This window comes from Paenibacillus sp. FJAT-26967 (assembly GCF_001541095.1).
GTDB lineage: Bacteria > Bacillota > Bacilli > Paenibacillales > NBRC-103111 > Paenibacillus_F.
Genome location: NZ_LMXH01000014.1, coordinates 1 through 56943 on the forward strand (window position 1 = coordinate 1; position 56943 = coordinate 56943).

The window sequence follows — 56943 nt, forward strand, 5'->3', positions numbered from 1 at the left end:
CTCAAAAAGTTAATGCTGACGAGAATTTCTTCTCTGTTTAGCGTCCTGATTGCTCAAGACGTTTCAATCACTCGTTGTTCAGTTTTCAAAGGACAATCTCTTGCGTGTTACTCGTTTGTACCGGCGTTTCTCTCGGCCGGAATTACATCATACCAAGGATAATCACATTTGACAACAAGAAAAATATTCCAACTGCAAAAAAGTTATTTTCACTCCATTTCCCGATAATACATACGGTTGCCAAAGGGTGCAAAATGCAGCTCAAATTAGCTTTATTTCACTCCCTCAGCCATCTTAGCCTTTTCTCATTCTATATTGTAGTACCGGCGTTTCCGTTATTATAGAGACCATATTTCCAACTTCTCTCGTACTAAAAGTCCATACAGCCTCGCTACTCACTTTGCATTCATTCTGCCAGACGAATTTATTGGAGGGTGTAAGAATGAAATATCATCAAGAAATACGTCTCCTATAATCGAACGACCTCATGTCCGGCAGCTTTAAGCAGCCGATTCATGATTGCACGTCCGATACCCGCCTCCGGACACCCCTCAGCAAGTATAAACGTCGCATGCTGCTGATCGAACTGCCGGAGCGCGCTATACAGCCCGCGCGCGATAGTATCCGGCTGCGCAAGACTACCCGCAGCCACGACCACATCGGCGCGGTGCAGACCGCGCCGTTCATCGAAGGTGAGCACACCTGTACGCTCACCTCGGGCTTTGGCGGCGTCCAGTTCACGCCGCATCCACCCGGCGACCGCTTGCGGATCGTCGCCGAGCACTACACGCATGCTGCCCCTGGGGGCATAGTGCGTGTACTTCATGCCGGGAGCTCTAGGCGTCCCGGCAGGCTCCTCTGTGCGCGCGGGCTCGCGCACAGACACATCAGGCAGCGCGTGGCGAAGCTGCTCGGCGGTAACACCTCCGGGGCGCAGCACGTAGAGCGCTCCGTTTGCCCACTCGACAACAGTCGATTCCACGCCGACTCCTGTCGCCCCTCCATCTACAATACCCCCGATACGCCCCCCGAGGTCTTCGGCTACGTGCTCAGCCGTTGTCGGACTCGGCCTGCCCGAACTATTCGCACTGGGAGCGGCTACAGGACAGCCTGCAGCTCTCAGCACCGCAAGCGCAACCGGGTGGTCGGGTATCCGTACCCCGACCGTATTAAGACCCGCCGTAACCAGCGGTGACAAAGCCCCGGCACGAACCGGGACGATTATAGTCAGCGGTCCGGGCCAGAACGCATTCATGAGCTGCTGCAGCGGCTCAGCCGGCACCCCGGCAAAAGCATCCATCTGATCACGGTCAGCGATATGTACGATAAGAGGATTATCGGATGGGCGGCCTTTGGCTGAATAAATACCTTTTACCGCATCCGAATTAGTAGCATCCGCACCAAGGCCATACACAGTCTCGGTAGGAAAAGCAACCGTTTCCCCAAGCTTGAGAAGACGGGCCGCTTCGGAGATTGCTCTGTCAGCGGACTCAGCATCTGATTTATGTTTAACGACCCAATATTCGGTCAAAGTTGCATCACCCTTATTGATGTTCAAGTTTTATCCAAACAGATTCATAAAGAATCCGAAGACGCTCTTCAATATTTCCCACAAGAAAAACTTAACCTCGGTATTCCCATTAGCTGCAGCATCAGCAGCCGTTAATGAGACTTCTTCCCCTGCGTTCCCGCCTTCGGACGCTTTTTTCCTTGCCCCAATATCCTGTTGTCCATCGGCAGGAGCTGCCTGCGCAACAGCTTCGCCAGAAACACCATCTACAAAACAAAGTGGAGGAAACAGCACACACCACCAGTTCTGGCCCTTGCCTTCTCCTAACCGTACGCGCAGTGCCTCGTAATCTCCGGCCGGGTACACGCGGTTACCATACATTTTAGTCGGGAACGGCACTTTTCCTAACTCTACGGTATAAGGAACATTGCCCAGTCCGCGAAGCTGAAGCGTCTCAGCCACAACTTTTTCAAGCAAAGGCAAGTTCTCCTGAATGATTGTACGGGCTTCATCCAGTGTCTGGGGTCCCGTAACCCACTGGTTCATCTGCGCCAGGATAGCATCCCTTACCTGACTCTTAACGGCCTGGTCTTCCGGTCTGTCCGAATTAGCGAGAATACGCAGCCGGATTGCCTGGTCGGGTATAGCGGGCTCGGCTAGAGCCGCATTCGTGCGTGCGCCTTCCCAACTCATCATCATGATAATAATAGCGAACAGCGTATAATATAAGTGCTTGTATGATTTACGAATGACCATTTTAATTCCCTCCCGTTACCGGAAAGCCTTGACTTATCCGAAGTAGATAGTCATGGTTTTCCTCTGTAACAGTTAGTATGGTCAAAGCAAGTCACTATTAAACTAGCAATCTATCTTTTTTCACGTGGAACATTGTAATATTTTGGATAGTCAAAAGAAGTTTCTACACGGGTCGGATTTACAGACTTATCTTACGGGCGGAAGTAGAACAATAACTATGAAGATTAGATGCGCTTGGCTCTCCAGTAACCCTATAACCGATTCCTGTTCTCTTAAAAAAATCAGAATCGTTCGCTGATCCACGCTCTTCACTCAAGCCCGTTACCTCCCGCGATTCTCTCACTCACACTCTCTTCCTCACTTAATCCACAGCCCCGATAGCTAACACATGCCGGTCAATACCTGCTAGATCCTTTACAAAGCGGATCTCGCTCCAGTCTCCTGCAGCGCGCAGCATATCAGCCACCGCTCCAGCCTGATAAATGCCGACCTCGAGGCCCACAAGTTTCGGCTGCTTTGCAAGCATTGGAATTTGACCGCAGAGGCGACGGTACAGATCAAGCCCGTCATCGCCGCCGAACAAAGCAAGGTGCGGCTCATAGTCGCTTACCTCGGGCTGCAGCCCGGGTGCATCCCCCGCCGGAATGTACGGCGGGTTAGACACTAGAATATCGATCGCCAGACCCCGATCGATACAGGGCTGGAGCAGATCGCCGCCATAGAAGGCGATCCGCTCTTCAACGCCGCAGCGCCGGGCGTTGCCCTGTGCGACCTTCAGCGCCTCCGCCGAAAGGTCGCAGGCTGCCGCGCGCCAATCCGGACGCGCGTGCAGCAGGCTCACCGGGATAGCTCCGCTCCCGGTGCCGATATCCGCAAGAAGCGGAGCGCCTTGCGGGTACAAACGCGAGCCCTCGCGGAGGATCTCCTCCACGAGGAGCTCAGTTTCCGGACGCGGGATCAGAACCGCGTCTGATACCTGCAGCGTAAGGCCGAAGAAATCCTGCTCACCGGTGATATACTGCACCGGCTCACCTGCGGCCTTACGCTCCACCATCTCGCGCCACTGCTTCAGATGCGCGGCAGGGAATGGTTCTTCCATAGCCAGGAAGAACTGCGTCCGGCTCCAGCCCAGCACGTGCTGGAGCAGAATCTCCGCGCAAATGGCGGCATCCTGAATTTGCTGCTCTTTCAAAAAAGAAGAAGCCTGGGAATAGGCTTCTCGGATAGTCATGACGGCTTTGATTTCCAGCCTTTTCATCGGTTCTTACTGCTCCCCTTTTTCAAGAAGCTCGGCTTGGGCCGTCATGGTCAGTGCATTGACGATTTCACCAAGATCCCCATTTAGCACCATATCAAGCTTATGAAGCGTCAACCCGATACGGTGATCGGTTACACGGCTTTGCGGGAAGTTGTAAGTCCGGATCCGCTCACTGCGGTCTCCCGTACCCACTTTGCTTTTGCGCTCACCGGCATACTTCGCTTCTTCTTCCTGGCGCTTCACATCATAAATACGGGCGCGCAGAACTTGCAGAGCTTTGGCTTTGTTATCATTCTGTGATTTACCGTCCTGGCAAGTCGCCATAATGCCTGTTGGTACATGCAGTACCCGGACTGCCGACTTGGTCGTATTAACGGACTGCCCGCCAGCACCACTGGAACAGAACGTATCTACACGAATATCGTTATCTTTGATTTCGATATCGATTTCTTCCATCTCCGGCATAACACCCACGGTTGAAGTAGATGTATGAATACGGCCGCCTGATTCCGTAACCGGAATCCGCTGCACACGGTGCGCTCCGCTTTCGAATTTCATTTTGCTGTATGCGCCCTTACCGTTGATCATGAAAATAATTTCTTTGAATCCGCCCAAGTCATTCACGTTAGCTTCCAAAACTTCCGTCTTCCAACCCTGAGCATCAGCAAACTTGCTGTACATCCGGTATAGATCACCGGCAAATAGAGCCGCTTCATCACCGCCAGCGGCACCGCGAATCTCAACAATAACGTTCTTATCATCGTTAGGGTCTTTAGGAAGCATCAAAACCGTAAGACGTTCTTCAAGCTCGTCTCTGCGGCCGCTTAGTTCCTCAATCTCCATTTTGACTAAATCACGCATCTCGTCATCCAGTTTCTCGGCTTGCATAGCCTTAGCGGAATCAAACTGCTCCAGAACGTCCTTGTACTCCACATAAGCGTCGTAAGCATTCTGAAGATCCGATTGTTCTTTGGAATATTCGCGCAGTTTCTTGGTATCGCTCGTTACGTCCGGGTCACAGAGCAGTTCGCTCAATTTCTCATAGCGATCCGCCAGAGCCTGTAATCGATCCAGCATTGGGATCACTCCTTACTCAAATTTCATGATTTCGTTCTATATAAAGCTTGCCTGATCTCCATTAACCATAGAAGAACAACAGGAGATGCCGGGCCATGGAAAGTGTCCTGCTCTTCCCCATTCAAACGCCCGAACTATCTGCCTGCTGCAATTTCGTTCTCATCCTCTATTACAAAAACCTAAACCCGCTATGCGTTGCTATACGTTAAAACGGAAATGCATAACGTCGCCGTCTTTCACGACATACTCCTTACCTTCCAATCGAAGAACGCCTTTCTCACGGGCTGCTCCCATAGATCCGCAACTGACCAGATCATCATATGAAACAACTTCCGCACGGATAAATCCGCGTTCAAAATCCGTATGAATAACGCCCGCTGCCTGTGGAGCCTTGGTACCTTTCCGAATCGTCCAGGCTCTTACTTCCTGAACACCCGCTGTAAAGTACGTATATAAGCCGAGCAGTTTATAGGCGGCCTTAATTAGGCGATCCAGTCCCGATTCCTGCAAGCCCAGTTCTTCAAGGAACATCTCTTTGTCTTCGCCTTCAAGCTCTGCGATCTCGGATTCAACCTTTGCTGAAATCGCGACAACCTCTGCGCCTTCCTTAGCCGCGAATTCGCGTACCTTCTGCACATAAGGGTTGTTATCGCCATCCGCCACTTCCGACTCGCTCACATTAGCTGCATAAAGAACAGGCTTCATAGTAAGCAAGTGCAGGTCGCGCACGAGTACACGCTCTTCGTCGGTCAGTTCGACACTGCGTGCCGGCTGATCGTTGTACAGCGCTTCTTTAATTTTCTCAAAACATTCTACTTCAGCGGCGTACTGCTTGTTACCGCCCTTCATATTTTTACGCGAACGATCAATCCGTTTCTCAACCGAGTCCAAGTCCGCCAGAATCAACTCCAGATTGATGGTCTCGATATCCGAGATAGGATCGACTGTTCCCGATACGTGCGTAATATTCTCGTCTACAAAACAACGAACCACATGAACAATGGCGTCTACTTCGCGGATATTGGCCAGAAATTTATTTCCCAGTCCTTCCCCCTTGCTTGCACCTTTAACCAAACCTGCAATATCGACAAACTCAAAAGCAGTCGGTACGACCCGGTTCGGGCTCACAAGTTCGACCAGCTTCTGCATTCTTTCGTCAGGCACTTCAACTACACCGACGTTTGGATCAATCGTACAGAAAGGATAATTGGCGGATTCCGCACCCGCTTGTGTAATTGCATTAAATAGTGTCGATTTTCCAACGTTCGGCAACCCGACGATTCCTGCTTTCAAAGCCATGTATGTGACACTCCTTGATTCTTAGATTAAAAATGCACCATCTTATATTATAAACCATACGTCAAGTCGTTACAATTTAGAGATTCTATAGAGTGCACTGAATACACCTACCGACCATATTCCTCCCAGAAGGACGCACCCGTGAAGCGCAATAGGCAGAAATGCTGAACCGTTAAAAGGCAGCACCATTCCCCATAAAAAGACGGGGGGCATTTGTATAATCACAAGAGCGGATACTGTCAAGGTCATTACCACGATTACGGCGTGCTTGAGGTATCCCGAAAGCAGCAGGTATACAATCCCACAGGCCATAATAAGGCCCAATGCTATGGAAACCATAGCCCATAGACTGACACTCTCCCGTTCGGAGCCGAGTTCATGAGCCAGAAATTCATAAGAGAAGGCTCCCTGTCCTTTTATGGAAGGCAAATAAAGCATCCCTAACACCATACTCAAAAAACATGTTCCCGATACTGAAAGCAAATATTTGCGATTAACGGGTTCAGAGGACCCTATTGTTTTAATTGGCATAGATGCATCACCTCTTCAAGGATTTACCTTTTATAAGACGGCTGAAAGGTACCAAATGTTTCTGAGTGCGCTCAAGTATTTTATCGGAATTATGCCTTTAAAACTTCTTCATACCAGCTTAGTTATCCACAATAAAATCAGTTATTAACACTACTATCCACAAGTTGTTAACAACCTTTAAGTTTTTTACTTTATCCACCTGTGCGTAACTGTTTTTTATCAGAAGATATGCCTGAATAACTTTTTTCATCAACAATTAATGAATGGATGTTATTTTATAAAAAACCGCGAGTCCCCTTGTCCTGTCTGTAAATAATTAATTGAATTTTCAAATAATTTGTTCTATTTAAAATTTAATAATCATTCTTGTTTAAGAGATGCTCAGGCTTTGCCGGAGGGGAGGACAATTCCGGGACTTGTTGCTCTCGATAGCGGTTTTGGTTAGACTAATAGCACCTAAATAAGAGCCCAAAATAAGTTATCCACATTTGTATCCACAACATGTTAACAAAGGAATAAACGTTCGGGGAATAACTCATCTGTTACACCCTATTTCCCAAATATCACAGAGGAGTGTACGCATGCTAAACGAACGACAAGATAACCAACTTCTATCCGAACATGAGCATTGGATGCAAGAAGCCATAAAGGAAGCTAGTAAAGCGGAGATGTTACGTGAAGTGCCTATTGGAGCAGTTATTGTACGGGATAATGAAATTATCGGACGGGGCCATAACCTGCGTGAAACTTCCCTAGATCCGACTGCTCACGCCGAAGTGATCGCGATCCGCGAAGCAAGCGAACGGATCGGGGCTTGGCGGCTGCTGGAATGCCGGCTTTATGTAACGCTGGAGCCGTGCCCGATGTGCGCCGGAGCGATTGTACAGGCCCGTATCCCACAAGTGATTTACGGAACAACGGACCCCAAGGCAGGATGTGCCGGAACCTTAATGAATCTATTACAGGAAGAGCGCTTTAATCATCGCGTCGATATAGTAAGTGGGGTCCTTCAGCAGGAATGCGCCGCGCAGCTGACCAACTTTTTCCGGGGTCTCCGCCAGCAGGCTAAAGACGCCAAAAGTAAACTGGACACACAACGCTAAACCGGGTAAATAGTTCAATCAAGTGCTTTGTTCAATAAACAAACCTGTGTTATACTAAATATCGAATTTGCCCATGCGCCCGTAGCTCAGCAGGATAGAGCGACAGTTTCCTAAACTGTGCGTCGCGGGTTCGAATCCCGCCGTGGCGCGTTCATTTATTTTAACGTTACCTTGTATGCTCACTGTCGACTCGTCGAAACAGGACATGGATTCCCTACAGCAAACCTTCCGGTTATTAGCGGAGGTTTGCTTTTTTATTTATCCTTCGAATGTTGTAGATCCATTTTAAAATTCTTTGAAAACTCCTAGAACATTATGGATATATTTTACTAGTTCTGTTTAACTACTTCCTCTTATTAGAGTTTACCTCCCTATTAATAATCCTTCGCTGGAAAGCACCCGGTGCCAACTCCCTGCAAGGCGTGGTATCCACAAACGTATTCTCATTCTTATCTCAAGAAAATTGAACAGGTACGAGGGTCCTGATTATGAGGATTTTTTTTGTTTTTGTTCTTTTTTAAAAAATTCAATTTACTTTTTTTGTCTAAAAAAGTAAAATCATAGATGAAACCTACTACTGGTTGATTTTGTATTCTATTACATTTTATCCAATGTGGATTATGGCGACTTCTCTATCCCCCCGTCAGAACCGACATCTGAGTCCTTCGTTCTAAGACAATAGTCCGATTGTTCCTTTTTTCTAGAAGAATTTACTCCATCTATCGAAATTTGCCGGGATAAATACCGCATGATCTAATCACCTTATTGTTTTCTAGCACACCGTTTAAGAGAGTAAGAGATCTATTCTCCTGAACACGCGTTTTCACTTTCATCTATTCTTGATCGGAGAGGAGAACCATATGAGCAAGTTGCTGCGGCTTTCAAAGCTTTTTCACCCTAAATCCGGACGTTCTTTAATGCTTCCGGTAGATCACGGGACTACCTATGGACCTCTTCGCGGATTGTCTTCTATGCCTGAATTGGTACGTATAGCCAACCGATTCCGGCTTCAAGCCCTCATTGCTCATAAAGGTGCGATTCATCGGGCGCTGGAAGGGGACGAGCCGATCTGGGGCACTGAATTTATTCTACATCTATCTGCATCCACAACGTTAGGTCCCGATCCATCCCGTAAACAAATTGTGTCTACCGTACGACACGGGCTGCAAATAGGCGCTGCAGGGATTTCCGTACATGTGAATGTAGGCGTTCCGCAGGAACATGAGATGATCCGCGACCTGGGTATGGTATGCGATGAAGCCTATGCGTGGGGAATGCCCGTACTGGCTATGATGAATGTCCATGAGGACACTTCCTCCCTGTCGGCGACTTCACGTAAGATTGCCCATGCTGTCCGATTAGCCGGTGAGCTAGGTGCGGATCTTGTGAAGATTCAAAATCCAGCCAGCCCGGAGGCAGCCGCTGAGGTTGTATCCGCGTTCGATATTCCGGTGCTGCTGGCGGGTGGAAACTCCACCACCGATAAACTGGCTTTTTTCCGAGGTGTGCAAGAAATGCTGGATGCCGGGGGCCGCGGACTCTGCGTAGGCCGTAATCTTTTCGAAGATCCGCACCCTTCACATATGTGCCAAGCTCTTAGCGACCTCGTTCATAAAAGATGCAGTCCCGAAGAGGCCTACAATACATATACCTTGTACGAACAGGAGCTCGTTATAGCCGGGAATCCTTCCCGGACCAAGATTAGTCATCTCGATAGGGAGACATGGGAGGAATACGCATGATTATTGATGGTCACGCCCATATTTCACGTGAAGCACACAGCAGTCCTGAGCTGCTGCTGGCCGATATGGAGGCGGCAGGCGTATCACGGGCTGTCCTGGTACCGGGAGGGATGCTCGATGTCCGCCGTATGACACGCTTTATTACCGGACAAGAGCGGCCGATCACGACGATTCCGCCTAACGATGTGGTGCTCGAGATTATGCGTGAGCATCCCGACCGTTTCTACGGTTTCTGCTGCATTAATCCGGGTGATGGATCTGAAGCGGCTTTGGCGGCTTTAGATGAAGCACACAACAATGGATTCAAGGGACTCAAAATGTCCCCTCTCGTCCACCAGTTTGCTTTTACAGGAAAAGTATCTCAGGAGCTCGCAGCTCTCTGCGCCGACTTTAATATTCCTTACTATACTCATGTTCTTTTTAATCCGAACGTCAGTACGGCTGCACTGGGTGAACTCGCGAAGAGCTTTCCCAAAACAAATTTTGTGATCGGACACATGGGAGTCGGCCCTCTGGATATCGATACGATTGAGCTTGCAGCATCACGGGACAATATTTATCTGGAGACTTCTACCGCAAATCCACTTGCTATTATGACAGCGATCCAGCAGGCCGGACCCGACAAAATCTTCTATGGTTCCGAGTTTCCACTCTCTGACCCCTATGTAGAAAAGGTTAAAATTGAACGCCTCCGTATTTCGGATGAAGATAAGGAAACCGTTCTATACCGCACGATATCTCGTTTACTGGGACTATAAAAAAGGGGAGGTTAATGATCCATGGCCATCGCTTTAAAAAGGGGAACCCCGGTGAAAAACATCACCCCAGGTAAAGCAAACGAAACGAATGAAGACCGCTTCGAGCCTCATATCCGTTGGTTCCAGGATCTGAACGGGCGGGGTCTTTCGATTGAAAATCTAAGCCGCTCTGAAGTAGAGGCCTACCATCGGCGTGTTCTTTGGAGTCTGCTGCAGCATGCGTCCGAGACCAATCCTTTCTATGAACAGAGGCTGAAAGAAGCGGGACTTACGCCGGAGGAGGCATCCGATCCGGAATTTTTTGCGCGTCTTTCTTTTCTGACAAAAGAAGATCTCCGCGGCAATCCCCAAGCCATCGTGTGTAATCCTAATCTCGCTCATATTCATACTTCAACCGGCACAACCGGAGGTAAACCAATCTATATCGGCCATACCCTGAACGATTTGTACCGGCTGGATGTCGCCCCTAACTATCCTTCCCTTATGCAGGATACAAAAGGTACGGTAGTCGGTAATGCACTCCCGTATGAAATGAGTTCTTCTGGCCTTTCCTTTCATCGTGTCTTTCAGGTCATGCAGGAATGTACGGTGCTTCCTCTTGGCAAAGGCGGTGCTTATTCACAGCCCGCTAAGGCTCTGGAGTGCATGCTTGCCTGGAATATAAAGACGCTCGTCATCGCACCTTCCTATGCGGTTACTCTTGCCGAGAAGGCACACGAACTTGGAATAGATCTGCATCGGGATTTTAAGCTCCGCCATGTATTCCTGACCGGAGAGGGAGCATCCCCTGCACTCCGAGAAAGAATCGAACAGCTGTGGAATTGCCCCGCTACAACTTTATATGGTTCTTTAGAAGTAGGATTAATCGGCATTGAATGTCTTCAGCACGAGGGTTTTCACTTAACTGAAGGACATGTGTACGCCGAAATCGTTCACCCGGCAACCGGAGTCCTTCTGGAGCCCGGTGCTACGGGGGAAATCGTTCTGACTTCTCTTCTGCGCGACGGGATGCCTGTGATCCGTTACAAAACAGGTGATCTCGGCTATATCGAAGAGAATGCCTGCCAATGCGGCTGCAAGCTTCGCCGACTTCATCTGCGCGGTCGATTAGGCGATCAGGTTATGCTGAACAGTGGCCCGTTCTCTCCCCTGTTTCTGGAGCAGCATCTCCTCCAGCTTGCCGGTGTCGGCAACTGGTACCGCCTGATCATTGAGAATGGCGATCTTCTTGTCGAGGCCGAAATGGCTTCCCCCGATCTAAACCCGCAACAGTTGATTGCAGAAATCGAGGCTCATCTAGGATCAATTGTGGGTCAAAAATGTTCCGTCCGGATCGTCGACCGAGTGGAACGCGATGCCGGCAAAGCACGGCGAGTTCATTGTATATATTAGAGAGGAGACTAAACGAATGAGTAAAGTGCTAAAAAATGCTCCGGCGGATAACAAAGCCGTTGAAGCAGAGACAGAGGCTTCATCTTCAAACCTTACAAACAAAGAAAACCACAGCACCACAATGAAATCCGCAACAACTGGTGACAAGAATAAAGCAGCAGGAACCGGGGGCTCATCCAGTTTAAATAATGCCCGGACTAAGCCCATCGCACCAGTGCGGACCAAATATGCTTGGTTCGATATTAGTGAATTAACCGCACCGGAGCAGTGGAGCCCGATTGTACAGGCTCTTCCTCACCAGAAATTCACAGGTGTCGTGGCCACTGAGCAGCAACTCGAACAGATCCCGCCCAATCTTGCGAAAATCAGTTATGTGGAGGGAGTTCCCTCCACGGATCAATTGACTGCGTTAAATGCAGCTTATGATATTGTGATCCTAGAGCCTTCCGTCATCACAAGTAACTGGTTCAAACGCAACCGCGGGACAATTACGTGCAAGGTCGGTACGACCGTGAACGTAACGGACCCTGCTTCACTTGAGCTTGCGGTAGCCATGACCCATGAGGTACCGCTCTTGATCGTTGAATTCCGGGATGATACTAAAATACCGTTGGAAATTGTACTTGCAGATGCCCAGAATCACGGGACTGAGGTCGTTATGAAAGTCCGTGACGATGTGGAGGCCAAGGTTGTTTTCGGCGTCCTCGAATGCGGTGCGGACGGGGTTCTTATTGCTTCCAGCGACCTGGGTCAGGTATATGCAGTCGGTGAAGTACTCACTTCGACCGGTGATAAGAGCGGCCAGACACTCCAGAAGCTCACGATCACCCGCACGGAACATGTCGGTATGGGCGACCGTGCCTGCATTGATCTGACAAGCTACCTGGGCCTGGATGAGGGAATTCTTCTCGGCTCGTTCTCCTGTGGCGGCATCCTTGCCTGCAGTGAGACCCACCCGCTTCCGTATATGCCAACAAGACCCTTCCGCGTTAACGCGGGCAGCCTGCACACCTATGTGCTCGCTCCTGATAACCGGACCTGGTACTTGTCCGATCTGCGCTCCGGAATGGAAGTCCTCGTAGTCAGTACGTCCGGCAAAGCACGCAGGGTGTCTGTCGGACGCGTCAAAATTGAGCGCAGACCGCTTCTCTATATCGAGGCTCAGGCCGATGACGGTACGAAACTGAACGTCATCATGCAGGAAGACTGGCATGTCCGTGTCTTCGGGACAAACGGTCAGCCTATTAATATCACTACCCTCAAGCCAGGTGATCAAGTACTCGGCTATACCATGGACCCGGGACGTCATGTCGGCGTCAAAGTGGATGAACTTATTATCGAACAATAGAGCTTGAAAGGGGGACTACCGATGTCCGTTAAATTCGCAGCCTTTATGGACCGCTTGGCACAGTCGCCTTTTTATCAGCAGCATCTCTCATCGGAACAAAAAAAGATTCGCGATCTAGACCGCATCGGGGAGCTTCCGCTTACGACGAAGGACCATCTCCGTGAGGCAGGTCCGTGGAATTTGCTTGCAGTTGCGCCCCAAGATGCGGCTGAGTATTTCGAGACGTTCGGCACGACCGGTCCACCAGCATCCGCCTGGTTCACACGGGCTGATCTGGAAGCCGGAGGACGGCAGATTCTGGATTCGGGGCTGCGTCTGACGAACGAGGACAGGCTGCTGAACCGGTTCCCTTATGCGCTGTCACTGCCCGCTCATCTTGTGCAGCAGGCCGCTTGGCAGGCCGGGGCATGCATCCTGCCCGCCAGCAGCCGCAGCACGATGACGCCTTATCCGCGTATCATCGAACTGCTTCGCAAGCTGAATGTCACGGTGATCACGGGGCTAGCCCGTGAAATGGAGCTGCTTGCTGAGACAGCCCGTCTTCTTGGCCTAGACAGCCGCAGCCGCTCTGACTTTCCTCACCTGAGAGCGCTGGGCGTCGCAGGAGAACTGCTGGCAGAGCCTCGCCGCCGGCATATTGAGGAGCTGTGGGGCGTACCGACGTACAATCTCTACGGCTCTACGGAAACCGCAAATATTGCCGCCATGTGCGAGCATGGTATTCTTCATGTGGCTGACCGTGACTTCCATGTGGAGGTTCTGCGAGAGGACTTGTCAGGGCCGGTTCAACCGGGCAGTAAAGGCAGGGCCGTCATCACAACACTCACTCATGAAGGCTCTCCATTATTGCGGTATTTGAACGGTGACATCATCTCCCTCGAATCTCTTACCTGCCCATGCGGCAGAAGCGGGCCTAGACTGAATCATTTCGGCCGCTCCAGTGACAGAATCATCGTGGGCGACCGTCTGCTAGAACCGCACGACATCCACGAAGCAGTCTATTCCTTACCGATGCCTCCCATTGCCTGGAAGACAACACCTGGTGGTGACACGCTTCTGGTGACTTGCGAGTGGCCTGCCGGGGAAACAGCCCCCGTTCATGCGGCGTCGCTGCTCACCGAACACTTGGGCCTCCCTGCAGCTGTAAGGACCGTGGAAAGCGGGGTTCTGCTCGATAGGCAGACACTCCTGGAGCAGCAAGTTAGTGTGAAGCCGCAATATATCGAACAGCCTTCTCCGGTCCTGCTCGGATACGCGCAGCAAAAATAATTATCATCGGGGGCCCCCCGTAAAATTTCCCGACCACAGATTCAACATAATGTTATTCTTGCTAAAAGCAAAAGCTCCAGCTCACATGAAAGTGAGGGCCGGAGCTTTTGCTTCTTCATAACCTCTTGTAACCATCCAGATTACCAGCATTCCCCCAAAAAAGAGCCGGCTTCCTGCCAACTCTATCCCTATCTTAATGAATCCGGCCGGCCTGTTTAGGCCTAAGCCCTGACAAAGGGGCGCGCAAGCCTTAGGAGGTCAGCTGCATCATCCATGGGAAGCGGCCGGCTGATATGATAGCCCTGCCCCATGGTACAGTTGTTGTGCTTGAGAAATTCCAATTGGTCTTCACGTTCAATGCCTTCTCCGATCAATTCGAATCTGAGATTACGTCCCATGTCAATAATCGTTCTGACCAGAGCCTCTGTGTTCGCATTCATTCCAATCTCAGCGATAAAAGTCCGGTCTATCTTAATGTGATCAATAGGGAGCTTATCCAGCAGAGAGAGAGAAGAATAGCCCGTTCCAAAATCATCGATCGATAGCTTCACGCCGAGCCTCTTCAGTTCAGTCAGTATCGCAAGCGATTCCTTCATATTCTGCATGATGCTTTCCGTGATCTCCAGTTCCAGATCTCCGGGCTCCATTCCTGTCTCCTGCAGCACCCTGGCAATCAAATCGACGAACTGCTTATCCTGAAACTGCCTGACCGAGATATTGACAGCCATTCTGATCCGGGGCAATCCGTCCTCACGCCATCTGCGATATTGTTCGCAGGCCGTTTGGAGTACCCACTTGCCTATAGGGACGATTAGTCCAGTCTCTTCAGCTACCGGAATGAACTCTCCAGGCGTTACATTCCCAAGCTCCGGATCCTGCCAGCGTAGCAGCGCTTCCATTCCTACAATTTGGCCGTTCTCAAGATTAATTTGCGGTTGATAGTGCAGGGTGAAAAGCTGATGTTCAAAGGCACGGCGGAGGCCGTTCTCCAGTTTGATTTTGCGTGCCAGACGATTATTATGAACGCTGTAGAACTGATAATTATTCTTGCCGTTCTCTTTGGAGAGATACATAGCCATGTCTGCATGCTTGATTAGCGCATCCCGTCCCAGCCCATCATGCGGATACATACTGATTCCGATACTGGTAGTCGTATAAACCTCATGCCCATGCAGTTGAAAAGGCTGTGTAAACTGATCGAGAAGGGCTTGAGCTTGTTCTCTGACCATGCTTTCTGATCTATTCTCCAACAAGATCACAAACTCATCTCCGCTGTGTCTCGATACAATATCATTAGGGCCTACAGATTCTTTCAATCTCTCCGCAACCTGACGAAGCAGCATATCTCCATAAATATGTCCGACTGTATCGTTAATGTTCTTAAACCGGTCTAAATCAAGAAAAAGGACAGCTAGCTGAATGTTAGCCTGTTCGGCCTGCTCCAATGCAGTATCCAGACAATTATTCAGGTAACTCCGGTTGGGAAGGCCTGTTAAAGTATCATGATAGGCCATGTAATTTATTTTTTCTTCTGCTTTCTTCCGCTCCGTTATATCTTTGCCGATGCTCATGCAGGCTTTTTTGCCTCCATAATTTGTAGCTACCAGAACCAGCTCACAGCTGCGTACTTGTCCATCCATCCGCATATAACGCTGCTCCATCGTGGCGGAGATTCCCTTTTCCAGCACCTGTTCCACGTGTGTAAGCGCACTTCTACGACATTCCGGATGCAGAAAACGCAAAGCCGATCGTCCCGTCAGGGTAGTCAGCGAATAAGCCCCTAAAGCTTTGACCGCAGCAGGATTCGCATAAACCAGTTTCCCGTTCTGCTGAACGACAATCGGTTCTGGACATATTTCGATCAAGCTCCGGTAACGTGCTTCACTTTCCTTGAGAAGATCGCGCTCAATCATCATTCTTCGGAAGAAATAGCTAAGGGAAGCGTACACTACCGTATTGAACATAACACCAACGAGGTTAACACGCATGTAGTCAAATTGCACCGCAGGGTAATAATTAAGAAGAAGATAGAGGATAAAACCCGCGCCTACTATTATGGGCGCCCATAGACCCGGCAGCAAAAAGGCGTACAGCAGGAGAATCGTATACATGACAGAAGGGAGCTTAAAGTACTCGATATCGGGAAGAAGCGTAAATAGAATACCATAAGCAAACAACCCGAATACATATTGCAGCGGGACAGACTTTTTAATAAAAACTGCGGCGATGATGCTGCCTAAAAACAAGAGGACATCCCAGTTGTGTGTGCTGGTGCCGGAATTTTTAAACAGATTATTCACGATTGTAAGAACTAATAAAGTCAATAAATAAGCTTTCCCATTTCGTGCAATGTGCTTGTAAACCGGATTAGACCTTAACTGCCTCATGCAAGTGAGCTCACTTTCCTTTGAGAAGTTCATTTTAAAGGTGGGCTAGATATACTTCGTATTTTCCATATATTATCATTATAGCAGATTTCTCCTAGTTAGTAGGACAAATTTCTTTACTCTCTGCAAAAAAAATCCGCAGCCACAAGAAAAAGGCTGCAGTCACGCAGCCTTTAACATGGATAACCTACAACTACTTTAGTCCAACTTAGTTATAAACGACGCCCGCTTGGGCTTTAAGAACATCACGCAGAAGAAGATAGACCTCTCCATACGTCAGCTTTGCTTTATCGGTAATTTGATCATATGTGGTCCCGTTGACTATTTTCTGGTCAAGCACGTACGCAGCAGCTTCATTCCGTCTTACTTTAGCCCCTACAGCCTGGCTGATCGTCCATGCTGCCTGCTCCCAAGTCAAGCCAATCTCATCCGGCTTCGTCAATCCCTTGATTGTTACATCCGCCCCGGCAGTCAAAGCCTTAGGATAAGCTTTACTAATTACGGTGCGCATCGTGTTAATAGCATTCACCAACTGTTTGGGATTAGACGGCTTGTCCAGCGCGAAATCATTGGTTTCATGTCCGCTTGCGATTCCCAGGCTGACAGCTGTCTTCAGCCCTTCATAAGCTTTATGCTTCGTGTAGGCCGGCGGTCCGAATGGATAAGGCTGGAGCCGGACTCCCTGTTTAGTCAGCTTGTCTTGAAGCTCCGTTACCAGCGGCTTCGAATTCGTCATATCACGGAACGTCACTTTCCGCTCCGATGCAATCGCCGCAGCTGCTCCAGCCGCTTGCCCGGCGGCCATTCCGACAGGTACCGTTCTGGCCGACCCGTGAGGTAAGGAATCAAAACTCGCAGAACGGCCTACAACGAGAATCCCATCTACCTTTTGCGGAACAAGTGTACGAAACGGAATCGCATACTGTGTAGGTTTCATAATAATCGTTCCCCGGTATTTCGCATTCGTACTTTGTATATCCGCGTTGTAAGAGCCATAGCCTATTTTGTCCCAATGATCCCGGTTATCAAGCAGATCAGTCATCGTCAGGCGATATTCCCCTATCATGTGACGAGATTCCCTGACATACAGTTCAGGAGCTATACTCCCGAGTTCCAGAGTTGCCAGTTCCGGATAATGCTTCTTCATATGGGCAACCACATGGGGAATCTCTGCTTTGCCGATTTCAATCCCTTGTTTGACGGATTCCGGATTAAGCGGATCTACCCCAAAGATCTGAAGAGCATTAATCAATATTGTGCCATCCTTCTGTCTGCCGATGTTCAGGCCTCTCATCCTGACCCGGTCGGGATTCGTAGATTCATAATTCCACATATCGGAATAGCCCCAGCCGCTCATTGCGTCTGCCCCCATACCTTTACTGAGGTTCGGATCTCCAGCGCCCTTCTTAATCATCTGCTGCCAAATATCCTCTGTCATGCCTTTCAGGCTAAAGACGAGCGTTACAGCCATCAGTGATTTCTCATCCCCGAGATCCTCCCTGCCGAATGTAAAAGGTACACCTGCCGCAGCAGCAACATCGGCATCCTGCGTAGCGTCAATAACCGTCTTTGCTTTGACCTTATGTATCTTTCCATCCGCAGTTGTAATCGTCAGACCTGTTACGGTTTTTGCCTCACTACTCGAATTCGTGGAATCTGTTACGATAGGCTCCAAAGCAGATGCGTGCATCAACAGATCAATTTTCTTTTCTTTGCGAACCAGTTCATAAAACTTGTTGGCGGCAGTTCTAATATCAAACGAAGTACCCTCCACACCTTTCCGCCATTCCTGGAAAATACCCTCGTTGAGAAATTTATCCGGATTGGCCTTGCCATCCTCATTAGGAGCAAAGCTGTTATCGAGACTGTTCAGCCAGCCGACTGTAAAAAGCCCCCCCAATACATCCCTGTCCTTGCCCTCAACGAGCAAAGTCTTCTGGCCATTACGTGCCGCAGACACAGCCGCCGCTATTCCTTCTGGATCCGTACCGGTTACAATCACATCGTATTCTTCATCAGGTGCTTTAACGGATACTACTTTCTTAAAGCCCTGCGATTGGCCCGGAGCCCCCGCTTCGCTTCCATTCACAGCCCACCAAGCCCACCAGCTGCAGCTGATAAGCAGGAGAAACGTAAACGCACTGATTAACCCCATCCCTTTGCTGGGCAGCCTCCAGGTCCTTCCCTCTAATTTTTTCAACAATTCCTTGATCTGCTGCATGACCAACCTCATCCCTCGGCATAAATATAGAATCGTTCGACCTATAGCGGAACTTTGCCATGATAAATAAACGATAGCTGCCTTTCATGTCAAATAATCTCTTATTATGACGGATAGACACCTGTAATGGTTTCATCTCACGTATTTCAGCAGCCGGAAAACCTCCATAAGATAAGAAATTTCATCTTACACATCAAAATTATGGAAACAAAAACCCTTCATCCATAAATTCGTTCTACAAAGCCCACTTCCTTCTTTAAAAACATACAAAAACCAACCTTTAGTTACATTTTTCACCTTTTCAGCAAGTAAAGTGACATGTTTTTCATATAACAAAAAACGGACCTCCCTGATGGAGATCCGCTTCTTATATCTTCTCTTCTTTAAAACAAGCTTGTATTAACGTGGGGTGTAGAAATTCTGAGTGTAGTACACGTTCATCGAACCGCCGAAATAAATACCGACGCCAAGATGTGTAGTGCCGCCTAGAATGTTCGTGCGGTGTCCGGACGAATTCATCCAGCCGTTTACGACTTCAATCGGATCGGAATATCCGGCCGCGATATTCTCAGCTGCACTGCTGTACTGCAGGCCATCGCTCTTCATCCGGTCAAACGGGGATTGCCCCTGCTTGTTGGTATGATCAAAGTATCCGCCCGCCGCCATGTCCTGGCTGTGCTTGCGTGCTGTTCCGGCGATTTTGTCATCCCATACAAATGGCGTTTTCCCTAGACGTACACGGTGCGCATTCGTGATATCGAAGGTCTGTTTCTCGTACGCAGTCCGTAGTTCTGTGCCGGCAGAGTCAGCTTTGCTCGCACTTGTGCTGGCCGCCGCGTCACGTACGAGAAGCCCCATCACTTTGCCATCGTTATTGGCATCAAAGTAGAACGTGATGTTCAGCGAGCCGCTTTTATAAACAGCAGACTTCCCGCTGCTCCCGCCTGTTTTCTGGGCTCCGGCCATACCGCTTTCCACACCCGCAGCAGTTGTGTCAACCGTTACGCCGCCCGCTTTAGTCCAGTTCCCTGTATTCGTGTAGAGCGCGACAACTTTGCCGTCCTGCACACCTACCTGTACATAGTGCTTATAATCAGTATTGTAAATATACCAGGTATATCCATAGCCGCTGAGGTCTTTACGTACCGGATTTCCCAGCTTCTGAATCAAAGCGTTCTCCGTATCCCCTACAGCTACGCCTTCTATCGCAAATGCTTGGTCGGACTGAGGTTTAGATGCAGAATCATCTGTATCCGGTTTCTCTGTGCCGGTATCCGGCTTGGTGCCAGCTCCCGGAGCAGGCTCTTTGTCTGGCTTGCCTCCTGCCTCATTTCCACCTGGAGGAGTGGAAGGAACAGGGTCTTTAGCAGGCTCGGAAGGCACGCCTATAAGATCACTCTGCTTACGCAGCAGGTTCTGCAGGAAAGTCAAAGCTTCCGCACGCGTTAAAGTGTCCCCTGCTGCGAATCCGTCCTCGCTGGCACTTGTTTTGCCTTGGGATAAACCCTGTGAAATCAATTGCTTAATCGCATCCTCAGTCGACAGCTTCTTGCCTTGGGTCGCGGCAATCAGTTTGGCTGCATCGCCCCGCAGATAAGGAGCATTTCCCGCTTTTAATAAAGGCCAGTTATAACTTTCTGCTTTTGTATAATAAGAATCAAACCACTTGCCGCCATCAGCTGCCGCATCCGGACTTACTTTGTTATAGGCACGGAGCAGAAGAGCCAGGAACTCGGGTTCAGTCACCGATTTGTCGGGTTTGAACGTGCCGTCTGAGTAACCGTCGGTCATATTTTTTCCATACGCCCAGCGAATTGTTTCCGAGGCCCAGTGGCCTTGAATATCTGTAAACACGGCTTGGGCAGATGACGCTTGAGCCGCAACGGCCGCCTGGTTGGGTACAGGTGACCCCGATACTAACAATGCGCAAGTCAACAGACCGCCGATCAGCATTTTGGTGTTTCCTCGTATCATATGCTCACTCCTTGTATTGGATCAATTGGATTCTGCCGTACTACACGACCGTTTCTCTATCAAATTTCTCTATCATTCTAGCTGAAATTAACGATCCGGTAAATTGGCCGATCAAGCTCAAGGCAGGTGGTTACACCGTTAAAACCGTGCAAGCCCTAGCTTTGCAAGCCTCGATTAGAAATTGCTGAGTGCGTATTCATTCTTCTTTAATAGGCTGAAATTTCCTGCATAGGAAATAGCTCGATACCGATACAAATTTTATTCTGTAAGGCCGAAATGCGGCGCTTCAGGGCTTGCCGGGGCGGAAATGGCCTCGATATCCGCTTCATCCCTCCGGCCCGCCTCCAGTGGCATCCCTTGTCCCCGTTTCGGCTGGCAAGGGCAAGAAGCCATCACGGCTGATCCGGATGCGGCCCGGATCAAACGCGCCGTTAAGCTGCTCGCGAACGCGCAGATACGCTTCCGGCCGGTACCACTCGCTGAGACCGAGCTGCTCGTGGATCTCCGAGATGCGCAGCTGCTCCGTCCGCCTGCCGCCGCTGCCGTCCCCCATGGCGAACGTGTCCAGACACACGTTCGCGGTCACTTCGGCAAGCCGTGCGCCGAACCCGCCTGTACATGGCAGCAGCGGTGCGATCGCCGCCTGCGTAGGCACGCCGAGCGCCGTCAGCTCCCGCAGCGCCTTCAGGCGGGCGGGAATCGGCGGTGCTGACGGAGCGAATGCTCGGCGGATGTCGTCGCGGTCCGTCTCGACCGTGACGCTCACGAGCACGCGATCACCGAATTGCAGCAGCAGATCCGCATCACGTGTGACGTGAGGGCTGCGCGTCTGCAAGAAGAGGAAGTCCGGCGGATCGTCCGCCATGACTTCAAGCAGCGACCGTGTGATCCCTTCGCGGGCTTCAGCGGGCTGGTAAGGGTCGGTGCTTGATGACATGAATATTGTCACCGGCCCTTTCTTGCGCGCCCGCACAAGCTCCTTGCCCAGCAAGTCCGGGGCCCCCTCCTTGACATCGACCCATGATCCCCAGGGCTGGCCGGCGAACAACCCGACAGGCATGCGGCGGACATAACAGTAAGAGCAGGCATAAGCGCAGCCTGTATAAGGGTTTAACGTATGCGTGTAGCCGCTTAAGAATCCGCTCGCCGGGTTTAGCAGCCGCTTCGGCTGCTTATACCGCACCTCTGCCTTCATGGGTAAAACCTCTCTTTCTTTGCAAACTAACTGTGTGACTATATGCGGATAGATACGAACATATTTTCGTGTCGATATCTTCTATCATAGCATTTTTCTTAGCGGATTCCTCCGGTTCCCATTTATTTCTTTGGTCCTTCTCAAACTTTTATTAAACCCTTGTCGTTGAACAAGTACATACGCGTAGAGTAAACCTTGGCAAAGGAAGAACGAAATGATTGAAATCAGAAATTTAACCAAATCCTATAAAAAACACGCAGCTCTCCAGGATGTTTCTTTGGATATTAAACAGGAGATGTTTGGCCTGCTCGGTCCCAATGGCGCGGGCAAAACAACGCTGATGCGAATACTGGCGACCCTTCTTAAACCTACGAAAGGTTCCGTTCGCATAGGCGGTATTGACCTCGCCGATGCTGAGCGGATCCGCCCGATCATCGGGTATCTCCCTCAGTACTTTCACCTTTACCCCCAGCTGACGGCGATTGAATTGCTTGACTATGTAGCTGTTATGAAAGGAATGAACCATCCCGGCGAGCGGCGTGAGCAGATCAGGTATTTGCTGGAACAGGTTAATCTGACCGATAAAGCACGCACCAAGATCCGGACCTTCTCCGGCGGCATGAAGCAGCGTCTGGGGATTGCACAAGCACTGCTTGGCGATCCGCGCGTACTCATCGTCGATGAACCGACCGCGGGTCTGGATCCCGAGGAGCGGGTGCGGTTTCGCAATCTGCTGAACCAATCCAGCTTGAGCCGCACGGTGCTGCTCTCGACCCATATCGTGGCCGATATCGAGAGCAGCTGCAGCCGCGTAGCGGTACTCAGCCGCGGGCAGGTGGCCTTCGCCGGAAGCTTAACGGAGCTGCAGGCTTGCGCCGAAGGCAAGGTGTGGGAGGCGGAGCTCGGCGAACGGGAGTTCGCTGCTTATAAGCCTCACGAGATTGTATCGGCGCGACGTACCAGCCACGGTATGCTGTGCCGCATCGTCTCCGAGATCCGGCCTGCGGGAGACTCCATCCCGGTCCGGCCCACTTTGGAAGACGGCTACCTGGCACTAATCGGAGGTGACCGTCCGTGATTAAGTGGCAGCGTGCTTTTCTGCTGGAACTGCGGCTTCTAATCAACAGCCCTTTTCTTCTAATCCTCCCTTTGTTATTCGGTGTTTGGATGGCTGTATCGTTAGCTGGAATCGCCCCTCCGGTGTCGCAAGATTTATATATGTATGTCTACGACTTTCACAAGGTCAAGCACACCCTGAGTCTCGGAGTAGCCGTCCTGATCGGGATTCTGATGATACGCCGCGATACTTCAAAACCTTCCTGCGAATGGATGGGCGGACTCCCTGTGTCGGCAGCCGTTCCCTTTAGCGCTAAATACGCTGTCGGATTTCTTTATTTATCCTTATTTACAGCAGCTATGTCAGCCGTTTATGTCTATTTTGCTGTTCAATATAAGATAAGCACAGACGTTCTTCTCCAAGAGCTGTTATTCTTTGCTATCCAATACGAGTGGTCCTATATGGTTACGCTAGCGCTGGCTATGCTGCTGGCGGTTGCCATCCGCAACCGTATTATCTATTTAATCGGCTTTTGCGCCTGGATATTTGGTACTTTCTTTATTGACATCTTCCTGATCCGAAGACTGGGCCTTGTGCAGCTGGAGATGCTGAGACCTTTTCACCTCAGTCAGCTGATGCTGGATTCTTTTTACGCTAATGAAGCTTGGGGGATCGGGCTGTTAAAACCGGAAACTTGGTCATCACGTTTCTTCGTACTCAGTTTCACCTTTCTTATGCTTACTGTCTGCGTATTCATTCTGAAAACAATACGGCCCAGCAATACCCGCGGCAAATGGGGGCTTGCCCTGTTGGCATTTGCAGGTTTGTCAGTTGGAAGTTATTATTCCTATGCTCAAATATGGATGCCGCGAATGGCCGCAAGTAACGAGCTGATCCAACACGCGGTACAGATTGCCGATGGTGGCACGGATAGCTATGTGACCTTCCCCGTCTCGTCTTATCAATTGGAATTGACGAAACAAAGTCCCGAGAAAGTTAAGATTAAGGCCCAGCTTTCTTTCAAAACCACAGATCTTCCGGAAGGGCAGGCGTTCTTCTCGCTTCACCCTCATTTTCACGTGGAACAATTGTTGTTGGATCAAGAGTCTCTCTCTTTTCAAAGAACCGGCAGCTTAATTACAATAGACAGTAATCAGTTCGACCGGAATAGAACGATGCAAAATCTTACATTTATCTATAAGGATGATGGGATTAACTGGAGATTAGATCCGTACAATAATATGGAACAGTTTGTCTCTTTTATAAAGGACCCTTCCATTTACTTACCGGGCGTTAGCGGCTGGTATCCTGCGGCAACGAATAAACCTATGTTTGTCAAAGATGGAGGCAGCAACCGGGTATACCCGTCCAGCGGAGACCACCTTCCATATCCTTCCGATTTCGATGTTACCTGGCAGGGATTTACGGGCCGAATCTATGGAAATCTTGCGGAGGAAGATGTCAGTGCCATCAGCAGGCAGCACTTTACGCAAACGAATGTAAAAGAAGCCTCTTTCTATGCGGGAAACTTTATTGAGCTGCAGGACCCGGACAGCCTGATGAAAATGGTCACCACGCCCGGAAACCGGCTGGAAGCGGAAAAATTCTGGTTCGACCTGCTCAAATTTAAAGCTTATTACGAGCCGCTGCTTAAAACCGAATTAGTAAGTATCCGGACTCTTTTCTACTTTCCTTTAGAGAATCTTCGGATACATGAAACCAGGATTAGTGGGATATCGGGTTCCAGCTACCTGATCGGCGAAACCAAGTCCCATAATTTGGACGATTATCAGCTTGTCAATGCCATGAATGCTATCTTGTTCGGAGATGACAAGAGGCAGGTCAGTTTTGCTGATATCAAGGAAGACGCGCAGAGTGATAAAGTCTCAAACGAAAACAGGCCTTCCATATTTATGGAAATCCGTGCCGCCTATCTGTACCTTTTCTACAGGGATGGCGTCAAATTGACCGATGAAGAGATACGAAAAATTGCTTTTTCTCAAGTTTTTTTGCCCAGCACAGACACCGATTCCCTCAATCCTGAGCAGGATAGGACCCGCAATCAAATCCTGCATCAAGTACAGGAAGCACTAAATGATGGCAAGAGCGAACAAGTCAAACAGGTGCTGGCCTTCTTCTATCAAAAGGGGTTGAGCGCGCCGGAAGCTCCTTTTCAATATCCGGTGTATACGCTGGATGATTGGAACGAGACATGGAACAGGGTAGTCGGGCCATGAGTATAGTCCGTTATGACCTTTTGAATTATAAGAGCATGTGGGGGATACTTCCTTTTCTCTACCTGCTGATGCTCGCAGTCACTTTCTTTACGGCCGATCCCGAATATCCGAACAATCCGCTATTTTACGCGGAAACGGCCTTCTATCCCTTGCTCATTATGCTCACGATCGGCATGTTTCAGCGTGAGCTCAGCGGGGCAATGGAGATCTTTGCAACTTTTCCGATATCCATGAAGGGAATGGTCTTGCGTAAACTAGGACTTCTCGCCCTTTTCACGGTCCTGTATCAAATAAGTTGGCATACGGCTTACCGGGCTAAATTCGGCACTGTCTCCACTCTTGTGTTTTCTTACAGCAGCCCCGTTGAGCCGCAGCCCCAAGCGGATGCCGGAATAGGCTCCCTGCTGCTTCAGCAGCTTCCTGCCCTCCTATTCATGTGTCTGCTCGTCATTACCCTGCTCCTCCTGACAAAGAAAATATATACCGGACTGCTGGCAGGTTTAGGGATCTGGATGCTGGACATGCTTTCTCACGGCTCCTGGATGCCGTATCTGGCTCTTCATACCTCTTTTATAAAAGAACACTCCCGCGGCCTTCCGGGGCTGTTCCTCACTAACCGGCTTCTGCTAACAGCAGCCGCTTGCCTGCTCCTAGCACTTACACTACTCGTTGCAGACAACCGCAGCAGATGGATCGGCCATGAGGAGGAAGAGTAGAAAAGGGCTGCATCATATCTTAAAAAAGGAGGCTGGACATGCTCACCGATGAACATCTGGTGGAAGCAATGGCGCGTGGAGATCAAGCTGCTTTCGAAGCGTTCGTTCACCGCTACCACGCTCCGCTGCAGAATTACCTGGAACGCATGCTGTACGATGCCCGCAAGGCCGAGGATCTCGTACAAGAAGTATTTGTAAGGCTTCTCAAGCAGCTTCAGCAGTGCAAAGTTCCGGATAACATCCGGCCTTGGATGTACCGGGTCGCGCTTAATTTATGCCGCGATTACTGGAAAAGTCTCGCCTACCGGAATGAAAATCATCTGACCGCTGAACTGCCTGAAACTCCGGACCTTCAAGCTTCCGTCGTAGAGATATATGAACGTCAGGAAGCCAGGAAAGAAATGATAGCGGCGCTCCGATCTTTGCCGGAGGTCCAGAATAATATTGTCGTGCTTCGCTTCTTCCATGACCTTAAGCTGCAGGAGATTACCGAAGTCCTCGACCTTCCCCTCAGTACAACGAAGACCCATCTGTACAGCGCACTTCGCAAGCTAAAGGTTCTGTTAGGAACGAGTATGGGGGAATTGCTGCCCAACGGTAACTCCGAAGATAATCCATTAATACGCGCACCTAGGGAGGGAAAACCACATGCATGACCCGGACGATAAACAACTAGAGGAACTTGAGAAGAGCACCTCTTCTCTCTTAAGAGGCTATTTGGTTACGACACCGACCAGCACAGATACTTCTGCCCTGCTTGGGCGCTTGCAGATCCACTTTGATGTCATACGAGAAAATGCCGGGAATGAAGCGCAACCGGATCCTGCCGTTCCTGTCCGCCCTTCTCTGCCGGCTCTGTGCAAGCATCAGTTCACTATGTATAACAAATGGTTCTGGCTCCTGAGTCTTGTGCTGTTCGCCATGCTTCTTATGATTAATTCGACGCTTCATATGAATGGTCCGCTTCCGGCCCGCTCCTCCTATTCTCTGGCTTTCCCCCTTCTGCTCGTATGCGGCTTCCTGTATCAACACCGGAGCTGGAATGAAGGGATGCGGATGATTGAGAGCGTTACGCCTTATCCACCCGCTCTGCTGATGTTCAGCCGCCTGATCGTACTGCTCTTCATGATTGCTGTTCTGGGTATAGCGGGGTCCCTTTACACCATTATGACCCTGACTGAAGACTCCCGAATATTCTCTATGCTGCCTTTCGTGTTCGACTGGATAGCTCCCCTATTTCTCGTAAGCGGACTAACCGCCCTTGTCCTTATGAAAAAAGGCATGTCCGCCGCGATCCTTGCAGCAGGATCCGGATGGGGGGCGGAACTGGCTGCGGAAGGCTGGCTGCGCCGTGAATTCCAGGATGCGGCATGGAGCTGGACGCTCATCCTGCAGATCTCCTTAATAGCGGCAGGACTGCTGCTGCTATTAACCGCTTACCGCAGCAGCCTGCGGCTGGCAACGGTGCGAGGCTGGCAGTCTGTATGATCCGCCTGCATCAAGTGTCCCGCTCCTATAAAGGGCAGATCCGGCTGCAGGCAGATGATTTGCTGCTAACCACCGGTCTGACCCTGCTCGTCGGCCGTAACGGCTCAGGGAAATCCACGCTGCTGCGGCTGCTCGCGACCGCAGATTTCCCTGATACCGGTGAAATCAGCTATCGGGAAGGAAGTCCGCGTGAGCAGCTCCCGCTTATCCGCAGCCGCATCGGCTACGTGCCCTCCGATGTGGAACTGCATGAAGACATGACGCCGCTGCGGCTGCTCAACTATATGTGTCTGCTCAAAGGTGCAGACCCTAAGCAAGCCGATCGTCTGCTGGGTGAATTTGAGCTGCTTGACGTGAAGCGCAAGCGAATCGGAACTCTCTCCCAAGGCATGCAGCAGCGGCTGGCCATCTGCCAGGCACTCCTCGGATCGCCCCGGTATTTGCTGCTGGATGAGCCGCTTAATTATCTGGACTCCTTCCAGCGCAAAGCGGTCACCCGTATTCTGTACCGGTACGCCAGAACCTGTGTAATTCTGGTGGCTGCGCATGAGCTTTCCGAATGGAATGAAGCGGATCAACTGCTCTGGCTGGATGCAGGTATGCCTGCTTTTTACGGAACACCCCGGCTTTGGAGGCAGACCACGCTCCGGGTATGGCAAGGGATTCTTCCTGCCGATGCCCGGATAACTTCCTGGAAGGAAGCTTATGTAATGGTTAAGAAGCCTATAGGAAACAATGACTTGCAATGGCGCATATTCAGCCGTGATTGTCCCGGTCCTGGCTTCGAGGAAGTCGGAACTACCATCGAAGATGCGTATTTTATACGTTCCAGGCGGCTGGAATAAGAAGTGACACCCTTAAGCCCGCTATTTCTGACTAGGAATAGCGGTTTTTTTTGCATAGGAAGATATTTTTGCCCGAAGTGCAGAACTCGCTGCTATTTGATTCGTCTATACTGTTGGAGAGGGGAGGGAGAAAGACATTTTAACGTACCAAGAGGAGCAGCTCGTCCAAGGGATGATCGCCGGCGATGAGGAATCCTTTCGTGAAATTGTCCGTGCCTATCGGAACTATGTATTTCAGATCGTTTTCTCAGTTGTCCGGCACCCAAAAGATGCCGAAGATGTGATGCAGGAAGTCTTTCTCAAGATGTTTACCTCCCTCCCCCACACCGAGGTAAAAGGTCTTAAGGCTTGGCTCTCCCGCGTTGCCGTCAATAAGGCGATAGATTATAAAAGAAAAGCGTACCGGCAGCGTGAGATGGCCACCGACGGCATGGAAGAAACCATGCCCCCTCCCTCCATGCTCCGCTCCGATACGGAAGATCCGCTCATTCACAAAGAATTTCGGGAACTCGTGATGCGCAAATTGAATGAGCTTCCCGAAAACTATAGAGACGTCCTTATTGCCTTTTATTATGAAGACAAATCATACCAGCAAATTGCAGACGAACAGGAAGTAACGGTACAAACCATCAAATCCAAGCTGTATCGGGCCAAACAATGGATCAAGCAGCACTGGAAGGAGGAAGAGTTTAAATGAACCCTGAGAATCATGTTCAGCGCAAGGAATGGCTGCGGTATATTACCGGAGAGCTCACAGATGGCCGCCAGCGGAACCTTCTGGAGACTCACCTGTACGATTGTGATGTCTGTTTGGAAATTTATACAGAATGTATAGAAGCCATGGCAACTGCTCTTCCCCTTCCAGACCAGCCGGATGCCGATAGCCTGACCGACCGGGTTCTGCACCAGATTGCGGAAATTAGGGCGGGAGAAGAAAGAGAAGAAACAACTCCTCCGGTTATTGTAGATACAGCGGAGGAAAACGACAAACGTTCTAAATCCTCCAGAAGGATTCAGAAACAGAAAGTCCGGTCACCGAGACGGTTAGCTTTTATCCATTACTCTATAGCGGCAGCGGCTACACTCTTACTCATGACAACCGGTATTTTCGATAAAATGAAGGATGACGTGGCAGGAATTCGTGCCGAAGCGCAGAAAACACAGCATGCGCCCGTATCCGAGAAGATCATGGAGCAGACCTTCACGTTCTTCGATACCCTGCAAGCTCAGAAATCCAAAGGAGGAAATTCTCTTGAACCCTAGATCCAATACCGCTGCGCTGCTCCTTTCTTTCATACCCGGACTTGGCCACTTCTATTTATACCGCTATTTCCGAGCCTTCCTATACGGAGCGGGATTCTTCGGACCGCTTGGTCTGCTCTTCCTGCTGGCCATTACCAATAATATAGATGGCGACTTCGGCCTACTCCTGCTCCTTGTGGCTGGAGTTGTCTGGGTCATCAATCTGATTGATATGTTTGTGACTTTGGGCCACCGCAGGCCAACGGGGCAGCCGGGTTACTCGACCGATTATATCCCTCATAGCGCTGAGGATTATGGTCACGTCAACGGTCCACAAGCTCACGGTCCGATAGGCCCGGAGATGGCGGATGGCCCGGCAGGACCCGCTCCCCGCTATCATCCGGGCGCCTATGAATGGCAGCGCAAGCAGGAGCGCCGCAGAATTATGCTGGCCTCCTTTATCCCCGGACTCGGCCATTATCAGCTCGGACTGATGTACCGCGGTTTATCGGCTATGATCTTCTTCGTAGGAGCGGCCATTCTGATTTTCTTCGCCGGATCCTTGACCCATATGGAAGAGTTCTTCTTCTTCATTCTGGGACTTCCGGTTCTGTGGATTTACATCATTTTCGATGCTCTCCGTCAGCTCGAGAAGAAGCAGGAAGGATATGAACTGGTTGACCGCAGCTTCTTCGATGATTTTCATGAGAGCCGTCATGAGGGCAGACGCAGCAAAACAATCGCCACCATTCTGGCTGTCTTCCCGGGAGCTGCCCATCTGTACTTGGGCCTACAAACAAGAGGACTTCAGCTTATGGCAGGATTCTTATTCTCGATCTATATAATGGACGTACTGAGGCTATCGCTGTTCCTGTTCTTGATCCCGATTTTCTGGTTCTACAGCTTCTTTGATGCTCTTCAGTATATTTCCAAACAGGACTATGAATTCCTCGATGACCGTCCTCTGTTTAAGGGATTGAAGCGGCACCAGCGAAAATTCGGTTTCCTCATCATTATTGTGGGCATCTACTACCTGACGAATGAAGTACTACTCGATGTGCTGCACAAATATTTCCCGTCCCATGACTGGCCCTATTCACTTTCATCGTACTTTCAGACCTTTATCGTGGCCATGATTTTGATCGGAGGGGGCTTAACTCTTCTCTTTAACCGCTCAGACCGGTAGGACATATGAACTCCAAGCAGAATTAAAATACAATCGTTTTTTATAACGATGAAAAAAGCTCAAATAAACAAGCTGGCGACGGTATTCTACCGCTGCCAGCTTGTTTATTTGTGAGGTTGTGGTCGTTGTCCGCTAATGCCTTTGAGCCTTTGGTCAAGGAGTATGTGACTTACTTTCTAAATGGTGCTGCTACTTGCTCAGCTTAACCGCCGGAACGAAGTGCCGCCGCTGTCTGCGCAGGATGAACATCACCTGCTACAGGCTTGAGCCGAACCGTAAAATGAAATGCTTGCGGCTTCAGCACATGCGGAGGAAGCTGTTTGGGCCCGCAGCTGTTGCTGCCCAGCCCGTTCTGCTTGTAATCCAGATGAAGCGTTACAAAATCACGCGGAACCAGATCGCACTCGTGAGAGGCGGTTTCCAAGTCCTCCGGCGTGTAACGGCTGGCCCCAAAATCGAAGGCCGGCTGCCCTGCAACCAGGAGCCCGGAGCCTTGCAAGCCGCGCAGGCAGGACCAGCGCACGTCGGAACGGTTGCCGCTTTCCTGCGGCTTTACGTACGGGAAGCGCAGGTCATCGACCGCGGTTTCATACAAGCCTACTCTTGCGGCTTGTCTGCTGTCCGGGTAAGACTCTCCCGGACCCAACCCGTACCAGGTCACGCGGTCCGTGCTGCCGGGCAGCTCCATCCTCAGGCCGATCCGGGGGAGCATATCCGGTGGTGTGCCGTCCGGATCGCCCTGCACGGACAAGTCTACCGTTCCATCGGGACGGACGGTGTAAACCCACGTGCAGGCGAATCCCCAGGCGTACACAGGCGGTGCCGTGCGGATGGAGACGCTCACGCGGACGGCACCGTCCGCAAGACGCTCCCAGCCGCTGCCACGCACATCGTCCGCCGCCATATGCACGCATGCCTTGCGCCAATCGGCGACAACGTACATGTCGTTGTCGATAGGGGCGCGCCACAAGGCGAGCCGCGGTCCCCCGCCGTCGGCGATTACCGGGGTCCCCGCTTGCTGCCAGGAGGCAATGCGGCCCCGGAACCGGTCGAAGACAAGCGTGAAGTCCGCCCCCGTCAAGGTGAACCGGCTGTCCGCTTCTTCAACCCGGATAGCGGCCTCGGAGCCTGCCGCCCCTGCGGGCGGCTGCTGTGATACCGCAGCCCGCACCGCCCCGGTTGCGCCTGCATTCTGAGCAGCCGCCGCGGCGGTTGCAGCATCCGCAACTACTGCTTCCGGTGCAGAAAACGATTCCGGATCGCCTGCATTTTTCCTGGTGTTATCCCCCTTCTCGTTCTCGATGGCATGAAGCGGAAACTGCGACCATGCAATCTCATGGCCCTCTCCCGCCCATGATGTCGGGGAAGCCAGCACAAAGCGCACCGTCAGCCAGTATTCGCCTGCGCCGCCGATCTCTCCCGGCAGTCCGGGGATCGGAAGACGACAGATGCCCTCGTCTCCGGCAGCCAGGTCCGGCAAGTCGGCCGGCCCCCCGCCGATGAAGCGGCCGTCCGACTCCAGCTGCCACGTGCAGCGGATATTATGAAGTGAGATAAAATCGTAATGGTTCCGGATAATCAGATCAACGGCCTTTTGGTTTGTACCCGGTTTCCATCCCGCGATTTCTACCGATATCGGCTCGATCGTTTTCTTGTATTCCATGAGACCCGGAGACGGTGTACGATCGGGGGTTACTAGTCCGTCGATACAAAAGTTGCCGTTGTTCGGCTGGTCGCCGTAATCTCCGCCGTAAGCGAAATATTCGCGGCCATCCGCTTTTTTCCGCCGCAATCCGTGATCAATCCACTCCCAGACGAATCCGCCTTGGAGCCTCGGGAATGTTCTGAACAGTTCTTCATAGTGCTGAAGCCCGCCGGGACCGTTCCCCATAGCATGAGCGTATTCGCATAAGATATGGGGCTTGTCCAAATCCTTCATTTCTCCGAATCCGCGCATTTTCTCAGGTGACGAGTACATAGTGCTGAATACATCGCAGGCCTTCCCTTCCCGGTCTCCCTCGTAATGAACGAGCCTGGAAGAATCGTAGGAGCGGCACCACTTGTACATCTCCTCGTGATTGCGTCCAAAGCCCGATTCATTACCGAGAGACCACATAATAATCGAAGGGTGATTCTCATCACGCAACACCATTCTCCGCATCCTGTCTACATAAGCATGTTCCCAGGCCGGATCGTCACTTAGACGGTTAGCGTCACCGATCAGCTCGAAGCCGTGTGTCTCCAGATCAGTCTCATCCATAACGTATAGGCCGTACCGGTCGCACAAGTCGTAAAAGCGCGGATCATTCGGATAGTGAGCTGTCCGCACCGCATTGATGTTATGCTGCTTCATCATCAAGATGTCCTTCTCCATCGTTTCCAGCGTGACGGTTCTGCCTGTATCGGGATGATGGTCGTGACGATTCACCCCGCGCAGACGAACCGCTTTGCCGTTTACGAGCATAAGGCCGTCTTTGACCTCAATGCGGCGAAACCCGGCTTTTAGCGCCGTTGTTTCAAGAAGCTGCCCCTCTTCATCCAGCAGAGTAACGATCAGATCGTACAAATAAGGCGTTTCCGCTGACCATTGGCGAGGCTCTTTGATTTGTGCTGCAATCGTAATGGACTGCTCCTTCTCCATTCCGGTAATTCCGCCACTGCCGTCCGCCACGCTTTCCTCACCCGAAACGATAAGCTCCCCCTCCCGGTCCTGCAGCTTCCATGACAAAGTGAAATCAGTATTTCCCGCTACCGTCACATCCACATTCAGAAGTCCATCCGCGTATGTGTCATCCAGCCCTGCGTAAACCCGGATATTTTGCAAAGACAGCTTGGGCCGGGCCACAAGAATGACATCGCGGAATATGCCGCTTAACCACCACATATCCTGGTCCTCCAGATAACTTCCGGCCGACCACTGATACACCTGCACGGCAAGAACATTACGCCCGCCCCGTATAAAAGGCGTCAAATCGAATTCCGCCGTAAGTCTGCTCCCTTCGCTGTACCCGACATACTCGCCATTCAGCCAGACGTTATAGGCACTGTCAACTCCATGAAACTGGATGACTACATCTTTCTCCGTCCAATCGTCTGGAAGGGTAAATTCTCTCCGGTAGCTGCCCGTAGGATTGGCTGTCGGCACGCGTGGAGGATCAACCGGAAACGGATAATATAAATCCGTGTAATGGGGAGCGCCATATCCGTGAAGCTGCCAGCAGCTCGGCACAGGTATCCGGTCCCAGGCAGCCGCATCGAACTCCGGCAGATAAAAACCCTCCGGTGCCTCTTCCGGCGACCCGGTGTACCGGAAAGCCCACGTTCCGCTGAGCGGCAGCGTGCGGTCCGAACGTTCCCGGGCATAAGTCAGAGCCTCCTGCTCATTCCCGTAAGGAATAAAACTGGCCCGGGCCGGCAGGCGATCCCGCTCCAGCACCTCCAGGTTATCCCAATCCCTGCGCTGCAAGTGTAGTTCCTTCATGTTTATGCTCCTCCTGCTTGGGGCTTACCCCCTAGATTGTCTTCCCGCTTAGTAATCAAAGGCAGCACTCGGCTGCGGAAATATATAAAATTAACGATGAGCAGAACGGCCGCAATGAAAAACGGTGTATAATAATCGCCTGCATTCATAAAAAAGCCCGCTGTCACCGTCGATAAAGACGAGCCGATACAGCGGAAAACGGCCTTCATTCCCGCATACAGGTTGCGGTCCTCCTCGCGCAGCGAGGACATGGTCTCGCTGTCGACCAGATTGCCGAGCAGTGAAAAGCTTCCGCTGCGGAGAACGAGCAGGGCGGCAAATACCGGTGCCGGCTGCGATATCAAGAGCAGCATAGCCAGCCCCGCGTTGCCAAGGAACGCACCTGTAAAGGCCGCTTTTGCTCCCCAGCGTTCCATTATTTTGGGAGCGGCCAGTGAAGCGATAAACAGGACAAGCCCATTAACCGTATACACGTAGGAAATCAGATCATCCTGCCATTCAGCCCGGAACTTCAGATATACGTTCATGAACGGCCCGATGAAGGAAAAAACAAATCCGATCAGACAGGCGTTAGCGGCCAGCAGCCAGAGCGAGCGGACACGAAGCAGCCGATGTATTCCCTGCGGCAAGTGCAGGCGGACTGCCCTGCGCCTGCTGCCTAGTCCCGGCGGCTTCGCCGGCTCCTCGCGGGGCGCTTGCTTCTTCCCGTGGGCATGCACTCCGCTTAGGGATGAAGCCGAGGATGCGGCAGATCCCGCGCGGACACCGCCCCCCGTCCCGGCTGTGTCCGGCAAAGCTTCCCGGGTGCCGCTATCCGCTACCCGTTCCGCCGGGAGAAGCCGCAGACGCAGCAGTGAGAGCACCGCGATGCACACGGCGGAAGCATAGAGCGACGGGGCGTGGCCTGCGTCCGAGATATCCGCCCGGGAAAGAAAACCCCCGATCAGGTTGCCTATTCCCGTGAATGCGGTGAAGACCGCGAACATCCCGTGAAAAGCCCGACTTTCTTCCCGGCGGGAGTGGCAGTACCGGAACAGAAGCTGGATTTCTGTCGTCTCGATACACATAAATCCGGCGGAGGCCACCGCTTGTGCCGCATACCAGACCGGCAGGCTGCGGCCGGTAGCGAATAAAGCCGCTCCTGCGGCAACCAGCATGGAGCCCGCCACCAGCATGGACTTACGTCCGACTTTCCCCGCTAGCATACCGGCGGGCAGAGCCCCGATTCCCATGATCAGAATGCCCACAGCGGATATGCTTGCAATCTGTCCGCCGCTCGCGCCAAGGGCGAGCAGGTGAAGATTCAGGGCCAGCGAATACAGTCCGATTCCGATCCCGTACAGCGCCTCCGTTGCCAGGAACCGCCGGACCCCGATTGTCATGCTTCTGTTGCTGCTTCGTAAACTAAACACATCTCTCCAATCTCCTTGTTGTCCAAACTTGCGGTTTAACCACCTGGGTGCCTTTTGTTTGCTGATGGTTCAACCCTTGCTCCCCTTAATACCAGCTGCACGTCAACGCCGGCTTTACTTAATGCCCGTCGTCGAAATGCCCTCGACGATATACTTTTGAGCCAGGAAAAACACGGTAAGCGGAGGCAGACAAATGATCGTCGTTACGGCCATAACCGAAGTCATGTCAACACCGAACATCCCTTTGAATTGAGCCAAGCCCAGCGTCAGCGTGTACATACTCGCATCGTTCAAGAAAATGAGCGGTCCGAGATAATCGTTCCACGTGTCCAGCATATTAAAGACACTTACAAGCACTAGTGCCGGAAACATAAGAGGAATAATAATTTTCGTGAAAATCTTCAGATCCCCCGCACCGTCGATTTTAGCTGCTTCCTCAAGTTCCGTGGGAATGGTCATAATAAACTGCCTGAGCAGGAAAATATAAAACGCCGAGCCGAACCAGGACGGAACAATCAGAGGCTTAAGCGTATTGATCCAGCCCAGGAAATTAAACTCCATGTATAACGGAATCATCGTAACGTCCCATGGAATCATCATGGTGGCCAGCACGACCATGAACAGGGTATCACGTCCCTTGAAACGGAATCGCGCAAAACCGTACGCAACCAAGGACGATGAGATCAATTGACCGATGTTGCACAGCACAGTAACGGTCAGGGAGTTTTTTAGAAACAAGGTAAAGGGCTGTATGGTCCATGCCTTGGCGAAGTTCTCCCAGTGAAGCTCAGACGGAATCCATTTGGGCGGATACATGTATACTTCTTCCGGGCTCTTGAGAGCGGTTGTAACCAGCCAGAAGAACGGCATCAGGAACAACAGCGAGAAAAACAGCAGCAGGGCATATGTGAGCACTTTCTTCATGTCATTACCTCACAATCGTCTTTACAGCGCTTTGCGCTTCGTTTTCCGGGCTTTGGTCTTCTTCAGTTCACCTTCGTAATAAACGAACATGGAGGTCGAGCGGAAGACCAACATCGTCAGTACGAGCACGATCAAGAACATAACCCAGGCGTTCGCTGCGGAATAGCCCATTTTGAAATATTTAAAAGCGTTCTCATATACATACATAGCGTAAAAATAAGTCGAATTTAGCGGCCCTCCGCCCGTAAGCGTCAATGCGAGGGTAAGCTGCTGGAAAGCGGCTATGATCGATGTAATCAGGTTAAAAAGCAGGGTCGGCCCCAGCATGGGAAGTGTAATTCGGATAAACCGTTTGAACGCGCCCGCACCGTCCAACTCGGCGGCTTCGTACAAATCGCCGGGAATATTTTTCAGCCCCGCCAGGAAAATCAGCATCATGGACCCTTGCGCCCACAGACTGGCGGCGACCATCGCGATCATCGACCAGCTCGGCTCACGCAGCCAATCCGGTCCGGTAATGCCGATCAGAGACAAGAAATAATTGAGAATACCGTATTCTCCGCTGTATACCCAGGCCCAAATCATGGCCAAGGCAACGCCCGAGATGACGGAAGGCAAGTAGAACACGGTCCGGAAAATGCCGCTTCCCCGGACGTTCTGATTGAGCAGAACAGCCAGCAGAAGGGCGACAGCGAGATTGAGCGGTACGAAAATGGCGGCAAACCGGATCGTTACGCCCATGGAATGCCAGAATAAAGGATCATTTGTGAACATATTCACATAGTTTTGAAAGCCGATAAAGGTTCGTTCGCCGACAATAGGCCAATCGAAAAAGGAAATGACGAGCGAGAACAAGAGGGGTCCGAGCGTAAAGGCCACGAACCCGATCATCCAGGGAAGAATGAAGAGGTAGGGGGTTAGCCTGCCTCTTCTCCAGATGCTGCGCCGCACGCCTTTTTGAAGCTGCAAGGTGTTTGGTTGCATAGGCTCACTTCCGTTTCCCTAACGGGTTATTTGAGAAAATTATTTGAAAAACTTTTGGGAATCACGCACAGCCGTGTCCATAGAATCCTGCGCGTTTTGTCCAAGCATAATGGCGTTGATGGCCGAAGTTAAGTTGCGGTTGACCTCGTTCCATTTGGGGCTGAGCAGGAAAGCCGGGGTATTGTCGCTTGCTTCGAGCATCGTGTAGAAAGCTTTATACACCGGGTCCTGATCGAGCTTGTTGCCTTCCACAATGCTTTTGCGCACCGGCAGGTCACTCGTCCGAAGCTTGATCGCGTCCTCGGAAGCATAGTATTTGATGAATTCCCACGCTTCTTCTTTGTGCTTGGAGTTTTTGGACATCGAGACCGCAGACTCGGCGATTACGCCTTTGACCGGCTTGCCGGCAAAGACCGGCATCGAAACCGTACCGACATCAACCTTGGCTTCCTTGAATCCGTCCAACGGCCAAATGCCGCTCTCCCACATGGCGATTTTGCCAGCTTTGAAAATATCGTCTCCCGATTGTTGGTTCTTGCCCCCTACAATCACGGCCGTCTTGGATTTGACGAGGTCGCCGATCATTCCGACCGCCTCTACCGCCGGCTTGCCGTTCATGTAGCCTTCGATCGTTTTGCCGTCCTCCGAGATAAAGCTGCCGCCATTGCTCCAGACAATTCCTTGAAGATCGTACGGATCGTTCTCCGCCCGGACCCCGAAGCCGTACTGCTTTTTGGCCGGGTTGGTCAGCTTCTGGGCTGCGATTTTGAATTCATCCCACGTCCAGCCTTCTTTGGGCTGGGGAACGCCTGCTTCGTCGAACAGCTTTTTGTTGTAATACATTACTCTTGTCGTGAACCCCGCCGGTACTCCGTAAGCGGTTCCATCAATCTTCACGTAATTTAGCAGGCCTGGATAAAAATCATCCAGCTTCAGCGTGCTATCGCTTTTCATTCTCTCTTCGAGAGGCTCAAGATTTTTGTGATACGTCGGGAAATCCCACATATACATCACATCCGGCGCATTGTTGGCCCCAATCGAAGCAGCCAGCTTCTGGTCGAATCCGTCCCCGTAAGCCTCGACCTGCACCTTCACATTCGGATGCTTGGCTTCGAAGTTCCTGGCAATCGTTTCCTGAATTTTGAGCAGATCGCCGGTATCCCAGGTAGCGAAGCGCAGAGTCACTTTGCCGCCGCTGGCGTCGGAGCTCCCTTCCCCCTGGCCTTCTCCCTGCTTGGTGCTGCAGCCCGACAGGGCAAGAGCGGTAACTATCGATCCTGTAAGCGCGAGAACAAGCATCTTTTTCATAAAGTTCCCCCCATAAACATCTTAGGTGTGATGTGATGAATGCTTTGAATTGATTTCAGTTTACGGTAAATAAAGCGTTTTCAAAACGGAAGAATGTCCGAAAAAAAGTGCTGCTTTGCCCACTATTCCGCCGAATTCCGGTAAAGGTGCCACTACGTCCGGCGCAAAGGGGTGTTTTTATACGGCGATCTGTTTCCCGGGAAAAAAAGAAGGTTTCCCCTCCGGGAAACCGTACTGGCTGAGAGCTAGCAAATATGTGTCGTCCGCCGCTCCGTGCGATAATGACTCGGGGTCTGACCCGTGCAGCGCTTGAACCACTTGCTGAAATATTTCGCATCCGGCATGCCGACCCGCTCCGCGATATCCTGCACGGTCAGCTTCGAAGTGCTCAGCAGCTCCGAAGCGATCCCAAGCTTCGTTCGGCAGGTGAATGCCACGAAGCTTTCGCCTACCACGCGCTTGAAGAGCGTGCTGAAATGGCTGCGGCTCAGTCCGACCTCATGGGCCGCTTCCGCGACGGAGAGCTGGGAATCGGCCTGCTCGACGATCAGGCGCACAGCCGCGGCAATCGGCTCGGGCCACTCGCCTATGCGCACGCGGTGACGCGTCTCCAGCTCGATACGGCCGTGCAGGCGGCGCACCTCCGCCAACCATCCCTCGCCTCCCGCGAACGCCGTACCCTCCGTCCAGCGCAGCTGCGGGTCCGCCGCTTTGCGCGCGCATAGGCGGGCGTTCCATGTCTGCCGCTCTCCCTGCGGGACGAGCAGCAGCACATGCTGCCCGCTGAGGGCCACTGCCACGCAGAGGCCTGCGGAGGCAAGACCTGTGGCCAGCCGTGCGGCACAGGTGGCGGGGCCCGGCTCGGTCACAGGCCCGGATACTGTTTCGGCCGAGATGCCGGTGCTTAAGCTGTTAGCGTCAGGGAAGACGCTTCCTCCCGTCTCACCTGCAAGGGCGTCTCTGCCGCTAGCGCCTACGCTGTCTCCGCAGCCAATCAGGTAAGGCACCGTCGGCTCGCGCATCCATCCCCACTCCCCTTCGAGCAGCCTCTCCAGCTCGGCGGGGAAGCGGTCGCGGATTCCATGCAGCCATTCGCGGAGCGATCCTTCCACACCGGCGGATTTGTCTGCGCCGGATGCCTCGTCTCGCCCGGACTGAGGGAACGGCTGCCCGCGGAACTTTATGAGTTCGCTGCGGAAGCCTTCCAGATACTCCCCCAGCTCCTCGTCGCTGAAATCGGTTTTGAGCAGATAGCCGGACGCGCCGTACTTGATGCCCTGCTTTGCATATTCGAAATCGCGATGGCAGCTGAGCAGCAGCGCTTTTGTCTGTGGAGCATGCTCCTTAATCTTGCGGATCAGCTCGATTCCCGTCATCCCCGGCATTACGATATCCGTAATGACAACCTCCGGCTTATGCTCCAGGAAAGCTTCCCAGGCCCGGGTACCGTTCGGCGCATCTGCAACGACCTCCATCCCGTAGCGTGCCCATGGCACGGTGCTGACCAGCCCTCTGCGGATAATCACTTCATCGTCGGCAATCAGTACCCGTATAGACATATCACTCATCACGTTTCCTCCTTCGGAAGCATAATCCCGATGCATGTTCCTTTTCCCGGTTCCGATTCCACATCCAGCCCATATCTATCACCGAAATGAAGCTTGATCCGTTGATCGACGTTATAAATACCGATACTGCGCTTCTTACGGCCGTCCGTTTCTTCTCCCGGTTCCGCCAGAAGCTCCCCCGCCGCAGCCGGGTCCATACCCTTGCCGTCATCGCATACACTTAGCCGGATTCCCATTCCTTGCCGCCGCACTTTGATTTCGATCATACCGGCTCCATCCTCGAATGCATGGAAGAAAATATTCTCCACCAGAGGCTGCAGAGTCATCCGCGGTATGCGGACCTCCTCAAGGGAAATATCTCCCGTATCGATGTGGTAGGTGAACACATGGCCGAAACGGTATTCCTGGAGATTCATGTAATGATGGATCACATCCAGCTCTTCCCTTAAGGTGACCAGCTCACGTGTATAATTCAAATTGCCGTCGAGTACCTTAGTCAAATGCAGAATCATCATCTGTACCTCGGAGTTGCCGGCTATGCGCGCTTTCCACTGGATAGAGGCGAGCGTATTAATCAGCAGATGGGGATTGATCTGATGATGAAGCGCTCTAAGCTCCGCTTCTTTTTTCTGCCGCTCCACACGTTTGACTTCTCCGAACAAATCCTGAAGCTGAACCACCATATGATTGAAGCTGCGGCCCAAGCGTCCGATCTCATCTTCGGAATCGACAATAATACGGGTATTGAGGCGTCCGAGTGATACGTCTCTGATGGAATCCTTCATCTTTTTAATCCGGCTTAGGAACCTCACCGAACTGAAATACGATAGGACAAAAGCCAACAGAATGGACAAGCTGACAGCTGTAAACGTAAATGTCCGGATCAGCAAAGACGACTGGTAAAACTGCCGGTGCGGCGTCCGCACTTCGATCTTCCAATCTGTTTCCTCCGACTGTTTCGTCCAGACGACATCATCGTCACGCTTTGAATAGGGCTTCGCCGTCTGATACAGAACACGCCCCTGATCCGTTATGTTCAGGAAAGCCCCAGTATCCCGTTCATACTCTTGGAACATATCCAGCAGCTTGTCGGCTTTTACTTCAATGAGCACTCTGGCATCCTCCAATGCCCCGACCTGATTGTGGATCCGGAAAAGCAGCCCGATCACTTTTTCTCCCGGAACATTAGATGTGCCGCTGTACTGTTTGGGCTCGTAAATGCTGAATAGATACCCCGTACGTTCTTCTCCAAACCAGGGGCTTTCTTCTACAAGATTCGTATTGGCAATTCGCTCCCCGTAATAATAGCCGGACTTCGTTAGTATAAAAATACCTTTCGTATCCAGCGTTTTATGAGCTTCTATATATTGTTCGAGCTGCTGCTCCTCTTTAAAGCCCAAATAAGTCGTCGGAATTTCTTCATGCAAAACTGTAAAGTTAGGATCAAGGAGGTAAGAGAGAATGTCCTCAACGGTATATTTCATCTGAGCCAGTGTCGAGTCGATCTGCACCTGGAGCTGGGATACCGTATTTTCCCCGTAACGGCCGAACTGCTCGTTTATCGTGTCGGAAGACTTGTTATACAGCACATATCCCAGCGATAACAGAGGAATAACAGCGACCAGCAAAATGAGCAGCACCAGCTTTCCCTGCAAGCTCCGGCGTAAACGAATCGGTAGTAGGCCCAGGTGTCTAAACAACGTAATCTCCTCCGCATGCAGTAAAGTAAGCGCTTTCGTAAAATGATTATAGCACGGGTAGGCTAAATACACATGCCTCCCCGTGCTCTGCTGATTTGAAATATAACCCAGTTAGACCCCGTGACTGATCATTGTCAGAACGATACCCCCGGTTTCGTGCGCGGGACCCTCTATAAAGCTGCTCCGGACGGATGCGTTTTTTTGAGATAGACCCGCCACGTGATGCACCACTCTTTGGGATCGTCGAAGCTTGATTCGTCGATACGGTGGACGGTGCTGTTGTGCGGCGCGCTTTTTACGATATCCGGATTTTCATAAGCTTCCTGCGAAATGTGTCTCAGCGCATCCAGATATTCGTCAAGATCTTCTCTGGAGTACGACTCCGTCGGCTCCAGTGTGAAAGGCTGCGGAACGATGTACGGATGATGGCTGGTCCAGTAATGCAGCCCGAAGTCGCACATTCTGCGCTGAATATCCTCGGTCGTCACTCCGGTGTCCTTGGTCAACTGCTCCCAGCTGTAACGCACCTGCTCCAGACGTCCGCCCTCCACGTATGGAGCGCTCGCACCTTTGATTTTCAAAATGTTTGCGTACAAATAATTGTTGTTGAGAACAGCTGTTTTAGCCACATCGAGCAGTCCCTCCGGACCCAGTGCGCGAATCCAGGCGTACGAGCGGAGCACCGTTTGAGCCACACCGTGGAACATCCTCACTTTGCCGATACTTTGCTGGGTTTCCTCACTCAGCCCGTAGCGGCTGCCATCATATTCCACAACAGGACCGGGCAGGAAAGGCGCCAGCTCAGCCGTCACTCCCAGAGCTCCGGTTGCGGGTCCTCCGCACATATGGGGCGCCGCGAACGTCTTGTGCAGGTTGAAGAAGCACATGTCAAAACCCGCTTCTTTGGCCCTCGCAATACCCAGAAGCCCGTTTGCGTTCGCCTGATCGTAGAAGCAGAGTCCGCCTGCTTCATGCACAATGTCCGTAAACTCGCGGATCCGGGGATTGAAGATACCGGTATCCTCCGGATTGGCTACGACAAAGCCTGCCGTCCGCTCGGATACCGCGTTCTTGAGCGCTTCCAGATCCGGGAACCCGTCCTTGTCCGGGTACAGCGTAATGATCTTGTATCCTTTCACAGCAGCGGTAGCGGCCTGGGACGGATGCGAGAAGATTGTCGTGATGATCTCATCGCGCTTCTCCCCTTCCCCGTTCGCCTCATGATAAGCCCGGACGATGGACGCCATAGCGAATAGCGCCTGCGTTCCGCTGCTCGGTTGGAACGAGAACCGGTCCAATCCCGATATCTCCCTCATCGCCAAGTCCAGGCCGTGATAGACTTCGAGCATACCCTGTACCGTATCGGGGTCCTGCAGCGGATGAAGATCCATCATTTTGGGACTCCGGATCAGCATTTCGTTAATCCGCGGAATATATTTCATGGTACAAGTGCCTTGGCCGATTTCAACGTTAAAATCGGACCCGAGCGTTTCTTGAGACAGTCGCAGATAATGCCGCAGCACTTTGGCTTGACCTATCTCCGGCAGAGCAGGGGCTGTCTCTCTGCGCATCGCTGCCGGCAGGGCGGATAGACCGTCGCCTACCTCGGATTCAACTTCCGGCTCTGCCGCCGGTACCAGAATCCCGCGTTCGCCCGGACGGTGCAGTTCAAATATAACCGGCTCATCCCATTTCGCCTGGTGGAACTTGCGGACCTTGCTGTTGCGTTCGATTCGTTTGATCATGGTGCCGATATCCCCTCTCATCGGTAGCTGGTTCTATTGGTTAGTTCTAGTTCTATACGTTCATGCTTTTCCGGATTCGTTTGTCGTCTCTGCTCCTTATCTTTGCGGTATTCCCCCCGTCTTTTCATTCAAGAGGGAACGCGGAACGTCAACCCAGCACTTTCTTCAGTGCAGCAGCAAGAGTATCGATATCCTGCTTCGTGTGGATTTCCGTTACACAATAGAGGGCACACTGTCCCCACTCTGCAAATTCGCCAGACAAGTCCTTGCCTCCAAAAATATTTTGATCAAGCAGAAGCTTGTTGATCTCCTTCACACTTTTGCCTGAAGAATTAAAATCAACGACAAATTCTTTGAACGTGGATGCCGTGAATTTTATGCTGACTCCACCGATTTCGGACAGCCGCTTTTTGGCATATTCCGCCTGCTGCACGATGGTTTGGCCTACCTCAAGCATGCCCTGTGGGCCCATCAGAGCCAGATAGACGCCTGCTGTGATGCCCCACAACGCGGTCTGTGTGCCGACGGACTCCTTCCCTTTTTCCCGCTTCGCAAAAGAAGTCCGCTCATACGCCACATCGCCGAAGCCGTATTCGCCTTCCACTGAAGTCGGCGCGATGCCGAACAGACGTGACGGGTATTCCATCACGTAAGCTTCTTCGTCGCGCGAAGCGATAAACCCGGCATGTCCGCCTCCGTAATTCATACGGATTCCGAGAGGCTGCAAATCGCCGCAGACAAGGTCCGCGCCATAGTGGGACGGCGGCTTCAATACACCTAGAGAGATGGGGTCCACGCCGACTACAAACACGGCACCCGCTTCCTTCGCGAGCTTCCCGATCTCTTCCCCTTGAACCTCAATGTGACCGAGGTAAGATGGATTCTCAATGTAGACGGCGGCAGTATCCGGGCTCAGCTTGTTCTTCAAATCGTCCAGATCCAGCAATCCTGTCGCAGGATCGCAGCCGACGAGAGTGCAGCGGATTTGCGGCGACAAGTAGTTGCGGATAATGAGCAGGCGGTCCGGATGGGTCGTCGCCGGCAGCAGCACCTCGCTGCGTCCGTTCATTCGTGCGGCCATCCGGAGCGCGGTAGAAGCCGCCTGGGCCCAATCGAACGTCGGCACGTTAACGACGTCCATGTCGATCAACTCGGCCAGAAGGCTCTGGTATTCGAACAGCGCCTGGAAACGGCCATGATCCTCGTACGGCTCTCCAGCATACGCGGTCACGAACTCCGAACGCTGGCTGATTTCGTCGCATACAGCGGGCACATAATGCTGCCAGCAGCCCGCTCCGAGAAAATTAAGCCGTTCCCGTCCGTGAAGATTGCGGTTCAGCAGCGTTTCTATGTGACGCTGAAGCTCGTATTCGTTCAAGGCCGGACCAATCTGAAGCTTATCGCGGTAGCGCAAAGATTCCGGTACCATACGGTACAGCTCTTCTATGTTCGTGACTCCGATCACTTCGAGCATGTCCTTTTGTACGCCCGGTACCGTGTTTGGTATATATGGATGGGATGAAGACTTCCTGGTTGCCATTGGATTACCTCCCTGTGTCTGCTGAAATATTGAAATGTTGTGATCTTGATGAAAAGAAAAGCAAAACGGCAGTTCCTTTCCCGATTTGCGTAATCCGATTTGCGTAAGAGAATCAACAAAATCGTAGCTTGCGGCTTCTTCGCTGCCGGTCATCCGGCGTTCAACAACCCCATCGTCCTTACTGCTCCCGCCTCTGACTTTACGCAGGATCAAGTTCCCTCCGTGAAGAGCACCAGCTTACGCCAAGCCTCCGCCGTCCACGACGAGAACCGAGCCTGTGATCCATGCAGACATCCCGCTTGCCAGGAACAGCACCGCATTGGCTATATCCTGAGGCGTACCCAGCCTGTTCAGCGGGCGTTCCGCTGAGGCTATGAGGAAGCTGGCCTCCTCCCGGCGCAGCTGCTTGGCTTCGTCGCGCAGAAGCGGCGTGTCCGTATCACCCGGACAGACACAGTTGACGCGAATGCCGGCAGGGCCATGGTCAATGGCCATCCCGCGGGTCAGATTGACCACGCCGGCCTTGGCCGCGCAGTAAGCGGCTGCCTGATCGCCGCCCTTGAGTCCCCAGCCTGAGCCGGTGTTGATGATGCTTCCACCGCCATTCTTCTCCATGACCGGGATTGCATACTTGGACAGAAGGAAAGTACCTTTCAAGGAAACGTCGATTACGAGATCCCACTGTTCTTCCGTCAGTTCCACCACGGTTTTCCGCCGGATTATGCCTGCGTTGTTGAAAACAATATCGATCCGTCCTGTCTCCCGGACTGCCGTTTCGACTGCCGCTTGGCAATCTTCCGCCCGAGTAACGTCGCAAGGAATATAGCGGACCAAATGCCCTTGTAATGTGAGGAGACGCTCGCTTTCGCGTCCTCCGGCTTCGTTCATGTCGAGCAGCATCACCTTTGCTCCGTGGGCCGCCAAGGTTTGAGCCGCCGCGAGACCGATTCCCGAAGCGGCTCCTGTGACGAGTGCCGTTTGTCCGGTTAAATCGAGCGGAGAATTGTTCGTAGTCATTTGATATACCCCCTTGGTATGCTTCTCGCCTCTATCGCTTGCTGCCATCTGCTGCAAGTTGAAGGGCCTCTTCCACTTCTATAACGATGATCCGATCAAATCTTATGAATCGGATCTAACTCAGCGAATACAGGCGAAATACTTTACTTCTCCATTTTCTCTGCCGAGATCTTAAAATTCGCTTCTTCCCTGCATTTGCCGGCCAGCAGAAGAAATACGCTCGAGGTCCAGGTGAATGCACGGTCACGCAGCCCTTCACCCGTCAGGGCGTCGAAATTCTCCGCCATACCGGACTTTGCCGCCATGCGGCAGAACCTGCGGGCCAGCTCCGAGGCAAACTCCTCGTCACCCGCTCCGCGGATCCCTTCCACGATCAGCATTGTGGAAGGAGCCCAAATGGGTCCGCGCCAGTAACCGTCGGCCGCGTAGTACGGGCTGGACGTACTCTCCGTCGCCAGCCCGTTGCCGGTCAGGAACCGGCCCGGCTGTTTCAAGTCCGCGATCAACTTCTCGCGGATAGAACCGGGAAGCCGGCTTCCCAGCACGATTGGAACGAACGTCAGCAAGCTGTCACCGGCCGAACGCTCGTGGGAGCCGGAACGCATGGCCGTGAAACGTCCCTCCCTCTCGTCCCAGAAGTGCCCGATCAGCTTCTGGAGCAGCTCTTGGCCACGGACCGCCCAGCGCTCGGACTCTTCGCTTAGTCCGAGTCTCAGCGCCGCGGTCGCCAGCACCTCCATCTGAATGACTAGAAATGCCGAGAGATCCGGACTCTCTACCGGAATATCCGTCAGGAACGCCGTGCTGTTATCCCAGCCGCTGTCATTTCCGTGATTGTACTGCGGGATTCCGTCCCCATCGTCATCGCGGTACCGGAACCACCACGTCGTCCATTTGCTGAGCGGTTCATAAATTTCCTGAAGCCGCGTATCCGTTACCGCCGATGAATTTTCCATCATCCATTTCAATGTCCAGCCGTGAATAGGGGGTTTGCAGCAGTTCCAGAGTGCATATTTATCGTTTAAAAAGTCCGGCAGCATACCGCTTTCGTCCTGCCGGTCAAAAAATATCGCAAATTGATCCCAAGCCAAGTCCGGGTTCGTCCCGGCCAGTGCCATCGCATTGAAACAATGATCCCAGCTCCATATGTTCGTCATCCAATTCTTGGACATGTACATGGCGGCCCGTGATAAATACCCGTCCGCCCGCACGACACAGGACCACGTAATATAAGCGGCTAAAGTCCGCGCTTCCTCCCAGTCTTCCTCAGTCCGGATTGTGCGGGCAAGCCACTGTTCCCAGTCCTGGCTTACCATAGCTTCGGCTTCCTCATACGAATATCGATCCCGCTGCCCAAGAACCGTCCGGTATTCCTCGAGAGACAGATCGAACGAACCGGTTTCTCCGTCCGGTATCATCTCAAAGGAAATATGCTTGGCGCGGAGTCCACCCCATACTACATCGGGTTCGAAATGCCCCGCCAGCGGGGACAGCAGAATCCGGACTTCCCGAGAAAAACTGTTGAGTTCCCAGCCTCTTTCTTGGTAAGGCATGGCATAATCGTAAGCGCTTAGCTCCGCCGTCAGCTTCATTCCGATTCCTGCGCCTCTGACACGGATGCAGTCCGGCTCCGGTATGCACCATTCAATCCAGCTGTTTCGCGTTTCCAGCCGTATCTTGACAGGAGTTGCCTCTACCCGATAATCCGGCAGCGCTTCTCTGCTTTCCGGGTCAATGAGGGTGATACCGAACAGCACACCGGCCTGCTCATCACCTCCGCGAATCATACGTAAGTAGAGCCCTTCGCTGCGCTTTTCGCTTTGCGGCAGTCTTGATAGGGCAAAATAGGAACCATAGCGGCTGAATGGCACCACCGACAGATCCAACTTCATAATTGCTGCCCCCTTTGCACCTTGAATTCATTGTTCCTGCTCATAAAGAGAGCGTTTACATGAAATTGTACAGGAAAGAATAGAAACCCCAAACCGACGCTTGTTGGTATCTTCGTGTCATTTTGCATCTGAAGTGCCCCCGCTTTTTGCCAAGAGTATCAAAAGTTCCATTTTGTACGGATAGATTCGTATTATTGTTTTCTGCATAAAAAAAGCTAACAAAGCAAAACAAGCTGACGCCGGTATAATAACCGTAGACAGCTTGCAGCGTAGGTCTTTCAATGTTGGCCAAGTCTTATCTGGAAGCTCTGACAGCAGAACCTGATCCGTAACCTATACCAGGTCACAAGCTTCTGCCGGCATCCAATCCTTATCCTTGCCTTCCCACTTCACATTGCATCCCACAGGATTAGTAAGCGGTGTAGACACTGGTTTGCCGTTTATAACGGCCTCCAAAGCCTCCTGGAGGTTGTTTTCCTTTATTTCCGATATATCCTTAGGATTATCTACTCCCCGGCCCGTATAGACGAGTCTGCGCTGTTCATCGAACACGAAGAAATGGGGAGTCCGTAGTGCTCCATAGGAAAGGGCGGTTTGCTGATCCGCATCGTGAAGGTAGGCCCATGGGAACTTCTTCTCCTCCATACGCTCCACCATCTTATCAAACGAATCATCCGGATTCGTAGAAGCGCTGTTGCTATTAATCGCGACGAATGCCGCGCCCTGCTCTGTAAATTGTTCGGCGGTTCTGCGAGTAATATCTTCCGAGCCCCGAACATACGGGCATACATTGCTTGCAAAAAAAATCACCAGCACTTTGGCATGACGGAAACTATCCAGGCTGTAAGTATCTCCATCCGTTCCAGGCAGGCTAAAATCCGGTGCGGTATCTCCAATCGATAAAGTAAAACCCATTGTGAATCCCTCCTGTCTATACGTTAAAGTACCTCAAATGAACCCCTTTCGAATCTTCGGTCTCATATTTAGAATTGGCCTGTCGCGGATAAAGGCATAAAAAAAGAACCCCGAAGGGTTCTTTTTGCCGGTGATTACGTGGATGATCTTCAATTTCTTGTTGTTTCGCAAACCTTCACAGTGAAACGGCTTCTGGAACACATAAGTGTCTTTGGCACATCTCCTCCAGTTTGGATTTTCACAAGCTCGAATGACCTTCTAAAAGCTGTTCAGCGGAATTTTCCAACGGAACCACACCTCTCTGTGCTCACCGACAATACTAGTATGACCATTTCATAACGAAGTATTCATGATTCACAGAATTTTATTAATTTATATAAAATTGTACGCTTAGCTGCCTTCACCATGATTTTGACGACTGTGGTTTCTTTTCTTCACCTTTTTGGAACCCGACAAAGGTGCGTTAACAGGACCTTCATATTCTTCGCGCTGTTCTTGCACCATACTCGCACCTACAGGCTGCGTTTTGGGCTTGGACATGATGAATCACCTCAATCTATCTGGATTTATCTGACCTACTCTTCGTGATTTAAGGCGTCTTGATGGCGACGATCATTCGTTTGCTGCTGTACCTGCTGAGCTTGATGACTGTTTACGATCGTCTTATCGAAATCCTTTACGACATTCTGAAGATTCTTATCCCTGCTCTTCTGTCTTGTCATGGCACTTCCTCCATTTCGCCTAGAGAACAATTAAGCGTGAGTCAAATCCTGAAGCGTTTGGGCACATTCGTGAATGTGGCGGATATAATCTTTAACGAGGTTTTGAATGATATCCGTCGTCTCATCGACGTGCACATCATCCCTTTCCACATCGACCAGCTCCACCCGTACCTCACGTGAATCAACATAGGTGCATTTAAAATCAAACGTGTAGCTGGATCTCCCTGCATTCGTAATATGGATTCGAATCGCTTGAGAATCGGCCTCATCAGGCCAAACGCGCGCGTGATCCGATTCAGGGAGCGTCCGCGGAAGCTGCTCCATCCAAGCTTTAGCCAATTCTTCTCGCTCAATGGCTGGTTTCTCCGTTTTGATCATATTCAACACCTCCATACCTTTAACATGTGTCATTGTAGGGTGCCCTTATTCCGTTTCCTTTTCATCAAAAGCTGGCATTAGAGCCCGCTGACTTTTCTCTGACACATAGGGTTAAAAATGATGCAGCACCGCATGAGTTCTGCATTTGGTGCGCATCGTATCTCTAAAATAACAAAAAAGACTGCAGGGATTATCCCTGCAGTCTTAATTTTTGGAGTACGGAGAGGGTGGGATTCGAACCCACGGTGCCCTCACAGACACGGCGGTTTTCAAGACCGCTGCCTTAAACCACTCGACCACCTCTCCATGAGCTACCGGCTTCCAAATACTTAGAAGACGATAACTGTAACAGAAAGATATTAACATACTTTCTGAGGCTTAATCAAGTGTTATTTTTTGCGAATTACGCTCACGCCATTCATATATGGAACCAGCACATCCGGAATAAGGACGGAGCCGTCTTCCTGCTGATAATTCTCAAGTATTGCCGCAACCGTCCGGCCAATGGCAAGTCCCGATCCGTTCAGCGTATGAACGAATTCCGGCTTCGACTTCGCATCGCGGCGGAAACGGATATTCGCGCGGCGCGCCTGGAAGTCCTCGAAGTTACTGCATGAGGAAATCTCGCGGTACGATTCCGAGCTTGGCAGCCACACTTCGAGGTCATACGTCTTGGCGGACGTAAAGCCCACGTCCCCCGTACAGAGCACCAGCACGCGGTATGGCAGCTTTAGCAGCTGAAGTACGCGCTCTGCATGCTGAGTGAGCTTCTCAAGCTCCTCGTAAGAATCCTCGGGCTTCACAAGCTTCACCAGTTCGACCTTGTTGAACTGGTGCTGGCGGATCAGGCCGCGGGTATCCCGGCCGGCTGCACCTGCTTCAGAGCGGAAGCATGCGCTGAATGCGACGAAATTGCTCGGAACCTGCTCCGCGGCAAGAATGTCATCCCGGTGATAGTTGGTCACCGGCACCTCGGCCGTCGGAATAAGGAAGTATTCCGAATTCTCGATATGGAACACGTCTTCTTCGAACTTCGGAAGTTGTCCGGTTCCTGTCAGACTGTCGCGGTTGACGATATACGGCGGCAGCATTTCCTCATAACCATGCTCCGTGCTGTGCAGATCCATCATGAAGTTCATCAGTGCACGTTCCAAGCGTGCCCCCAAACCTTTATAGAAAACAAATCGAGAGCCGGTCACTTTGCCTGCGGCTTCAAAATCAAGAATGCCTAAATCCATAGCAATATCCCAATGAGCCTTCGTCTCGAAATCGAATGTCTTTACTTCCCCATTCCGGCGAATCTCCACATTGTCATCCTCAGATGATCCGAGAGGCACGCTTTCGTGCGGCATATTCGGAATCGAAAGCAGCAATTGATTAAGCTCGGCGTCTACTGTACGGACTTCCTCGTCCAACTCTTTAATCCGATCGCCTACGCCTTTCATTTCAGCGATAAGGTCATCGGCATCTTCTTTTGCCTTTTTACGCATCGCCACTTCTTGGGACACGGTATTACGGCGGTTTTTAAGCTGCTCCACTTCCTGCAGCAGCTCTCTGCGCTGCACATCCAGATCAGCAATCCGGGCAACTTCATCTGTCTGTTTGCCACGGTTCGCCATGGCTGTCTCAACGGCTGCTATATCAGTTCTAATTAACTTCAAATCAAACAAGGAGACTCCTCCTCTTTATAGTGTTAAAAATCGAACAAAAGCACCCTTCTCTCATATGGAGCAAAAGAGGTGCTTCTGCTTATTGCTTTCATTCTAGCGGTTTTGTCGTATCATATCCAGGAAATAAGCGTGCATACGTGAGTCATCTGTCAGCTCAGGATGAAAGGAAGCCGCCAATACCTGACCTTGACGGGCCGCAACGATCTGGCCGTTATAGGTACTCAGCACATCCACACGGTCTCCTACTTCATCAATCAGCGGAGCGCGGATGAACACAGCACGTATAGGCTCTTGAATTCCCTTTACATCGAGATCCGTCTCGAAGCTCTCACGCTGACGCCCAAATGCGTTTCTCTGAACCGTCATATTCATCAAACCGAGATGAGCCTCTGCTTGTCCAGCAATTTGGTCAGCCACCAGGATCATACCTGCGCAAGTTCCAAATACAGCCTTCCCCTGCCGGGAAAAATTTTGAATGGCCTCAATAAAACCATAAGTCCTCATGAGCTTGCCAATCGTAGTGCTTTCACCGCCAGGGATAATAAGGCCATCCAGCTCATCCAGCTGCTCGGTCCGTTTTACAACTACACCTTCGCCGCCAGCGGCTTCTATAAGGCGTATATGCTCTGCCACGGCCCCCTGGAGAGCCAATACCCCAACCTTCATGGTCGTTCCCCTCTTCCTGCCATCGGACGGCTGCTAATTACCAGCCGCGATCCTGCATACGCTCGGAAGCATGAAGTTTGGAAATCTCAATGCCTTTCATCGGAGCCCCGAGGTTCTTGGAAACTTCCGCGATCAATTTATAGTCTTTGTAATGCGTAGTCGCTTCAACAATTGCACGTGCAAATTTCTCAGGGCTGTCCGATTTAAAAATACCCGAGCCTACGAATACTCCGTCTGCTCCAAGTTCCATCATCAGGGCTGCATCGGAAGGAGTTGCTACACCGCCTGCGGCAAAGTTAACAACCGGCAGTTTGCCGTTCTCGTGGATGTAGAGAACCAGATCGTAAGGAGCGCCCAAATTCTTAGCTTCTGCATACAGCTCATCCTTGGACAAGCTTTGCAGCTTACGGATTTGAGACTGAATCACACGCATGTGACGGACAGCTTCTACAATGTTGCCCGTTCCCGGCTCGCCTTTGGTGCGGAGCATGGAAGCTCCTTCGTTAATTCGGCGAAGTGCTTCACCGATATCTTTCGCACCGCATACGAACGGCACGGTAAATTCATTCTTATTGATATGGAATACTTCATCGGCCGGAGTTAGAACTTCACTCTCGTCAATGTAATCAGCGCCTAGAGCTTCCAGTACACGAGCTTCTACGATATGGCCGATACGAGCTTTAGCCATAACAGGGATGGAGACAACTTTCATAACTTCTTCAAGGATTGTCGGATCTGCCATACGAGCTACTCCGCCTGCTGCACGGATGTCGGACGGTACTCTTTCAAGTGCCATAACAGCGCAAGCGCCTGCTGCTTCAGCGATCTTAGCTTGTTCCGCATTCATGACGTCCATAATGACGCCGCCTTTTTGCATTTCGGCCATACCTCTTTTAACGCGTGAAGTTCCCGTTTCCATCATAATCCTCCCGATTTCCGTATCTTTTATCCGAATTATCGTTCATTAACTTCTAAGCTAACATTTTACATGATGGAGTACATTAAAACAATAACTTTTCCATAGATAAAACGCATTAGAACAGGCCTTTTACCCCATTGAACAGATCAACGAACAAATTCTTGATCCCTCTGAAAAGCATTCGGAACCAGCTTGCCTTCTCCATTTCTTCTGCAGCTACCAAGTCTACCGTTTCTGTATTCTTACCGTATGTGATCGTTGCTGTTCCTAGCTTCGTATCTTTCTTAACCGGAGCAACGAGCTTGTCCGCAGCAATGGCTTCCACTTTAGTTTCTACCTTAACATCCTGCGTTCCTTTTTTTACAGCAAAAGCAACATCGTTTTTCAGTACCGCCGGAGCTTCAAGCTCAACACCCTTTGTAATCGGAACGGTTTTCTGTGCATCAATGGCTGTGCCCGCTTTAGCGACGGTTTTGAATTCAAAATTAGTAAAACCGTAGTCGAGCACCTTCCTTGTCTGGTTGAAACGTTCTGGATCGGTTTTAGCCCCCATAACAACAGAAATTAAACGCATGCCATTCCGTTCCGCAGTTCCTGTAAAGCAATAACCCGCCTCATTTGTATGGCCTGTCTTTAGGCCATCCAGCCCTTGATAAGCGAATTTTTTCAAGTTAATATTGCTGCTGTTACCTTCAAGCATCCAGTTATAATTAATCATCGGAGCCTTATCCGATTCTCTTAATTTTTTAGATGGAATTTTTGTATATTCAAGTACTTCTTTGTGGTCGTTTATCAAACTGCGTGCCAGTATAGCCGCATCCTTGGCAGACATCATCGTTTCGCCCGGGATACTTGCTGGAGCCATTTCTTTGATGTCTGCTCTGGATAACCCGGTAGCGTTAATAAAATGTGCCTCTGCCGACATTCCCAGTTCTTTTGCTTTTTCGTTCATCATTTTGGAGAAGCCTTCTTCCGAGCCTCCTATTCTTTCGGCTAAAGCAACAGAAGCATCATTCGAAGAATAGATCGACATCGCATAGAACATGTCTTTAACCGTTAACTGCTCTCCTTCGGCAATCAGCTGGCCGGATCCGATAACATCCGCGGCATACTTACTTGCCGTTACTTTATCTTCCCACTTTAACTTTCCATCTTGAATCGCTTCCATAACCAGGTATTCGGTCATCATTTTAGCCATACTAGCTGGCGGATACGCTTTGTCCGCGTTATTTTCAAATAGAATCTGTCCCGTACTTGCTTCCATAAGTATAGCTGACTGCACTTGCAATTCAGGCTCACCTTCAGCCGCTAATGCCGTTACAGCGAATATGTTAAGAATAGATATTTGCAGCATTGCAATTACGAGGGCCAACGACACTTTTCTTTTCCAAAAACCAAATGTTTTCAATTCCCACACTCCCATTTGTTAGTCCATGATCTGTATTATTGTAACATCATCAGCCTATAAAAAAAAGGAGACTCCAGTACTGGGTACTGGGCTCTCCTTTGGACTTCAAACGTAGATTACAGTGAATAGTTCGGTGCTTCTTTAGTGATTTGCACATCATGAGGATGACTTTCACGAAGACCAGCACCTGAGATACGTACGAAACTGGTATCGTTAATGAGAGACTCAATGTTAGGAGCACCGCAGTATCCCATGCCTGAACGAAGTCCTCCCACCAGTTGATAAATCGTATCTGCCAGCGGCCCTTTATAGGCAACACGACCTTCAATACCTTCTGGTACAAGCTTCGTTTCATTCTCTTGGAAGTAACGGTCTTTACTGCCTTCTTTCATAGCTCCCAACGAGCCCATGCCACGATATACTTTAAAGCGTCTGCCTTGATAGATCTCCTGTTCTCCAGGACTTTCTTCTGTACCTGCGAAAAGACTGCCCAGCATAACGGCACTTGCGCCCGCAGCGATGGCTTTAACCACATCACCGGAGTACTTAATACCTCCATCAGCGATGATGGGTACATTATACTCACGGGCAGCCGTTGCACAATCATAAATGGCTGTAACTTGTGGAACGCCGATACCTGCAATTACGCGGGTTGTACAAATTGACCCTGGGCCAATACCAACCTTGACGACCGAAGCTCCGGCTTTGATCAGGTCACGTGTGCCATCTGCCGTTGCCACATTACCCGCAATAATCGGAAGATCAGGATACTGGCTGCGAATCTTTGCAACCGTTTCTAGAATATTAATATGATGCCCGTGAGCGGAGTCTACGACTAGAATGTCGATCCCTGCCTCTACCAGAGCCGCTGTGCGTTCCATAACATCCTTGGATACCCCAACTGCTGCACCACATAAGAGGCGACCTATCGGGTCTTTACCGGCGTTAGGGAACTGAATAGCCTTCTCAATATCCTTGATGGTAATAAGGCCTTTAAGTTCAAAAGAATCATCCACTAAAGGAAGCTTCTCGATTTTGTGCTTCTGAAGAATTCCTTCTGCCTGCTCAAGGGTTGTCCCAACCGGAGCTGTAACAAGGTTTTCTTTGGTCATAACATCCGAGATTTTAATGGAATAATCATGAACAAAACGTAAATCACGGTTCGTTAGAATTCCGACTAGCTTCTTGTTATTGTCTACGATTGGTACACCAGAAATTCTGAATTTAGCCATCAGTGCTTCCGCATCGTATACATGGTGATCTGGAGTCAGATGAAACGGATTTGTAATAACGCCGGATTCCGAGCGCTTTACCCGGTCCACTTCCCCGGCTTGCTGCTCAATGGACATGTTCTTATGAATAATCCCGATTCCGCCTTCACGAGCAATAGCAATGGCCAGAGCGGCTTCCGTTACCGTGTCCATCGCAGAACTCAGGAAAGGAATATTAAGCTTTACGTTTGGAGCCAATTTTGTTGAAACATTAATTTCTTTCCCAAATACTTGGGACTTACGAGGCACCAACAATACGTCATCAAATGTTAAACCTTCTTTTTCAAACTTAGCATCCCACACAGGGTTAGCCCTCCTATTCGGTCTTTAGGTCTATAGATATTATTGCAATCATACATAAGCGCATTTTTCATGTCAAGAAGAAGACCCCCGACAACTTCGGATTCCCTATCTTTCCCTAAAAACTTACTTATAACAAAAAGCCTTCTCGAACTTTCGTTCGAAAAGGCTTTTCTATCTCGCTTGGCAACGTCCTACTCTCCCAGGACCCTGCGGTCCAAGTACCATCGGCGCTGGAAGGCTTAACGGTCGTGTTCGGGATGGGTACGCGTGGTTCCCTTCCGCCATCGTCACCAAACAGGATGTTCCGAAGTGTTAGAGACTTCGAAAATCGCAGCATCTCCTTGCGGACATACTACTCATAGCAGGGTTGTACCCTGAAAACTAGCAGCGAAAGATGTATGAGATCCATCCAAAGATCTTGTGGTGCACGGCCATAGGCCATGCTTTAGATGTTGGCCTCTACTCGCGTAAAGACCTGTAGGTCAAGCCCTCGACCGATTAGTATTGGTCAGCTCCACACATTGCTGTG

At 51.1% G+C, this 56943-nt stretch carries 45 protein-coding genes, 2 tRNA genes and 1 rRNA gene; 16 read left to right on the top strand and 32 right to left on the bottom strand.

Features of this window, described 5'->3' with window-relative positions:
* Positions 1-469: 469 nt before the first annotated feature.
* From AR333_RS23620 to AR333_RS23645, 6 genes are all read right to left on the bottom strand, one after another.
* Positions 470-1531 (bottom strand): L-threonylcarbamoyladenylate synthase, encoded by a 1062-nt coding sequence (locus AR333_RS23620; RefSeq protein ID WP_172798927.1) that lies wholly within the window; start codon positions 1529-1531, stop codon positions 470-472.
* A gap of 30 nt (positions 1532-1561) precedes the next feature.
* Positions 1562-2266, bottom strand: a complete 705-nt coding sequence (gene spoIIR, locus AR333_RS23625) for a stage II sporulation protein R (RefSeq protein WP_068777809.1) — start codon at positions 2264-2266, stop codon at positions 1562-1564.
* A 361-nt stretch (positions 2267-2627) separates the two neighbouring features.
* Positions 2628-3524: a peptide chain release factor N(5)-glutamine methyltransferase gene (prmC, locus tag AR333_RS23630; RefSeq protein ID WP_068777810.1), complete on the bottom strand. Its 897-nt coding sequence runs from the start codon at positions 3522-3524 to the stop codon at positions 2628-2630.
* 6 nt (positions 3525-3530) lie between these two features.
* Complete coding sequence (gene prfA / locus AR333_RS23635; protein ID WP_068777811.1) at positions 3531-4601, bottom strand: peptide chain release factor 1; 1071 nt, start codon at positions 4599-4601, stop codon at positions 3531-3533.
* Between the two features lie 198 nt (positions 4602-4799).
* Positions 4800-5900 carry a redox-regulated ATPase YchF gene (gene ychF, locus AR333_RS23640; RefSeq protein WP_068777812.1) on the bottom strand — a complete coding sequence of 367 codons (1101 nt, stop codon included), beginning with the start codon at positions 5898-5900 and terminating at the stop codon, positions 4800-4802.
* Positions 5901-5969: 69 nt separating this feature from the next.
* The gene (locus AR333_RS23645; protein WP_172798928.1) at positions 5970-6356 is read right to left on the bottom strand and encodes a hypothetical protein; all 387 of its coding nucleotides are present in this window, start codon (positions 6354-6356) and stop codon (positions 5970-5972) included.
* A gap of 656 nt (positions 6357-7012) precedes the next feature.
* On the opposite strand from AR333_RS23645, the gene tadA reads away from it, so the two are divergent.
* The 7 genes from tadA to AR333_RS23680 all read left to right on the top strand — a co-directional run bounded on the left by tadA (position 7013) and on the right by AR333_RS23680 (position 14043).
* Positions 7013-7534 carry a tRNA adenosine(34) deaminase TadA gene (tadA, locus tag AR333_RS23650; RefSeq protein WP_068777814.1) on the top strand — a complete coding sequence of 174 codons (522 nt, stop codon included), beginning with the start codon at positions 7013-7015 and terminating at the stop codon, positions 7532-7534.
* 75 nt (positions 7535-7609) lie between these two features.
* Positions 7610-7684 (top strand) — tRNA-Arg (locus AR333_RS23655).
* A 710-nt stretch (positions 7685-8394) separates the two neighbouring features.
* Positions 8395-9276 (top strand): class I fructose-bisphosphate aldolase, encoded by an 882-nt coding sequence (locus AR333_RS23660; RefSeq protein ID WP_068777815.1) that lies wholly within the window; start codon positions 8395-8397, stop codon positions 9274-9276.
* On the top strand, positions 9273-10034 hold the full coding sequence (locus AR333_RS23665; protein ID WP_068777816.1) for an amidohydrolase family protein: 762 nt from the start codon (positions 9273-9275) through the stop codon (positions 10032-10034). The genes AR333_RS23660 and AR333_RS23665 overlap by 4 nt, the downstream gene beginning before the upstream one ends.
* Positions 10035-10055: 21 nt before the next feature.
* Entirely contained in the window at positions 10056-11426 is a 1371-nt protein-coding gene (locus AR333_RS23670; RefSeq protein WP_156430997.1) for a phenylacetate--CoA ligase family protein, read from the top strand.
* Positions 11427-11442: 16 nt separating this feature from the next.
* Entirely contained in the window at positions 11443-12774 is a 1332-nt protein-coding gene (locus AR333_RS23675) for a 3-dehydroquinate synthase II family protein (protein WP_084784008.1), read from the top strand.
* A gap of 21 nt (positions 12775-12795) precedes the next feature.
* Positions 12796-14043 carry a phenylacetate--CoA ligase family protein gene (locus AR333_RS23680; protein WP_068777817.1) on the top strand — a complete coding sequence of 416 codons (1248 nt, stop codon included), beginning with the start codon at positions 12796-12798 and terminating at the stop codon, positions 14041-14043.
* A 221-nt stretch (positions 14044-14264) separates the two neighbouring features.
* Here the strand turns inward: AR333_RS23680 and AR333_RS23685 are convergent, their stop codons facing one another.
* From AR333_RS23685 to AR333_RS23700, 4 genes are all read right to left on the bottom strand, one after another.
* Complete coding sequence (locus AR333_RS23685; protein WP_253735960.1) at positions 14265-16367, bottom strand: bifunctional diguanylate cyclase/phosphodiesterase; 2103 nt, start codon at positions 16365-16367, stop codon at positions 14265-14267.
* Between the two features lie 271 nt (positions 16368-16638).
* Complete coding sequence (locus AR333_RS23690; protein WP_068777819.1) at positions 16639-18651, bottom strand: FAD-dependent oxidoreductase; 2013 nt, start codon at positions 18649-18651, stop codon at positions 16639-16641.
* 399 nt (positions 18652-19050) lie between these two features.
* A complete protein-coding gene (locus tag AR333_RS23695; protein WP_253735961.1) occupies positions 19051-20625 on the bottom strand; it encodes a CAP domain-containing protein in 1575 nt (524 codons plus the stop codon).
* Positions 20626-20950: 325 nt separating this feature from the next.
* On the bottom strand, positions 20951-21820 hold the full coding sequence (locus AR333_RS23700; protein WP_068777820.1) for a radical SAM protein: 870 nt from the start codon (positions 21818-21820) through the stop codon (positions 20951-20953).
* A gap of 214 nt (positions 21821-22034) precedes the next feature.
* Here AR333_RS23700 and AR333_RS23705 point away from each other — a divergent pair, with 214 nt between their 5' ends.
* From AR333_RS23705 to AR333_RS23745, 9 genes are all read left to right on the top strand, one after another.
* A complete protein-coding gene (locus AR333_RS23705; protein ID WP_068777821.1) occupies positions 22035-22898 on the top strand; it encodes an ABC transporter ATP-binding protein in 864 nt (287 codons plus the stop codon).
* Entirely contained in the window at positions 22895-25114 is a 2220-nt protein-coding gene (locus tag AR333_RS23710) for a hypothetical protein (RefSeq protein ID WP_068777822.1), read from the top strand. The genes AR333_RS23705 and AR333_RS23710 overlap by 4 nt, the downstream gene beginning before the upstream one ends.
* Positions 25111-25830, top strand: coding sequence for a hypothetical protein (locus AR333_RS23715; protein WP_253735962.1), 720 nt, complete (start codon positions 25111-25113; stop codon positions 25828-25830). Before AR333_RS23710 ends, AR333_RS23715 begins: the two co-directional genes overlap by 4 nt.
* A 38-nt stretch (positions 25831-25868) precedes the next feature.
* Positions 25869-26486 carry an RNA polymerase sigma factor gene (locus tag AR333_RS23720; RefSeq protein WP_068777824.1) on the top strand — a complete coding sequence of 206 codons (618 nt, stop codon included), beginning with the start codon at positions 25869-25871 and terminating at the stop codon, positions 26484-26486.
* Complete coding sequence (locus AR333_RS23725; RefSeq protein ID WP_068777825.1) at positions 26479-27318, top strand: hypothetical protein; 840 nt, start codon at positions 26479-26481, stop codon at positions 27316-27318. Before AR333_RS23720 ends, AR333_RS23725 begins: the two co-directional genes overlap by 8 nt.
* A complete protein-coding gene (locus tag AR333_RS23730) occupies positions 27201-28163 on the top strand; it encodes an ATP-binding cassette domain-containing protein (protein ID WP_253735963.1) in 963 nt (320 codons plus the stop codon). Before AR333_RS23725 ends, AR333_RS23730 begins: the two co-directional genes overlap by 118 nt.
* A 172-nt stretch (positions 28164-28335) precedes the next feature.
* The gene (locus tag AR333_RS23735) at positions 28336-28860 is read left to right on the top strand and encodes an RNA polymerase sigma factor (protein WP_068777827.1); all 525 of its coding nucleotides are present in this window, start codon (positions 28336-28338) and stop codon (positions 28858-28860) included.
* On the top strand, positions 28857-29426 hold the full coding sequence (locus AR333_RS23740; protein WP_068777828.1) for a hypothetical protein: 570 nt from the start codon (positions 28857-28859) through the stop codon (positions 29424-29426). Before AR333_RS23735 ends, AR333_RS23740 begins: the two co-directional genes overlap by 4 nt.
* Positions 29416-30591 (top strand): hypothetical protein, encoded by a 1176-nt coding sequence (locus tag AR333_RS23745; RefSeq protein ID WP_068777829.1) that lies wholly within the window; start codon positions 29416-29418, stop codon positions 30589-30591. Before AR333_RS23740 ends, AR333_RS23745 begins: the two co-directional genes overlap by 11 nt.
* A 202-nt stretch (positions 30592-30793) precedes the next feature.
* On the opposite strand, the gene AR333_RS23750 is transcribed toward AR333_RS23745, so the two are convergent.
* The 22 genes from AR333_RS23750 to rrf form a co-directional block, all read right to left on the bottom strand.
* Positions 30794-34072 carry a glycoside hydrolase family 2 TIM barrel-domain containing protein gene (locus tag AR333_RS23750; RefSeq protein WP_068777830.1) on the bottom strand — a complete coding sequence of 1093 codons (3279 nt, stop codon included), beginning with the start codon at positions 34070-34072 and terminating at the stop codon, positions 30794-30796.
* Between the two features lie 2 nt (positions 34073-34074).
* A complete protein-coding gene (locus tag AR333_RS23755; RefSeq protein WP_068777831.1) occupies positions 34075-35484 on the bottom strand; it encodes an MFS transporter in 1410 nt (469 codons plus the stop codon).
* A 114-nt stretch (positions 35485-35598) separates the two neighbouring features.
* Positions 35599-36408 carry a carbohydrate ABC transporter permease gene (locus AR333_RS23760; RefSeq protein ID WP_068777832.1) on the bottom strand — a complete coding sequence of 270 codons (810 nt, stop codon included), beginning with the start codon at positions 36406-36408 and terminating at the stop codon, positions 35599-35601.
* A 21-nt stretch (positions 36409-36429) separates the two neighbouring features.
* Positions 36430-37392 carry a carbohydrate ABC transporter permease gene (locus AR333_RS23765; RefSeq protein ID WP_068777833.1) on the bottom strand — a complete coding sequence of 321 codons (963 nt, stop codon included), beginning with the start codon at positions 37390-37392 and terminating at the stop codon, positions 36430-36432.
* 39 nt (positions 37393-37431) lie between these two features.
* Positions 37432-38700 carry an extracellular solute-binding protein gene (locus AR333_RS23770; RefSeq protein WP_068777834.1) on the bottom strand — a complete coding sequence of 423 codons (1269 nt, stop codon included), beginning with the start codon at positions 38698-38700 and terminating at the stop codon, positions 37432-37434.
* A gap of 245 nt (positions 38701-38945) precedes the next feature.
* The gene (locus AR333_RS23775; RefSeq protein ID WP_068777835.1) at positions 38946-40268 is read right to left on the bottom strand and encodes a response regulator; all 1323 of its coding nucleotides are present in this window, start codon (positions 40266-40268) and stop codon (positions 38946-38948) included.
* Positions 40268-41968 (bottom strand): sensor histidine kinase, encoded by a 1701-nt coding sequence (locus tag AR333_RS23780; protein ID WP_253735964.1) that lies wholly within the window; start codon positions 41966-41968, stop codon positions 40268-40270. Before AR333_RS23780 ends, AR333_RS23775 begins: the two co-directional genes overlap by 1 nt.
* A 170-nt stretch (positions 41969-42138) precedes the next feature.
* Complete coding sequence (gcvPB, locus tag AR333_RS23785) at positions 42139-43713, bottom strand: aminomethyl-transferring glycine dehydrogenase subunit GcvPB (RefSeq protein WP_068777837.1); 1575 nt, start codon at positions 43711-43713, stop codon at positions 42139-42141.
* A gap of 148 nt (positions 43714-43861) precedes the next feature.
* Entirely contained in the window at positions 43862-45253 is a 1392-nt protein-coding gene (gcvPA, locus tag AR333_RS23790) for an aminomethyl-transferring glycine dehydrogenase subunit GcvPA (protein ID WP_068777849.1), read from the bottom strand.
* A 237-nt stretch (positions 45254-45490) separates the two neighbouring features.
* Positions 45491-46270: an SDR family NAD(P)-dependent oxidoreductase gene (locus AR333_RS23795; RefSeq protein WP_068777850.1), complete on the bottom strand. Its 780-nt coding sequence runs from the start codon at positions 46268-46270 to the stop codon at positions 45491-45493.
* A 143-nt stretch (positions 46271-46413) separates the two neighbouring features.
* The gene (locus tag AR333_RS23800; protein ID WP_068777838.1) at positions 46414-48162 is read right to left on the bottom strand and encodes an amylo-alpha-1,6-glucosidase; all 1749 of its coding nucleotides are present in this window, start codon (positions 48160-48162) and stop codon (positions 46414-46416) included.
* 333 nt (positions 48163-48495) lie between these two features.
* Positions 48496-49077 carry a thioredoxin family protein gene (locus AR333_RS23805; RefSeq protein WP_068777839.1) on the bottom strand — a complete coding sequence of 194 codons (582 nt, stop codon included), beginning with the start codon at positions 49075-49077 and terminating at the stop codon, positions 48496-48498.
* Between the two features lie 390 nt (positions 49078-49467).
* Positions 49468-49617: a small acid-soluble spore protein P gene (locus tag AR333_RS24450; protein WP_084784010.1), complete on the bottom strand. Its 150-nt coding sequence runs from the start codon at positions 49615-49617 to the stop codon at positions 49468-49470.
* Between the two features lie 35 nt (positions 49618-49652).
* Positions 49653-49799 (bottom strand): hypothetical protein, encoded by a 147-nt coding sequence (locus AR333_RS25105; RefSeq protein ID WP_172798930.1) that lies wholly within the window; start codon positions 49797-49799, stop codon positions 49653-49655.
* A 30-nt stretch (positions 49800-49829) separates the two neighbouring features.
* Positions 49830-50177: a hypothetical protein gene (locus AR333_RS23810; protein ID WP_068777840.1), complete on the bottom strand. Its 348-nt coding sequence runs from the start codon at positions 50175-50177 to the stop codon at positions 49830-49832.
* Between the two features lie 219 nt (positions 50178-50396).
* A tRNA-Ser gene (locus AR333_RS23815) sits at positions 50397-50483 on the bottom strand.
* Positions 50484-50566: 83 nt separating this feature from the next.
* Positions 50567-51847 (bottom strand): serine--tRNA ligase, encoded by a 1281-nt coding sequence (gene serS, locus AR333_RS23820; protein ID WP_068777841.1) that lies wholly within the window; start codon positions 51845-51847, stop codon positions 50567-50569.
* A gap of 93 nt (positions 51848-51940) precedes the next feature.
* Positions 51941-52513 carry a pyridoxal 5'-phosphate synthase glutaminase subunit PdxT gene (gene pdxT / locus AR333_RS23825; RefSeq protein ID WP_068777842.1) on the bottom strand — a complete coding sequence of 191 codons (573 nt, stop codon included), beginning with the start codon at positions 52511-52513 and terminating at the stop codon, positions 51941-51943.
* Positions 52514-52550: 37 nt separating this feature from the next.
* Positions 52551-53435, bottom strand: a complete 885-nt coding sequence (pdxS, locus tag AR333_RS23830; RefSeq protein WP_201280828.1) for a pyridoxal 5'-phosphate synthase lyase subunit PdxS — start codon at positions 53433-53435, stop codon at positions 52551-52553.
* A gap of 112 nt (positions 53436-53547) precedes the next feature.
* A complete protein-coding gene (locus AR333_RS23835; protein WP_367585045.1) occupies positions 53548-54849 on the bottom strand; it encodes a D-alanyl-D-alanine carboxypeptidase family protein in 1302 nt (433 codons plus the stop codon).
* A 107-nt stretch (positions 54850-54956) separates the two neighbouring features.
* Positions 54957-56414: an IMP dehydrogenase gene (gene guaB, locus AR333_RS23840; protein WP_068777845.1), complete on the bottom strand. Its 1458-nt coding sequence runs from the start codon at positions 56412-56414 to the stop codon at positions 54957-54959.
* Positions 56415-56592: 178 nt separating this feature from the next.
* Positions 56593-56709: ribosomal RNA gene (gene rrf / locus AR333_RS23845) — 5S ribosomal RNA — on the bottom strand.
* Positions 56710-56943 lie beyond the last annotated feature (234 nt).

Excerpts from the sequence above, each read along its gene's own strand:
- spoIIR (WP_068777809.1), bottom strand. The coding sequence starts at position 2,266 with ATGGTCATTCGTAAATCATACAAGCACTTATATTATACGCTGTTCGCT.
- prmC (WP_068777810.1), bottom strand. The coding sequence starts at position 3,524 with ATGAAAAGGCTGGAAATCAAAGCCGTCATGACTATCCGAGAAGCCTAT.
- prfA (WP_068777811.1), bottom strand. The coding sequence starts at position 4,601 with ATGCTGGATCGATTACAGGCTCTGGCGGATCGCTATGAGAAATTGAGC.
- ychF (WP_068777812.1), bottom strand. The coding sequence starts at position 5,900 with ATGGCTTTGAAAGCAGGAATCGTCGGGTTGCCGAACGTTGGAAAATCG.
- tadA (WP_068777814.1), top strand. The coding sequence starts at position 7,013 with ATGCTAAACGAACGACAAGATAACCAACTTCTATCCGAACATGAGCAT.
- AR333_RS23660 (WP_068777815.1), top strand. The coding sequence starts at position 8,395 with ATGAGCAAGTTGCTGCGGCTTTCAAAGCTTTTTCACCCTAAATCCGGA.
- AR333_RS23665 (WP_068777816.1), top strand. The coding sequence starts at position 9,273 with ATGATTATTGATGGTCACGCCCATATTTCACGTGAAGCACACAGCAGT.
- AR333_RS23670 (WP_156430997.1), top strand. The coding sequence starts at position 10,056 with ATGGCCATCGCTTTAAAAAGGGGAACCCCGGTGAAAAACATCACCCCA.
- AR333_RS23675 (WP_084784008.1), top strand. The coding sequence starts at position 11,443 with ATGAGTAAAGTGCTAAAAAATGCTCCGGCGGATAACAAAGCCGTTGAA.
- AR333_RS23680 (WP_068777817.1), top strand. The coding sequence starts at position 12,796 with ATGTCCGTTAAATTCGCAGCCTTTATGGACCGCTTGGCACAGTCGCCT.
- AR333_RS23690 (WP_068777819.1), bottom strand. The coding sequence starts at position 18,651 with ATGCAGCAGATCAAGGAATTGTTGAAAAAATTAGAGGGAAGGACCTGG.
- AR333_RS23695 (WP_253735961.1), bottom strand. The coding sequence starts at position 20,625 with ATGATACGAGGAAACACCAAAATGCTGATCGGCGGTCTGTTGACTTGC.
- AR333_RS23700 (WP_068777820.1), bottom strand. The coding sequence starts at position 21,820 with ATGAAGGCAGAGGTGCGGTATAAGCAGCCGAAGCGGCTGCTAAACCCG.
- AR333_RS23705 (WP_068777821.1), top strand. The coding sequence starts at position 22,035 with ATGATTGAAATCAGAAATTTAACCAAATCCTATAAAAAACACGCAGCT.
- AR333_RS23715 (WP_253735962.1), top strand. The coding sequence starts at position 25,111 with ATGAGTATAGTCCGTTATGACCTTTTGAATTATAAGAGCATGTGGGGG.
- AR333_RS23720 (WP_068777824.1), top strand. The coding sequence starts at position 25,869 with ATGCTCACCGATGAACATCTGGTGGAAGCAATGGCGCGTGGAGATCAA.
- AR333_RS23725 (WP_068777825.1), top strand. The coding sequence starts at position 26,479 with ATGCATGACCCGGACGATAAACAACTAGAGGAACTTGAGAAGAGCACC.
- AR333_RS23730 (WP_253735963.1), top strand. The coding sequence starts at position 27,201 with ATGGAGCTGGACGCTCATCCTGCAGATCTCCTTAATAGCGGCAGGACT.
- AR333_RS23735 (WP_068777827.1), top strand. The coding sequence starts at position 28,336 with ATGATCGCCGGCGATGAGGAATCCTTTCGTGAAATTGTCCGTGCCTAT.
- AR333_RS23740 (WP_068777828.1), top strand. The coding sequence starts at position 28,857 with ATGAACCCTGAGAATCATGTTCAGCGCAAGGAATGGCTGCGGTATATT.
- AR333_RS23750 (WP_068777830.1), bottom strand. The coding sequence starts at position 34,072 with ATGAAGGAACTACACTTGCAGCGCAGGGATTGGGATAACCTGGAGGTG.
- AR333_RS23760 (WP_068777832.1), bottom strand. The coding sequence starts at position 36,408 with ATGAAGAAAGTGCTCACATATGCCCTGCTGCTGTTTTTCTCGCTGTTG.
- AR333_RS23765 (WP_068777833.1), bottom strand. The coding sequence starts at position 37,392 with ATGCAACCAAACACCTTGCAGCTTCAAAAAGGCGTGCGGCGCAGCATC.
- AR333_RS23770 (WP_068777834.1), bottom strand. The coding sequence starts at position 38,700 with ATGAAAAAGATGCTTGTTCTCGCGCTTACAGGATCGATAGTTACCGCT.
- AR333_RS23775 (WP_068777835.1), bottom strand. The coding sequence starts at position 40,268 with ATGAGTGATATGTCTATACGGGTACTGATTGCCGACGATGAAGTGATT.
- gcvPB (WP_068777837.1), bottom strand. The coding sequence starts at position 43,713 with ATGATCAAACGAATCGAACGCAACAGCAAGGTCCGCAAGTTCCACCAG.
- gcvPA (WP_068777849.1), bottom strand. The coding sequence starts at position 45,253 with ATGGCAACCAGGAAGTCTTCATCCCATCCATATATACCAAACACGGTA.
- AR333_RS23795 (WP_068777850.1), bottom strand. The coding sequence starts at position 46,270 with ATGACTACGAACAATTCTCCGCTCGATTTAACCGGACAAACGGCACTC.
- AR333_RS23800 (WP_068777838.1), bottom strand. The coding sequence starts at position 48,162 with ATGAAGTTGGATCTGTCGGTGGTGCCATTCAGCCGCTATGGTTCCTAT.
- AR333_RS23805 (WP_068777839.1), bottom strand. The coding sequence starts at position 49,077 with ATGGGTTTTACTTTATCGATTGGAGATACCGCACCGGATTTTAGCCTG.
- AR333_RS24450 (WP_084784010.1), bottom strand. The coding sequence starts at position 49,617 with ATGTCCAAGCCCAAAACGCAGCCTGTAGGTGCGAGTATGGTGCAAGAA.
- AR333_RS25105 (WP_172798930.1), bottom strand. The coding sequence starts at position 49,799 with ATGACAAGACAGAAGAGCAGGGATAAGAATCTTCAGAATGTCGTAAAG.
- AR333_RS23810 (WP_068777840.1), bottom strand. The coding sequence starts at position 50,177 with ATGATCAAAACGGAGAAACCAGCCATTGAGCGAGAAGAATTGGCTAAA.
- pdxT (WP_068777842.1), bottom strand. The coding sequence starts at position 52,513 with ATGAAGGTTGGGGTATTGGCTCTCCAGGGGGCCGTGGCAGAGCATATA.
- pdxS (WP_201280828.1), bottom strand. The coding sequence starts at position 53,435 with ATGATGGAAACGGGAACTTCACGCGTTAAAAGAGGTATGGCCGAAATG.